This is a genomic window from Paenibacillus sp. BT-177 (genome assembly GCF_025846815.2).
Classification (GTDB): Bacteria; Bacillota; Bacilli; order Paenibacillales; family Paenibacillaceae; genus Paenibacillus; species Paenibacillus polymyxa_C.
This window is the reverse complement of sequence record NZ_JAOYTP010000003.1, coordinates 519,045-576,072: the sequence shown is the minus strand read 5'-3', so window position 1 is coordinate 576,072 and position 57,028 is coordinate 519,045. Positions and strand designations below refer to the sequence as shown.

Below are 57,028 nucleotides of genomic sequence, written 5' to 3'. Positions count from 1 at the left end.
CATCAGTTGCGATCAAGTAACGGAATTGTCCCCTTCTGAATGCGTTCATTACCTCAAATCGCTCATCTTGCTCCATGCCGCCATGGATGCGATCACATGGATATTCGAGGTCAGCCAATGCTCTGAATAGTGTATCTACATGCTCCTGCGTACGACAGAAAATGATGCAGCTGTCAGGGTTCTCAACAATGAGCAGATCCTGTAGCAGAGCCAGCTTGTCCGCCTCCCGCACCTGAATAAGAGAGTGATCAATCGTGGCTGTGGTTACACCTGTCGCCTTAATCTCAATTTCCACAGGATCGTTCATATATTTACGTGACAGTTTGGCTACATCTTCGGGAAAAGTAGCGGAAAACAACATCGTAACCCGGTCATTAGGCAGTGCCTGAATAATCGACTGAACCTGCTCAATGAAGCCCATATTCAGCATCTCGTCAGCTTCATCAATCACGAGATAGGCAATTCGATTTAAGGATAGCGTGCCTCGTTCAATATGATCTAGTACACGTCCGGGCGTACCTACAGCCACATGTGTTCTTTGTTTTAGCTCGGCCTTTTGTATATGAAAAGGATGTTTCCCATAAAGGGGCGTTGCTTTTATCCGCTTAAAGCGTCCAATATTCGTGATGTCTTCAGTAACCTGTAATGCAAGTTCACGGGTTGGTGTCAGAATTAAAGCTTGGGGTTTATTCTCATTCCAATCTACTAGCTCACAAAGTGGAATACCATATGCTGCTGTTTTGCCGCTGCCTGTTTGCGATTTGGCCACAAGATCCTTCTTCTCAAGCGCAACGGGAATAACCTCCGTTTGAATTTCTGTTGGCGTCTCATAGCCCAGGCTATTCAGAGCCCTCACAATTTCTTCACTTAATGGGTAATCTGCAAAATGCTTTTGACTCATTCTCAACCTCTTCTGCGCTGTATTTAAGTACCATTACATATATCATGTCATCGTGTATCGAACTTATACTCAACCAGTATACTCTATTCCAGCTACACTCTAATACATATCAGCGATTAACTTGCTGTTTTCCAGTAAGGCAACTATACTTTTTCTGAGACGAAAAAACACAGTCTGGTTGGTAGTCCAGGCGCATGGACGACTCTATAATTGCAAGAGTGCCATGTCAGTAACCTTCCCCCCTCGGGATGTCCATCGTTTCGATTTAAAATGAGGGGGATTCAAATGAAGCTTACGATTTATCATGATGGACAGTATTGGGTTGGAGTCGTGGAGGAGCAGGACCAAGGGAAATTGAAGGCGGCCAGGTACATTTTTGGGACAGAGCCTAAAGACGAAGAAATTCTCCATTTTATCCGTGAGGAAATGTGGGAACTTGTTAGTCGGCTTTCACAAGAGGTGGCTATAAAGTGGTCTGAAACGAAGAAGGTCAATCCGAAGCGGCTAGCAAGGCAGGCAGCGTATGAATTAAGGCGGAAGGGAGTCTCTTCCAACGCACAAGAGGCTTTAAAGTTAGAGTATGAGAAGCGCAAGTTGGAGAAACGTACCTACTCTAAACAGCAAAGGGAATCTATGAAGGCACGGATAAGGGAATTAAAGGAGAAAAAAGCGAAGGAAAAACATCGCGGACATTAATAAAACCTCCATACTTATCCGCAATTGTAACGCATGTTTTATCTCGGCATATGTGAAAACATGTGTTACACACAAAGGGCACCCGACTGGGTGCCCTTTAAACTGTCGTATAGAGATTGGTATCCGCTAAAATGAATGACTCCAAATTACTTAAGCAGTGTCAGTGTTACTTCTATTGTATTATCAATAAATGATCGCTCTGGACGAGACTTTATCATGACGGTCAGACCAATTAACGATACAACTAATGCCTGTGATACAGCCTTCGCATCTAGTCCGATCTCAAGCTCACCTGATTGTATCCCTCGTTCAATGGTTTCTTGAAAAATGACTGCTAGGTACATTTGATGCTCCCTTGTAAGAATTTCAAACTTCTCATCATGGGGCGCAAGTTCAACCATTGTATTAATGCAAAAGCATCCTTTTCTAGGATTTTCCGCAAACTCCTCTTCAACCACACCCTCAAAAAAAGTACGAAATGCTTCTTTTACAGATGGAATGCTTTGAAGTTTGGTTCGGATTAAAGAAGCACGGGACATCGTGTATTTGCGTAGCGCGGCTTCGAACAATTCTTTTTTGCCCCCAAAAGTGGAATATATACTGGGGCGTTGAATTTCCATTCTGGAAGTTAAATCACTTAATGAGGTGGCTTCATATCCCTTTTCCCAAAATATTTGCATAGCTGCATCTAAAACTTTCTCTTCGTCAAATTCACGGGTTCGTCCCATAACAATACCTCTCGTTACTCATGATTTTATTCTTAATGGCTCCATGTATCTGATTATAATGTTCAGTGACATTCATTTGATTACCAATTGGTACGTTATTATCTTATAATTAGTCCTTAAAATTGTCAAATGAAGGTTGGTCTTTCCCGAAAAGAGGAGGTGAATATGAAAGAATAATCAAAGTGGATTTACTATGATTGTTGACAGTATTCTTTTTTGTGAGTTATATTTACTGGGGAAAATAACATACCGGTTGGTATGATATTTTATTGTTATTCAATTGGCACACAAAGAAAGCTATTAGAACGGGAGAGATAGACCATGGAGATAGGTATTACCTCGTTTGTAGAGACAAAGCCTGATGTTCAGACAGGCGAAGTGATAAGTCACGCACAGCGGTTGCGTGAAGTTGTCGAGGAAATTATCCTTGCTGATCAAGTGGGACTTGATGTGTTTGGTGTAGGTGAGCATCATCGAAAGGATTATTCGGCATCTTCACCAGCAATGGTGCTGTCCGCGGCTGCAGCGCAGACACAACGGATTCGGCTAACCAGTGCAGTGACGGTGCTTTCTTCAGCTGATCCGGTGCGCGTTTTTCAAGACTTTGCTACGCTGGATGGTATTTCAAATGGACGTGCCGAGATTATGGCGGGTCGGGGTTCTTTTATTGAGTCTTTTCCTCTGTTCGGCTATGACTTGGATGACTATGATGAGCTGTTTGAACAACATTTGGAACTTCTCCTTAAAATACGGGAGTCCGAAAAGGTAATCTGGAAGGGCGGTCATCGGCCAGCCATTAACAATTTGGGCGTGTATCCACGGCCAGTTCAGAACCCTTTACCAATATGGGTAGGCAGCGGGGGAAGGCAGGATTCTGCTATTCGTGCAGGTCTGTTAGGACTGCCCTTGATGCTGGCGATCATTGGAGGAAACCCGATAAATTTTGCACCGCTTGTCCAGCTTTATAAGAAAGCAGCAGCGCACGCTGGTCATGATGAATCGCAGCTTAGGGTTGGGTCGCACTCGATAGGATTTGTCGGAGAGAATAATGAGCAAGCGGCAGATACATATTTCCCTTCTACGATGGCAGGTATGAATAGATTGGGTAGGGAGCGAGGCTGGGCGCATTATGATCGTTCCAGCTACGATGCCGCGCGCAGCTTTGAAGGTGCGCTGTATGTTGGCGATCCCGAGACGGTTGCCCAGAAGATCATTCATCTTCGCAAGCATGTAGGTGTTACACGCTTTATGCTGTATGTTCCGTTAAGCACGATGCCGCATGCCGAGGTGATGAGAGCCATTGAGCTACTTGGAACAGAGGTAGCACCCCGAGTGCGGAAGGAAATAGCCAAGTGGGAAGCGGAGACGGAAAAAAGACTATAAAATAACCTAACATAGGAGTGATTCGCATGGATTTTGAAAATCGTTTATTACCAGAACTAAGGTCAGTAATTGCACAATTCCCCGGTTTCCAACTGGAGGAGAATTTAGAACTGAGCAGAAGTTATTTGTCGAGTCCGCCTATTGAGCAGTCGGAACACGTACGCACGACAAGCCGGATGATTCCGAGCGTTGCAGGCGAGATATTAGTCAAAATCTACGAACCTGCCCAGCGAACTGATGTTAAGCTTCCGGCCATGCTGTGGATTCACGGGGGAGGCTATGTAATGGGGCATCCTGATATGGACGATGCTTTGTGCGAACGCTTCGTGCAGGCGGCTAATTGCGTCGTCGTATCGGTCGATTATCGACTTGCTCCCGAGCACCCCTACCCAGCTGCCATCGATGACTGTTATACCGCTTTGACGTGGATGACCGATGAAGCTGAGCTGCTGGGCATCGACTTGGACCGGGTCGCAATTGCTGGTGCAAGCGGGGGTGGCGGTCTAACCGCAGCACTTGCTTTAATGGCTCGTGACAAAGGCGGACCAGCCCTTATCTTCCAAATGCCGCTATATCCGATGATCGACGACCGCAATGTTACGGCATCAAGTCATGAAATTACGGCCGATAATGCACCATGGAGCCGGAAGAACAACTTGACGGCCTGGAACATGTACTTGGGTAATCGTACCGAAGATAGCGAGGTTTCCCCATATGCGGTGCCGTCGAGAGCAGAAAGCTTGGCTGGTCTGCCGCCGACCTACACGTGCGTAGGGCAGCTCGATCTATTCCGAGATGAGACGATCGAATATGTGGCACGCCTTGCCCAAGCGGGCGTTGACGTCGAATTTCATCTGTATCCCGGCACATTCCACAATTTTGAAGGGATGGTTCCTCAAGCAGAAGTAAGTCAACGCGCCAGCCAAAGTTATGTAGACGCGATTGCAAGAGCGCTTAATCCTTAAATAATTAAGGAGCGGTCTTCAGGTGATATGCTCCCAAGAAGATAGACAGGTTGAATAATAAAACCTACTACTGTGAAGGGAGTATATCACTTTTCGCAGCAGCCTTTTGTTATCGTTTCAGAGTTGTTTGGGATTCGTGTTGTGGCTGTTCTGCAATGATGTAAGATTTTTCGGGTAAAATCTATACTTTCACATGTAGCAGAAAACAACTATTCATTCTTATAATTGGAAATGTAAGCGCTTAAATTATTGAGGAAGAGTATTATCAAATTATACGTGTGAGGAGGAGATTTTATGTTAAGAACTAAAGTGGGCAAGCTGGTGAGCAGTTTGGCGTTGGCGGGTGTGTTGTTATCATCTGTTCTGGTCAACCAGGCTGATGCTGGCCTGGCAAATGGAAGCAAATTTCTGGGGAATATCATTGCGGGCAGTGTCCCTCCTAGTTACGGGACATACTGGAATCAAGTGACGCCGGAGAACTCGACTAAGTGGGAATCGGTTGAAGGCAGTCGTAACAACATGAACTGGTCGCAGGCGGATACCGCCTACAATTATGCCCGTAGCAATGGTTTCCCGTTCAAGTTCCATACGTTGGTATGGGGTGCCCAGGAGCCAGGATGGGTTAAAGGACTGTCGGCTGCTGATCAGAAAGCGGAAGTGACTCAGTGGATTAAAGCAGCAGGTCAGCGCTATCCGAATGCGGCGTTTGTAGATGTGGTGAATGAGCCGTTGCATCAGAAGCCGTCCTACCGCAATGCCATTGGTGGTGACGGGTCGACCGGATGGGATTGGGTCATATGGTCGTTTCAACAGGCTAGACAAGCTTTCCCGAATGCCAAACTGCATATAAATGATTATGGTATTATCAACGACCCTTCTTTAGCCGACCAATATGTCAATATTATTAATCAGCTCAAGAGTAGAGGCCTGATTGACGGTATTGGCATTCAATGCCACCATTTCAGTATGGACAACGTCTCAGTCAACACGATGAATACTGTACTAAATAAGCTGTCGGCGACCGGGTTACCGATCTATGTGTCGGAACTGGATATAACTGGGGATGATAACACCCAACTTGCCAGATACAAAGAGAAGTTTCCAGTCCTTTGGCAAAACCCCTCAGTGAAGGGAGTTACGCTTTGGGGGTATATCCAAGGACAAACTTGGAAAGATGGTACACATCTGCTGAACTCTAACGGCACGGAACGCCCTGCGCTCCAATGGCTGAGACAGTATCTGAAGAGATAAGCTATAGGTGGCACTTAAAACCCAACAGATGCGGACTTTTGCTAAATATCCGGGCTGGGTAGTTGTTTATTTGAAGAAGTCTTGGCTGAAATGTTACACGCCCAAGGCTTCTTTTTATTTAGCTTAAACGTATCTTTTACTTGAAATAAAACCGTCTGGACGGTATAGTAAAATGGGTGGTGATCAGAATGAATACAACTAAAAAAACATTAAAAAGAGAATTAATCCTTAAAGCGGCTTCTATAATTGTACAAGAAGAAGGAGTAGAAAAATTAACATTAGAAGCGGTGGCTAAGAAAGCGGGAATAAGTAAGGGAGGGTTGCTTTACCATTTTCCGAATAAAGATGAATTGATTCTGGGAATGGTTGAACAGCTATCGACCAGCTTTATCACCGAATTTAATGAAAGGGCAGAAAACGATACACATTCCCAAGGTAGATGGACTCGCGCTTATATGAATACGTCATTTTCCGGGGATCAGGATGCAAGTGACCTGTATACCGCTCTCTCGGCAGCACAATTTACGAACCCTCAAATGCTCAAGCTGCTTCAGGATGAGTATGCGAATATCCAAAATAAAATCGAAAACGACGAATTAAATCCGGTTCGTTCTACGATTGTCCGATTAGCTATAGACGGTTTGTGGTTTGCCGAAATGTTCGGACTCGCTCTTCCCAATGAAGAATTGAAGCAAAAAATTATAGAAGAATTAAAGACATATATAAAGGAGAATGAATGATGGCTTATTTTTTCTTGGCAATCTCGATTGCTAGTGAGCTTATTGGTACTTCAATGCTTAAAGCTTCAGAAGGTTTTACGAGACTGTATCCCACTCTATTCACGATTGTCGCGTTTGTAATCTCTTTCTTCTTTATTTCACTAACCCTCAAGACACTTCCTCTTAATATGACCTATGCCATCTGGTCAGGGGTGGGGGCTGTTGCTACAACGGTGATTTCAGTATTGATTTGGAAGGAGAAAATCAATACAGGGAGTATCGTAGGGATTGCTTTAATTGTTATTGGCGTGGTAGTATTGAACCTATTTGGTGCAGGACATGATGAGGCCAAAGGAACAACAGAAGCAACCAGTTCAATCGTCCAAAAATAAAAAAATATAATATCACTCCAGTTTGTAAAGAGGTGGTAGATCCTCACTTATCGACTTAGAGGATTCTAAGAAAGATAAGTGGGGGATCTACCACCCGGAAATCATGGTTTATACGAATAAACTTAGTACTAAGATGAATCCTAATCCGGCTACAGAAATAATGGTTTCAAGCAATGTCCATGTGGCAAAGGTTTCTTTCATGCTTAAACCAAAATACTCTTTAAACATCCAGAACCCGGCATCGTTAACATGTGAAGCTATTAAGCTACCCGCTCCCGTGGCAAGCACGACTAAAGCAAGATTAACGTCAGATTGTCCTAACATCGGAATTACTAAACCAGCGGTTGTTAAGGCTGCAACAGTCGCAGAACCCAGGGAAATACGTAAGATTGCAGCGATGATCCAGGCTAGCAGAATTGGTGATAATGTAGTTCCATTGAATAAATCGGCTACATAGTCACCTACGCCGCCATTAATGAGTACTTGTTTGAAGGCTCCGCCTCCCCCAATGATCAAGAGCATCATCCCAATATGAGTAATAGCAGTTGTACAAGATGCCATTACATCTTTGATTGGAATTTTTCTTGCGATTCCCATGGTGTAGACGGCAACCAGTAAGGAAATCAACATGGATGTTGATGCATCACCAATAAAACGGATCGCTGCCAGTAAACTATTATCCTCAAATCCCATTGTTTTTTGAAGCAAAGTAATAATCGTAGCAATCGACATTAAAATGACAGGAAGCATTGCAGTAAATACACTGATTCCGAATCCAGGAGTTTCCTCAGACTTAAATACTTTTTGTTCACCTAAAGAGGCAATATTACCGGTTTTCGTAAATGAAGCAGGTACGAGTTTTTTGGCAAGCTTCGTAAATACAGGACCAGCCAAAATAACGGTTGGGATAGCAATAATGAAGCCATAAAGTAAAACCTCACCAAGGTTCGCGCCATATTCACCAGCAATCACGGTTGGTCCTGGATGTGGTGGTAAGAAACCGTGTGTGACGGACAAAGCAGCGACCATCGGAATACCGAGATATAAGATAGAAACCTTTAATTCTTTTGAAATGGCAAATACGATTGGAATTAACAATACTAATCCTACTTCAAAAAATAACGCAATTCCGATAATGAATGAAGCGGCTACGACCGCCCATTGAATATTTTTTTCACCAAATTTGTCAACGAGGGTCATGGCAATTCTTTGGGCCCCCCCAGAATCAGCGATCAACTTCCCTAACATCGCCCCAAGTCCAAAGATTAACGCTAAGTGGCCCAGTGTTCCGCCTAATCCGGCTTCAATGGTTTTGACAATTTCCTCTAAGGGCATTCCAAGGGCTAGGGCCACGCCGAACGATACAATGATTAGGGAAATAAAGGTGTTTAATTTGAAGCCCATGATTAAAACGAGTAATGCTAAAATTCCAATCGCTACAACGACTAATGGCATTGTAATTACCCCCTGTATTTATCCTTTTAGTGTTTAATTAAGCTTCTTTGATAATTGGCAATCCGTGTATAATCGTCTTCCAATACTCTGGATAGGTTAATGAAAATCGGCAGCAACTTTCTATATTCCTTGGTTGCTTCTTCTTTGGGTGCATGTTTGTTGGTACTGCCAATCATTTCAGAGACGACTTCAAATGATTGGATTTTTCCGGTGGCGTACAAGCCTAAAATACAAGCTCCTAGACAAGAACTTTCGTAGCTTTCCGGAACGACGACTTCAGATGCGAATATATCAGACATCATTTGCCGCCAAACATCTGACCTTGCGAAGCCTCCTGTAGCTTGGATTCGGGTCACGGGCCCGTCCATGCATTCGGTTAAGGCCAAAAATACGGTGTATAAATTGTAAATGACTCCTTCTAAGGCTGCGCGAATCATATGTTCCTTTTTATGTGACATCGTTAAACCGAAGAATGAACCACGTACGTCTGGATTCCATAAGGGTGCACGTTCACCAGCGAGGTAGGGGTGGAATAACAATCCATCAGACCCTGGCCTTACGCGTTCAGCAATTTTAGTTAACACATCATATGGATCAATTCCTAGTCGTTTCGCTGTTTCTACTTCTGATGAGGTAAGCTCGTCACGAATCCAGCGAAGGACCATCCCGCCATTATTTACCGGCCCGCCAATGACCCAGTGCTTTTCCGTTAACGCATAACAAAATATTCTTCCCTTTTCGTCTGTTTGTGGCTTGTCTATGATGGTTCGAATGGCACCGCTTGTCCCAATAGTGACGGCAACTTCGCCTTTTCGTATCGCATTGACACCTAGATTAGAGAGAACTCCATCGCTGGCTCCAATGACAAAGGGTGTTTGTGGATCGATCCCCATCTCTTCTGCTAAAACTGAATTACAGTCGGTAAATATTTTGGTTGTGGGTACGAGCTCAGATAGTTGGGAACGGGTTATCCCCGCAATTTTTAAGGCCTCTTCATCCCAATCCAGATTTTCGAGATTCATCATGCCCATGGCTGAAGCCAGGGAATAATCAACAACATATAAATCAAAGAGCTTTTTGAAAATATATTCTTTAATCCCGATATATTTTTTAACCTTGATAGCGATTTCAGGAAGATCATTCACAATCCAAGCTATTTTAGTTAAGGGTGACATGGGGTGAATGGGTGTTCCTGTTCGTCTATAGACTTCTTGGCCATTCAACTCATCTTTTATATGATGTGCCCACGCTTCGCTGCGATTATCTGCCCAAGTGATACAAGGTGTAAGTGGACGGTCGTGTTCATCCATTGCAATGACACTATGCATGGCACTGCTAAATGAAACAAACGATAGCTTTTTTTGTGAGTGATGTTTCATGATATTCGAAGTCGCTTGTAGGACTGCCTGAAAAATCTCCTCGGGGTTTTGTTCAGCTGTCGCTATATCCGGTGTATAAAGCGGGTACCCGATATTTTCTTGTTGGATGACCTCGCCCTTTTCACTAAATAAAACAGCTTTCGTACTGGTGGTTCCGATATCTATACCTAACATGTAGTTAGTCATTTTGTGGCACGACTCCTTTGGACAGCAGTTGTTGGGACATCCATAAGTCTTCTACTTTACCTTGAACATCATCAAAGTTTACATGTAAAGACTTAATCATAAGGTCTCTATCTTTTGCCTGGATTGCTTCAATATAAAGCTCATGATTTTTTACAATCCGCGTAAAGTCTTCATACTTTTCTTTGAAACGCATACGCATCGACAACAGAATAAGGCTTTCCATCACGGGCTTTAAATTATTCCAGATCATCAGGATGTATGAATGATTAACTGCACGAATAATCGTTTCATGGAACAAGACATCTTGATATGAAAATTCATCGGCATCACTATATTTGACCGCGACCTTCATCATTTCGAGTATTTTACTAAGTTCCTTTGCTAAATCATTCGTGTCCATCTTTATAAGACGTTCAAATACGAAGGATTCTATAAGTAGACGAACATCATAAATTTCTTCTATTTCTTTCTCTGATAGCCCCATAACAACGGCACCCATTCTTTCGAGTCGGATGATATTTTCGGATGCCAGTATTTTTAACGCTTCACGAATAGGTGAGCGACTTACAGCAAAATCAGCAGCTAATTTATTTTCAGATAGTATGGTACCGCTTTCAATCGCGCTAGAAATAATGCGCATTCTAAGCTCGGATGTTACACGATCCCCAGCAGAGGCTTTGAGAAGCCATTTGGAGGGATATAGGAATTCATTGGACAGAACCATAAATTCACCTTCTCATTAATCAAGTATACTTGTATACAAGTATTATAATCTAAAATTTTAGATTTGCAAGCGTATTCATTAAATTGATACTGTATGCCTGTTCGGGCTTTTTTGTGCAAATGCACAATCAATTTCGTCTGTTCTTCAATATAATTCACACACTGCAATCGATATAATGAAAGCGTAATCAAAAATTGCCCGGGGGGTTAGACAGATGGAAGGGTTAACGATCAGTTGGATAGGAGCTCTAGCAGGGCTGGCTATTGCAATTATTTTGATATTAAGAAAGCTGAATCCGGTTTACGCTTTATTTTTGGGAGCTATTGTAGGCGCTTTATTGGGCGGAGCCAATCTGGAGCAGACGATCAGCGTGCTAATTAGTGGTACGCAGAGCGTGATGGGGACGGTCATTCGTGTGCTCGCGGCAGGTGTATTGGCAGGCGTGATGATGGAGTCTGGGGCAGCGGAGACGATTGCACAGGCTATTGTAAAGAAGTTTGGCGGCAGTAAAGCGATCCTTGCACTAGCGTTAGCGACGATGATTATTACAGCTGTAGGCGTATTTATTCCCGTGGCAGTGCTCATTGTGGCCCCTATTGCCTTGTCGGTTGGGAACAAAATGGGGATTTCCAAGCTGGCTCTTCTGCTGGCCTTGTCTGGAGGCGGAAAGGCGGGGAACATTATCTCTCCGAATCCCAATACCATTGCGGCGGCGCGTGGGTTTAAGCTGGATTTAAGCCACGTTATGTTGGCGGGTGTGGTACCTGCGATATGCGGATTAATCATGACGGTTCTGGTGGCGTCTATGTTGAAAAACAGGGGCGTGAAGGTATCCGAACAGGATATTATGGATAGTGATGTCGATACGTCGAAGTACCCGGCATTGGGACGGGCGATTGTAGCCCCGGTGGTAGCCGTTATTTTGCTGATGATTAACCCGATTGGTTCCATCTCTGGCATTGAAGCACTGTCGAACTTCAAGGTCGACGCGATGTACATTTTGCCGATTGCCGGGATTGTAGGTATGCTGGCCATGGGACAAGGGCGCAATATCCTGAAATATTCGGCTTCCGGTTTGAATAAAATGACGGCAACCGTGCTCATCTTGATCGGTGCAGGCGGAATTGCGGGTCTGATTTCTGCGTCTAATTTATCTGCTCAGGTAGTTGGCTTGATTGAAGCTTCGGGAGTTTCTGGCACATTTTTGGCACCGCTTGCAGGGATTCTGATGGCGGCCGCCACAGCATCGACTTCAACTGGCGTTATTTTGGCGACTGGCTCGTTTGGGGAAGCCATTCTGAACATGGGGACAGCCCCGTTAGCCGCCGCTGTAATGGTGCATACAGGAGCTACCGTCATTGATTCCTTACCACAGGGCAACTATTTTCACGTTACGGCAGACAGCATGAAAATGAGCATTAAACAACGGATGGGATTGATCCCTTATGAGGCTATTGTGGGCGGAACTATGGCGATTGTAGCAACAATCATATATGGATTTATACTTTAATATTCACGATGGGGTGACAAAATGAGAGAGAAAACATTTGTACTGGCACCGGACTCTTTTAAAGAAAGCATGACGGCAAAGGAAGTGTGCATCGCAATGGAGAAAGGGCTGCGCAAGGTCTATCCGACAGCCCATTATGTCCACGTTCCGATGGCAGACGGCGGTGAAGGAACGGTACAATCACTGGTGGATGCGACAGGCGGACAGCTTCGTTACATGGAGGTGACCGGACCGCTTGGAGAACCTGTAAATGCGGCATACGGCTTGCTGGGAGACGGCACCACTGCGGCAATCGAGATGGCCTCTGCCAGCGGAATCCATCTGGTTAATAAGGACAACAAAAACCCGTTAAAGACAACAACCTATGGTACAGGCGAGTTAATTCGGGAGTGTCTGAACCAGGGAATTCGAAAAATTATCATTGGCATTGGCGGAAGTGCGACGAATGATGGCGGTACAGGTATGGCGGAAGCGCTGGGCGCTAGATTTCTGGATGCAGCAGGCAATCCTCTTCCACGCGGCGGCGGCAGTCTGGGCGAGCTGGCCAGTATTGATATTTCAGCACTGGATGATCGCTTGCAGCAGGTCCAATTGATTGTAGCCTGTGATGTGACAAATCCGCTCTGCGGAGAGCATGGGGCATCCCGTGTATTCGGCCCGCAAAAAGGGGCAACGCCAGAAATGGTGCAGCAATTGGATGCCAATCTTGCCCATTATGCGGATGTGGTGAAGCAGCAGCTGGGCAAGGATGTACGCGATCTTCCGGGTGCAGGTGCAGCAGGCGGATTGGGTGCGGGCTTATTGATTTTTACTCAGGCGACGCTGCAAAAAGGCATTGAAATTGTGATTGAATACACTGGCTTAAAGCAGAAGCTAGCCACGGCCGATATCGTATTGACGGGGGAAGGCGGCATTGATTTCCAGACCAAATTCGGTAAAACTCCGTACGGAGTAGCTCAGGCAGCCAAACAATCCGGCAAAAAGGTCATTGCGATCGCAGGTTATATCGGGGAAGGGATCGACACGCTGTACAAGGAAGGAATAGATGCAGTGTTTGGCATCGTGCCGGGAGCCTCGGAGCTGGGTAAGCTGCTGGCCGAAGGACCGCAAAATGTAGAGCGTACGTGCGAGAATATCGCAAGAGTACTTCAATTCAATGAGAAATGAACGGATTCTCGCGTGATCCGGCAGTTTATTGATACAGCGCCAATAAGCCGTGCGTAAGCTCAAAAAGCTGAAGGAGATTCCGGGGATCTTTGCCAGTTAAGGTATGGATGCGCTTCAGTCGGTATTGCAGTGTATTCCGGTGAATGTTTAATTCATCTGCGGTAAAGGAGACACTGCCATTATGATTAATAAAGCTCCGCAGCGTATCCAGCAAATCCACGGTATCTTCCAGCTTGCTGACCAGATGAATCGTGTTGGTCAGGTTGGTTTGGCTTAATTTGACCAGAAATTCGACTTCAACAAAAGAAACGATCTGCACAGGCGGACGCAGTGCTAGTACAACATTCATAGCGGACTTGGCTTGCATATAAACATCGGCAATGCTGTGCTCTTGTCTGCTGATGGCAAGCAGCACATCGGGATGGCTGCGTACAAGTGGTTCCAACAGTTTGGCAGTCGGTTCCTGATTTTGCATCAGGATGAGATAACTGTCTTCCTCCATCCGAAAGGATGGATGCTGCATCAATATATTGGATAACTCGGCCAAATGAGCAGGATCAGAAGGAAGATGCTTTACATATACGGCCGAAGTTTTGAGAAGCAAATCAATGTGATATTGAGCAGCTTCTTTTTTTATTTTTTGGGTATAGGCTCCCTGATGATTTAATAGCATTTCCAGTACAGATTTTTTGCGGTTGGCCTCGTGGGCCAGATGCTCCAAGGAGATACGCTGTTCAATTAGGAGAGACACCGTAGTTTTAACAATATTGCAAAAAGGACGCACTTCGTCGGGATTGCCTGAAATACCAATGACACCGACTAGCTCATGATGAATGACAATTGGTTCATTGGTTCCCTTTTTCTCGTAATGTCCGTCCTGCCACACTTCAATCATTTTCCCGGTTTCGAGCGCCTGAACAGCCCCTTGGTGAATGGTTCCGATTCGTTCACTCTCGCCGCTGCCAATGATGATGCCTCGTTCATTCATAATATTGATGTTGTATGGAATATCCTTCATCATTTTGTCTACGATGTCTTGGGCTTGTCTTTCGGAGAGCGGAAACAAATCAGGATTCCTCCTTTATCTAGTGATGTAAGGTGTTTTACTATATCGCATTTTTTGAAAGGGTTTTCAATTTGTTGTGCATCTGAACAATATAATAAAGCAGGGCGCTGAACATGTCAGCCTATTTTATCATAGATATCAAGAGTAGTTGTATGCAAAAAAAACAGGGCTCCAAGGAGCGCCTGTCTTTTGCGTCGTATTCTCTCATTGCCAGTCATGTTGCCTATGGTCGAACCTCACGAAAGCTATAGGTAATGTCATGAAGTTCTTTCTTTAAACGGCTATATTTTGATGCAGGTGTATAACCGATGATCTGATAGAAATTATTCTCAGTTTCAATAATAGCTACATGGGTGACATAATGGTCTACATCTTTCTGTCCTTTAATCGTGAACTGAGTGGCAGGATATCCTTGAATCGTGGTGTTGGATGAAGGTCCTACCGTAGAGAGATTAAACTCTTTGGTTATATTGTTTTGAATTTTCTTTGTGTAGTACTGGCGCGTTATATTACCCAATTTCTCCTTCGAATTGGATCGTACGATAACAGACTTTTGAATGTAGGGATTGAATATCGCAATATCTGCTTTTCCTTCCCAGTCCGGGTCTGTTGACCAGTCTAACGGGGCTGAGATTTGAAATCTTCCATCTCTACTTACATAGCTCTGTTCCTGCTTGCTTACCGGAGCTTCATTGGACTCGTAACTGTTTGCCAGTACAAAAATAGCATTTACAAACGAGGCTCCCAAAATCACCATTGCGGTAAAAAATATAAAGAGCGACCATCTCATTACCTTTTTGCTAATCGGCTCTAAATCCCGTACCTTTACCACATATGTACCTGCGGCTAAATCACCAATTCGTTGTCTTGATGCAGTTACTAACACGCTGATACCAGCAGGTAGTGAACCCATTAGCAATGGATTGGTGTCTATTAACCTGAGCAGCGTGCGAATGAGTGATTTAAGAAAACCAGGAGGGTTTCCTTCTCCGTTAACCACCGTAATACGAAAAACGAATTTGCCAAGCGTATAGCCTGTGTAACCTTCCAAGAGCAAATAATAGCAGAAGAAAGCTATAATCAGAATGCAACGAGAAGCAATCGCTAAGGGCAACAACCATCTGTCTGTTATTTGAATGACCGAGATAAAGAAACAAATATACCCGATTATAAAAAATATAAAATCAAAAAGGGTTGCTCCCCAACGTCTAAACAAAATAGACGAACCGTAGGTTTTTGATATTTCGGCCATTCTGTTTGTTTCCCCATAGTTTTGCCCATGCCGAATGTACTTCTCTCTTGCTGCTACTTGTGAATTCTGTGGTGGTATGTGCTGGTCTTCCAAATCGTACACCTCATTTTAATAATCCATAATTTAAAAACACACTCCTTATATAACGGTCTTTTTATCATCCATGTTTAGGAAAACATTCTATAAACAAAGAGCTAACTATAAATATTCCTTTAGAGGTATTCTTTCATTACTTTATAATTGGAAGAAGAAAGTAATGATCATCGAATATTGAACTTAGGAGGTGTAGGTGTGCAAGAAAAGCCGGAAAAAGTGAACAAGGGGACAGGCGGTGAGAATGTGAAACGTGAGTTTCCGGTTATAACAACCGAACGTCTTGTATTACGAAGAATGGTAGCAACGGACAGCAAGGATATGTTGGAATACTTTTCAGATGAGCAGGTGATGAAGTTTTACGGGCTGAGCCCATTTGAGTCTGAACAGGAGGCACTGGATGAGATCCGTTGGTATGATCGGATTTTTGAGACAGATCAGGGAATTCGCTGGGCTCTTCAAACGAAGGACGGTAAAATCATCGGTTCTTGCGGATTTCATAACTGGGATCAACGTCATCACCGGGCAGAAATGGGTTATGAATTGTCCAGAGCCTATTGGGGCCAAGGGTTAATGTCAGAGGTACTTGCAGCTGTAATCGACTATGGGTTTAATACCCTCCTCTTGAACCGCATTCAGGCACTAGTAGAGCCGGAGAATACACAATCCTTGCGTTTGCTTGAAAAAGCAGGCTTTCGGCAGGAAGGAATCCTGTCCCAGTATGAATTTACGTCCGGGAAATATGATGATCTTTGCATGTGCGCACTGGTTAAATCAGAATATATCAATTATCTATGAAGGCGTATATACATTTCATACTGCTCAATAGGGTCCTTAGAGAAGCCTACCTTTTGGATAAAGCCTTCAAGAGAGTTATTGTCGGACAGGCAGATATATACCTTCTCGACCTTTTGGGTTTCTGCCGCTTTATAAAGTAGGGTACGTGCCAGGCCTTGGTTCCGGTGCTTGGGATCAACCCAAAGAAAGTTGATTTTACCTTGAGCACCCATAGCAATCATGCCGAGTCGGGTTTGATCGACTGCATAGATGCCGAGAAAAACTTCTTGTGTGCTGTTGGCGTAATAAGGTGTGTCACTTTGCCAATGGATGTGACAGTCGGTGAGGGTTGTACGGAAATCTGCGACATCATCAAACATAAGTTTTTTAAGAGTGTACGAAGATGAAGGAGCGGGAGAGACCGATGGGAGCATAGCGTTATAATATTTTAGCGTATAGCGTGCCTGATAGCCGTGCTTTTTATAAAATTGGACAGCCCGATCATTATCCGTAATGACTTCGAGCCATAGCTGCTGACAGTTCTCGGAGATAGCCGTTTGTTTATGCAATTCGAGCAACCTGTTGCTAATACCCTGGCCACGGTAAGCTGGACCGATGCATAGCGTACCGCAACGCATGGTCTGGCACTCGTCAAACTGCCGGATACCGCCTAGAATTAAGCCAATTGGCTGATCTTCATCCATGGCAAGGAAAGAGTGTCTCCGTGAATTACCCTCTGGACCGAAAAAACGTGCCGCGAAATCGTCCTGTTCCATGGTCAGGCGAATGGAATAGTCTGAGAATCCGAGCGAAAATGCCTGGAAAATGTGCTCCATGCTGACTTCATTGCATCTCAAATAGGTGATCACTGTTACTCCCCCTAGAAACTTAGGTTATATTTCGATTGTAGGGTATTACGGGGGCTCCATCAATCTCCTGGTTAAAATGGAAATAACCCCTTTGAAAAGGGGTTATTATTATAAGTTTTCCTTCGTTGTAGGGTTGCAATTAGTGTCGGTAAGATCAGGGTTGGTAGAGAGGTCACGATAATGATTGAGTTTATATTCAATAATTTTTTGGGTTTCCATCAGTCTGGAGATTTCTCCTTGAATCTTCTGATTATGTTTTTCAAGTAAGGAATGTCTGATCGGGATGGTGCTGTTACCTTGCATCGAAAGTTCTTGATAATGTTTCATTTCTTCTATGGTCATCCCAGTAGCTTTTAATCGGGTTAGAAAGATAATCCCTAGAATCTGATCTCTACTGTAGAACCTGTGTCCGTTAGCCTTTCGTTCTGCATAAGGTAGCAAGCCAATTCGCTCATAGTAACGTATGGTATCCTCTGTTAAACCTGTTAGTTCAGCAGCTTGACTAATAGAGGTTACGGTCTCTGGAATTTCCTGCAAAGTATCCCACTCCTTAATTGTAACAATTACCAAGGTACTTTTCCACTCGCATCGAAAAACCCTCCTGTCGGCCCATCATCGTGTAAAGTTGCTAAACGAACAATGATAGCAGCAGCTTGTTGTACCGAACCCGGTCCTGTAAAGCCGTTTAAGTCGGTGGCGGTAAAGCCGGGGTCAGCTGAATTAATTTTGAGAGGTGAGTCCTTGAATTCCTTGGCAAGTGTGACGGTTAGCATATTAACCGCTGCTTTGCTGCTATTGTAGGCAAGTAAATTAAATTGGGCATGCTCGTGCTCAGGATCGCTATTATAGGTTAACGAACCAAGGCCACTTGATAAGTTAACAATTCTGCCGCGTGGAGATTTTTTCAATAAAGGAAGTAAGGCTTGAGTCACCGCGACCAAACCGAAAAAGTTGGTTTCATACGTTTCTTTTAAATCGGTTAAAGGGAATTGACTTGGAGGAGTGGCCCCCCCAAGAGATACTCCAGCATTGTTGATTAGTACATCAAGGGAACTGAATTCTTGTTTGATCTGATGGACTGCGGAATCAATCGTACTTTGATTCGTCACGTCTAACAAAATCAATCGGGCTTCTACTCCCTCATTAGCCAACTTAGCCACCGCTTCCCGGCCACTCTGCTCATTCCGTGAGCCAATCAGAACTGTAAAACCTGTGTCCCCCAATTGCTTGGCCGTTTCATATCCGATTCCTTTGTTGGCCCCCGTAATAAGCACTGTTTTTCCAATATTCATGAGCAATCCTCTTTTCATCATTCTTAAATTTGGCGGCCACCATGCTTTAAATGTACTACTTGGAGTATACTTAAAGTCAACACAAAACCAACGAATTATTGCCCGATATGCCTGAACATTCTTTATTTTGGAAGATAGGAGATTGGAATGAACAAAAGGCAAGTAGAAATTTTCCGCAAGTTGTTAACTGAATCGAACCGACTGTGGTTAGTGCAGGATCTGGCCGATCAAACGGATTGCTCAGAAAAGACGATTCGAAACGATCTAAAAGTAATTGAAGAATACCTAGTCAAGCACTCCGATGCTAATCTGGTGAGAAGACCGGGACGCGGTATTTATTTGGAGATAAGTGAAGCGGAGCAGGCTGATTTATTCCACCGACTGTATGCAGGCGAGAGTACAGCCCAGCATGAATCGGATGAGGAGAGGGTGCTGCATCTCGCTTATCGGCTCTTGATGGATGCCAAGCCTGTAACGATACAAGATCTGGCCTCCCAGTATTATGTGAACAAGACGGTGATCCGTAGAGATATGGAAAAGATTGATGACTGGCTGCACAGCTTTGATCTTGCCTTGGTTACCAAGCAGCGCGTAGGCTTGACCATTCAAGGCACAGAGAAAAACAAGCGGATCGCTTTGGCGCGGATGAATCAGCTGATTGATAGTCCTGAGTTAACAGGACAGATGATGCGCAAGCAGTTTGAGCCGCACGAGATTGCAACCATCAATTATGAATTAAAAGCATTTCAAAAGCATCATGAACTCAGCTTTACGGATGAAGCTTTTGAGGGTTTAATGCTCCATATTCTCTTAATGGTCAAACGAACCAAGCTGGGACAGCCCATCTCTCTCTCCGAGAAAGACATTGCCTTTTTGCAGGAGAAGGCCGAATTTACATGGGCTACTTCGTTTTTACGGCAGCTGCAAAAACTGTTTTCCGTACCTTTTTCCAAGGAAGAAACGGCCTATCTAACCCTGCATTTGCTGGGCGGAAAGTTCCGTTACCAGCAAGAGGATAGAAAGGGCAAACAAAGCGATCTGGCAGACAGCCATCCGCTTTTGCCTAAACTGATTGAGCAGTTAGTCCGGCGGATGTCGGAGCTGAATATGATTGACTTTTCCAAGGATAAGATGTTGCTGAAAGGGTTGAAAGTCCATTTATATACGACCCTGAACCGGCTTCAATATGGTTTAACGGTGTCCAATCCTATGCTGACTGAGATTAAGAAGATGTATCCTTACATGTTCGACCGGGTTATTATTACGCTGGAAGAGGTAGGGGATTTGGTCCGGTTATCGTTCCCTGAGGAGGAAGCGGCGTATTTAACGCTACATTTTCAGGCTTCTGTGGAGCGACTTCACCAGAAAGAGAGTCATCCTCAGAGAGCCATTATCGTGTGTCACATGGGTATCGGTATGTCCCAGCTACTGCGCACAAAGGTGGAACGTAAGTTTCCGGCTGTACATGTGGAGACAACCCTTTCTAAGGCAGAAGTCCAGGACTATCTGGCAACCCAGGAGGTGGATCTCATCATTACAACCGTAGCTCTTCCAGAGCTGAGCGTTCCGCACATTCTCGTCTCTCCATTGCTGGATGCCAAGGATGAGCGTCAACTGGAACAAGTGATCAGACGAATGGATGAGCCCGAACCTAGAGTCGCAGATGAATCTGTATTTTTTAAGTATACAACCCCTTTTTTAGTCTTTCCCCAGCAAGAAGTGCAGCGTCCGGAACAATTGATTTCCAAGCTGGCGCAAATACTGGAGGACAAAGGATATGTGGAGACAGGATATGTGGACAGCGTATTGGCGCGAGAAAAAATGTCGGCTACGACGATTGGGGGAGGCATAGCCATCCCGCATGGCGGCTCAGAGTGGATAAGGCAGTCCTCCATTGTAGTCGCTACTTTAAAGAAGCCACTTACTTGGGGAACCGAGAAAGTAGAGCTTGTCTTCTTGCTTGCGGTAAAACAGGATGGGCGGGAAGAAATGCGGCAGTTATTTAAGGAATTGTCCCTAATCAGTGAGCAGCCAGCTCTAGTCCATGCTTTATCTAAGGAGACCGATGCGATGAGACTATTAGGGAAGCTAAAGGGATAAACTAAAATTAAAAGCCGTGCTTAGGAGCAGGACTTATTTATAAGTCCTGTTTTTTTGTCCGTATTATTCTATTTTTCCGAAAGTTCCGGTAAAAAGTTCGCCCGATAACAGCAAAAAAGGCGGTTATACTATCAATGTAAGCGGAAACATCAGAGAGAAGGGGAATGACTATGAAGATATTAGCGATTACCTCATGTCCTAACGGAATTGCACATACGTATATGGCAGCTGAGAATCTGCAAAAGGCAGCAGCCAAGCTGGGTATCGAGATGAAGGTCGAGACACAAGGTTCCATTGGAGTAGAAAATCAACTAACGGAGCAGGATATCCGTGAAGCAGATGGCATTATTATTGCAGCGGATAAGACGGTGGTCAAAGACCGCTTCGTCGGCAAGAAATTGCTGGTCGTTGGAGTACAAGATGGGATTCGCCGTCCGGAAGAATTGATCCAGCGGGTGATGAAGGGGAATGTGCCTGTGTACCAGGCAGAGTCACGTGCCTCCGAAGCTAGCTCACAGGAGAATAAACCGAAGCAAAATCCTATCTACCGCCACTTGATGAATGGTGTATCCTATATGGTGCCCTTTATTGTCATTGGGGGATTGCTCATTGCCATTGCGTTGACGATTGGTGGTGAGAAGACACCAGGCGGTCTGGTTATACCGGACGGTTCATTTTGGAAGACGGTTCAGGATATCGGTTCGGCTTCGTTTACCTTTATGATACCAATCCTCGCTGGATTCATCGCGATGAGTATTGCGGATAGACCGGGGCTTGCACCGGGTATGGTTGGCGGATTCATTGCTGCGAACGGCAGTTTTTATGGAAGTGAGGCGGGAGCCGGATTTATCGGCGGAATTATCGCTGGTTTCCTGGCGGGTTATGTTGCACTGGGCATTCGGAAAATGAAGGTTGGGCGAGCGTTACAGCCGATCATGCCTATTATTATTATCCCTGTGTTGTCATCTTTAATTGTAGGACTAATCTTTGTCTTTATAATCGGTTCTCCAGTCGCACAATTGTTTGAAGCTTTGACGGGTTGGCTTGCAGGTATGCAAGGTACAAGTTCAATTCTATTGGCACTGATTTTAGGTGCGATGATCTCCTTCGATATGGGTGGTCCAGTCAATAAAGTAGCATTTTTATTCGGCTCGGCCATGATTGGTGAAGGAAATTACGAAATTATGGGACCGATCGCCGTTGCGATTTGTATTCCACCGATTGGAATGGGACTTGCAGCAATGATCAACAAGCGTAAATTTGCACCAGCAGAACGCGAAGCTGGGAAAGCGACATTCACGATGGGATTATTCGGTATTACTGAAGGAGCGATTCCCTTCGCTGCACAAGATCCATTGCGTGTTATTCCTAGTATCATGGCAGGATCTATGGTCGGTTCAGTCATTGCGATGTTGGGAAATGTAGGGGATAAGGTAGCTCATGGTGGACCGATTGTAGCCATTCTTGGTGCAGTGGACAATGTGTTCATGTTCTTCATTGCTGTTATTGTCGGAGCAGCCGTCTCAGTTATCCTAGTGAGTGTGCTGAAAAGGGATATTGCAACTGCAAATCCGGCTGTTGCTGGAGAAGAGACATCTGGAAATTCTGCCGCAGTAACGGAACAATCTACGATGACTACGACTGCCGCCGAGTCATCAGCTTCAGCGATTGCAAATAACAAGCCCGAAGTATCTTCGCAAGCCATTCATATTGAGAAGTTGACAGATATTGTAACGATGGATCTGATTAATCTGGATCTGGAAGGAACGACACAGGAAGCCGTGATTGATGAAATGATCGGAGCACTCGAGAGAAATGAAGCCGTAAGTTCTGCCAGTGGTTTTAAACAGGCTATATTGGACCGAGAGAAGGAAAGCTCCACAGGCATTGGAATGAATATTGCCATTCCTCACGGTAAATCGGAAGCTGTTCTGAAGCCAAGCGTGGTCTTTGGGGTGAAGCGGAGCGGAGTGGACTGGAAAAGTATGGACGGCAGTGAAGCGAAACTGATCTTCATGATTGCTGTTCCGCGTAATAGCAAGGACAATGCCCATCTGAAGGTGCTGCAAATGCTGTCTCGTAAGCTGATGGACGACCATTTTAGAGAAGCGCTTCTGGCGGTTACTACCAAGGAAGATGCATATCAATTACTGACTCAGGTGCATTAATTCCATGCGCTAAGCAGAACATATTGTAATCATTAGCGGAACGCGCTGCAACGATAGTAAACGCAAGAGCAGTCTATCCTCATCTAAGGATAGACTGCTTTTTTATAGTAAAATATTGTTTTTCATCAATTAAGTATTTCTACGACGATTGAGCCACGCGTACGAGCATATGAGCAAGCGCGTGCTGCTGCTCTTTGTCCCCTACCCTCCACAATTCCTGAAGAAGCTTCTCCTCGCTATTGCGCGGTTCTTCCTTGGCTGCCAGATAGCCTGCGATCTTCTCAGCTGCTTTTGCCATCACTTCTTCATTCAAGCCGATTTTTTGAGCCATTTCAATTTTGTCGCTCAAATAACTTTTGAATGAATCAAAGCTGCCCAAGATGTCATCCTTTTTGCTGTCGTCTATCCGATTTAACGCGTCATCTACTTTGTTCAGGGCCACTTCGCCTTCCTTATTTACAACATGATTGTGCTCTGCCATTTCTAACGCCTCCTCAAGATTGTTTTCTAGGATAAGGACTGCTTGCGGTACAGTAGTACTTACCCCGGCTAACTAAAATGAAAACGGCGAGAAGCAAGCAGAGTATCGTGGAGCGATGAAGAAAAACATATTGTTACATAAAGTCGAAAAAATAACGAATCACGTGAAAAAAGACGGGCGAGGTGTAGGTCAAGCTATCCACCCGGCTTAAGTAGCTTTTTTTCAAAGCATCGAACTTATTATCATCGCCGATTAATAAATCTCGTTTCAGCACGGAAACCGTTAAGCTCCCGAAGAAACCGCTCAAGCTAATCAACATGCCCATAATAATCCCAAATTTCAGATCAAACGGCGTCAGGTACGGATAGATTAGATACGAAGCCGCTATGGTTACGGGAAAAGCGAATGCAAAGCCTTCCCAAGTTATATTGGGATTGGATGTCGGGACGATTTTCCGCTTGCCGAAATAGAGTGATGCCAGATAATGTGCGACATCATTGAGCTGTGTCAGTACCACTAGAAAAAGTACAAGTTTTGCTCCGTATTGTGGCGTAGCAAACTGAAAATAAGCCAGGTGACTCAGTCCAAAAACCATCAGCATGAGTCCCCATTGAGTCGAGCTGACACTACGTAGGAAACCCACGGTTCCTTTATTGATCAATCGCGGGAGCGGTAGCAGCAAGAATACATAGATAGGGATAAAGACGATAAACATCCCATACCACCCGATATAAATCCAATAAAACTGTACAGGAATCGCCAAGTATGCCCATAAAAACAACCTGCGGTCAGCTTTTCTGGATCTAATCATGGAGAAGTATTCTTTTAGCGCAAAGAAAGTAAGCACCATCAAGGAAAGCAGTGAAACGATCGGATTGAAAAGTGTTGCCAGGCAAAAGATAAAGAACATGCCCCACCAGGTCTTAATGCGAAGTCCAATAGCTGCATAATCTTTGTTTGGCTGTGTTTTGACTACCACTATATAAATTAGATGGATGATTAATAAGGCTACACAAATAAGGGTTAACGTTAATAACGAACTGTCCATTGCGACTCACCAACTTATAGCGAAATAGGATTCCCTGAAGGGGGTCCTATGTTATTATGAAGGAATAATTCAAACTTGATAAGGGGAAGTTTCGTAAATGGTAGCTGATCAATCGGTTTTTATCTTGCTTACGAATACGGGAACGTTTCTGACGAGAGTCATTAAAAGCTATACAAGAGCACCATACAATCACGCCTCCATTTCCTTCAACCGAGAACTTTCGGAGTTATATAGCTTCGGGAGAAAGACCCCCAGTAACCCTCTGGATGGTGGTTTCGTGAAAGAGGATATTAAGACAGGTACATACAGCAGATTTCCGAATACAACATGTGTTATCTACGAGCTTCAGGTAACCGACCGCGAAGTTGAGAAAATGAAGCGAGTTTTACATGTATTTATCCGAAGTCGACAAAAATATATGTATAACTTACTGGGTTTGATTGGCGTTGCACTCAAAGAACCAGTTGAGTTCAGTAATTCTTATTTTTGTTCGCAATTCGTCGCGGAAATTTTACAGCGATCCGGCATCAAAATATGGAACAAGCTGCCCGCCCTTATTACACCAGACGATTTTCGGCAAAGTGACCGATTCCATCTGATCTACGAGGGGAAATTGAGCGATTATGAGCCTCAAGCCTGAGGATAAGCACCGTATTACTCAGACTCCTCAGGCACAATTACCTTGATGTGACGCGCCAGAATACCAAGCTCGATAGGCAAAGAGGGTCCTCCCTCACCATCTACATTCGTACTGACCGGTTCTGCAGAGCTGACACTTACATGCTTTGCAGTAAAGTAAACGATATCACTATGATCTTTCAGGTTTCCTAAAAATAAGCTTATGCTGGCCGTCACCGTGTTCAATATATTAAGGTTTTTGAAAATAAAGCAGTGAAGCAGGCCATCATCAACAGCCGCCCCGGGCGCCAGTTTCTCAAATCCGCCAACTGAGTTGGTTAAAGCAGCAAGAAAGAGTGGGGATTCGCCTTCCCAAGTCTTGTCATCATAGCGGACGATAAGCGGATGGGCAGGATGGTTGATAAGTTCTTTCAAACCTTCTTTAAAGTAGGCAAATGTACCAAACATGGATTTATCGTCTGACGACACAGCGGATAGCGATTCGGCAAGCGAGCCAGTGGCAACAACATTGGCAAACATTCGACCGTTTAAGAGACCCATATCTACGGCTTTCACGCGAGCAGAAGTGAGTGTACGGATCGCCAGTTCAGGACTTAGCGGAATTTGTAAGGCACGGGCAAAATCATTGACGGTCCCAAGCGGGATGACCCCTAGTTTTGGACGATGGGCTTGATCCATGAAACCATTAATGGTTTCGTGAAGCGTGCCATCTCCACCGAGGGAAACGACTAGCTCATAAGCTTCCTGACATGCAGTGACGCAAAAACGGGTGGCATCCAGTTCTTGTGCCGTCTCTTCGACTGTAACGGCGTATCCTTGCTCACGTAGAATTTCTTCTACGTTTCTGACATGTTGGAGGGATTCCTCTTTGCCAGAAGAGGGATTTACAATGACCATAGCTTTCTTCATATACATATTCCTCTCTTTGGGGAAAGTCTGGGTTACCAACCCTTACCCGGAAAGCATACCTTTAGACTCTAAATTAGACATGTGTCATATTTTTAGTTACTATATAAAAGTAAATAAAATCTGAATGGAGGATTTCGTATGAAAATCGCATTAACAGGAGCAACGGGGCAACTGGGTTCCATTGTGGTAGATACATTGCTTGCATCCGTCCCGGCAAAAGACCTTATTGTTAGCGTAAGAAATCCGGAAAAAGCAGAGGGGTTACGTAATCGTGGCGTTGACGTTCGTCATGGCGATTTTGACAAGCCAGAAACGCTGGATCAGGCATTTGCTGGTGTAGATCGATTGTTGATTATATCCGCAGACGGGGATAATGATACTAGAATTCGTCAGCATAAGGCGGCTGTTGATGCTGCTATGCGTGCGGGAGTAGGCTTCATCGCGTATACCAGTGCGGCCAATGCCGCTGACAGCACTCTATTCCTTGCACCCGTACATCGTATTACGGAGGAGTTCATTCGTGAGTCAGGTATTCCTTACTCCTTCTTGCGTAATAATTGGTATCTTGAGAATGAAGCAGGCACGATCCAATCCGTACTCGCGGGAGCTCCATGGTTAACCTCAGCAGGGTCCGGTAGAGTAGGTTGGGCTGCCCGCGCTGATTACGCGCAAGCGGCTGCAGCCGTGTTGTCTGGCGAAGGACATGAGAATACAATCTACGAGCTCTCTGGTAAGCCGATTACCCAAGAAGAGTTGGCAGCGATACTTGCTGAGGTCCTGGGTAAGGACGTTCCTGTACAGCAGGTAGACGATGCTGCGTATGCCGAGATCATGCTCGGTGCGGGAGTACCGGAAGGTGCCATCCCTATTGTGGTAGGCATTCAACAAGCGATTCGTGAAGGAGCTTTGGATGTTGTAAGCAACGATTTTGAGAAGCTGTTGAAGCGTCCCCTGACGCCGCTTAAGCAAGGAATTAGTGAACTGGTCAAGCAAATCCAAGCATAATAAACGTGTCGTACAAAACGGGTGCTGCCTAGGAAGGTTAGCATCTGTTTTAGTTACATTCATAACTGGAACCGCGACTGATTATCCAATATACTTGTAGGGAACTCCAAGATGGCTTGGAATAGAAATAAAAAATGAATGGAGTACATAATACTATGTCTAATTTACCAAATTGCCCTGAGTGTAATTCAGAGTACACTTATGAGGACCGCAGTCTGTTTATTTGCCCGGAATGCGCTCATGAGTGGTCTGCCGAGTCAGAAACTGAAAGCAGTGAAGACGTAAAAGTCGTCAAAGATGCGAATGGTAACATTCTGAAGGATGGTGACTCTGTAACTGTCATCAAAGACCTTAAAGTGAAGGGAAGCTCTTCCGTCTTGAAAATTGGCACCAAAGTAAAAAACATCCGTCTGGTGGAAGGCGATCATGATATTGATTGTAAAATTGATGGTTTTGGAGCAATGAAGCTAAAATCGGAGTTTGTTAAAAAGAATTAGAGTATATAGCAGAGAAACTGTTCAGTTCCATGAGGATAAAAAAGGAGAAGCCGAGGCTTCTCCTTTTTTATTAGCATTGGGCATCATTGGGCTTCCAATGCTCATGCCCATATAGATGTCATAGTGGTGCCAGCCACACGGTTCCTGTTCCCCTGTATACATTAACCAGCCCTTCGCCGGAAGCGGCCGAGCCCATTTTGGTTTTCCCCGATTTTTCAACGGTAAACTGTAGGGTGTTGGACCACATAAGGGCAAAGTTGCCATCCACCTTAAGCACATCATTTTGCAATTCTATAACGACCGCTTCATCAGAAGGGATCGGCGCTTGAAGTGCCAGCACTCCTTTTCCACGGGCGCTTAAATTAAATAACCCTTCTCCGCCCAGTGCAGCAGAGGAAAGATTACTACGTGCAACTACGGATATGTCCAGTGTGGTGTCGCAAGCTAAAAACAATCCGTCTTCGATGGCAATGTCATCATTATCGACATCAATAAGCCAAATATATTGATAGGTAGGCTCCAGCATGATGGTTCCCGTGCCTTTATAGTGCGGCTTAATGGCACCTGTCCCTGTTACAGCACCGGATACCAAGTTTCGCATTAAGCCTCCGACGCCTTTTACACCGGTAGTCATTTCCATGCTACCTACAGTATATTGCATGGCACCAGCCCTCATCATAATCTCACTATTATTGATTTCGATCATGAGCTGCTTGCGGCGCATGTTACTTTTGCTCATATAGTAATTGTCTTTCGCAGCCGCAACCGAGGTGCAACTCAAATCTGTTATGTATTCCAGTACCGTAAATCCACCTAATTGGTCAGTGATGGCAACATTGCTGTTATCCTTTAAATTATTAATAACAAAAGCCATAAAAGTATGCGCCTCCTTGTTGTTTTCATGGTGTGGGGATGGAAATCTTATTTACTCCATACCATAATTCGACAAAGAGACTGCTTTTCCTGCGCGGATCTCGGGACTTTTCTCGCCTGATTTTCAGACTCAGAAAAGGAGAGCTTGAAAAAGATGCAAAAAAAGTTCAATATAAAGATATCGGTTTTTAAAATGATTGCGTCGAAAGCAACCGAATAAAAAATTGAAACATACAGTAGGGGGTAGCATAAGTGGAGATAGGTATAAGTACGTTTGTAGAAACAACACCGGATCCCCAAACCGGTGAGGTTATCAGTCACGCACAACGGATACGTGAAGTGGTCGAGGAAATTGTACTTGCTGATCAGGTAGGACTGGATGTGTACGGCGTGGGAGAGCATCATCGTAAAGATTATGCGGCATCTGCTCCGGCTGTTATACTGGCTGCTGCTGCGGCACAGACCCAACGAATTCGCCTAACCAGTGCGGTTACGGTGCTTTCATCGGATGATCCGGTGCGTGTGTTTCAGGATTTTGCTACGCTGGACGGTATTTCGAATGGACGAGCTGAAATTATGGCAGGCCGAGGTTCTTTTATCGAATCGTTTCCGTTGTTTGGGTATGACCTGGATAACTACGATGAGTTGTTTGATGAAAAACTGGAACTTCTATTGAAAATACGTGAATCCGAAAAAGTGACCTGGAAAGGCGGACATCGGCCTGCGATCAACAATTTAGGCGTGTATCCGCGTCCGGTGCAAAATCCTTTGCCTGTATGGATCGGGAGTGGAGGCAATCAGGAATCTGTGGTTCGTGCGGGCTTGCTTGGATTGCCGTTGGTGCTTGCCATTATCGGAGGCAGCCCTATGCAGTTTGCACCATTGGTGGAGTTGTACAAAAAGGCAGCTAAGCACGCAGGTCATGATGCATCGCTGCTTCCAGTTGCATCCCACTCGCATGGTTTTATCGCGGAGACCACCGAGCTTGCAGCGGAAAAGTTTTTCCCTTCCACTCAGCAGAGCATGAATGTGCTTGGGCGTGAACGTGGTTGGGGTCCTTATACTCGTTCCAGCTTCGATGCCGCGCGCAGCTTTGAAGGAGCATTGTATGTAGGCGATCCCGATACAGTTGCCAAGAAAATCATTCATCTCCGTAAACAAGTAGGCATTACACGTTTTTTGTTGCACGTGCCCGTCGGCACGATGCCGCATGATGATGTCATGAGAGCTATTGAGTTATTGGGAACAGAGGTAGCGCCACGGGTGCGTGAAGAGATATCCAAGTGGGAATCTGAGAGCAAATAAGCGGATTGACCTCAGCATAGAGAAAAGAGAAAGGAGCAGACCGTGTAAGGAGGTCGCTCCTTTTTTGGTTCTAAATAGTCTGCACAGGTGAGCCAATCAGATCATTGTTTATTTGGTCCGTTTTTTATGCGTGATGCGTCTTTGCAGGAGTGGCTTTCCTTGTTTTAGTCTCTTAGGTTTTGCAGGAACTCTGCGCAAGATAGGTTTCTCTTGAGTTGCTTTGGAAGGCAGCGTCGTGCGGAGTGTGGTTGATGCAGGTTTTCTTTGACTGCTGCTTGTTATAAAGTTGATAGTATAGTTCAAGACGAACGGACTAACCGCAATTCTCCGCAGTCCCACGTTTCTACAAGTGGTACAACCTGTATCCCAGCACCAATCGAAGGCATTCTCAGGAACTTGAGTGAAGTAAGAACCCTGCCATGTACGTCCAAAATCATCCTCGGCGTAATAGAAAAACGTATTACCTCCGGCGAAGCCGCTCCATACTTGAATCGTTTGACCGGGGTTCACGCGATACCAGCCTGCTTTGGAGTAGTTAACAGGAGTACAGCTGAAGTCCGGATAGGCAAAAACTACAAAGATAGCCGCATTGGTGCTGTTGCGAAAATTGAGACCCATTGTCGCCCCTTCTTTCCTCATATAGTAATCTTACAGTGTAGCTTATGAGTATTTTGAAAGAAGGAAACGGACAAGAGTCTCTTAATTGCTAAAGTTGAACCATTTGCTGATGTCCATTTTGTTATGTTCATTCATAGATCGCCACTCGTTCGATTCCGGTTGATAGGTATAATCTTTTCGCCAGGTTATGATGTTTTCCACGATAGCCCGTATGGAAGAGAAAATATAGGAGACTTCCTGATTGGTCATCATGGGATGAAGCGACAGACGCACCCAGCCCGGCTTTCGAGATAAGTCTCCCGCATGAATCAGGTCTATCATTTGTTTAGATGCTTGCTGGTCGATGCCCAGCAAATAATGTCCATAGGGGCCTGCACATGAACAGCCGCCCCGGACCTGAATGCCAAATCGATCATTGAGTAGTTTTACAATCAGGTTATAGTGAATATGACCAACAACGAAAGAAACGGTTCCCAGCCGATCTTGGCTGCTCCCTCCCAAAATGTGTAGACCTGGTATGATGCTCAAGCCTTTTAGCAATAATGAGGTCAGCTCCTTTTTACGCTCCCACATGCGGTTGTATCCCATTTGCTCCTTCAACTGAATACAGAGCGCGGTTCGAACAGCCTGTAGAAAAGGAGGAGTGCCTCCATCCTCGCGGGCCTCAATACTATTTTTATACTCGTATCCACCCCAAGGATTGGTCCAACTTACCGTGCCGCCTCCGGGCTGATCGGGAGCACAATGGAGACACAGCCGCGAATCCATAATGAGAACGCCGCTTGTGCCGGGGCCACCAAGAAATTTGTGAGGAGAAAATACAATCCCGTCCAGTTTCTCAAGGGGATCTGTAGGATGCATGTCGATCTCCGCATAAGGTGCGCTTGCCGAAAAATCAACGAAACATACGCCACCATGTTCATGCATTTTGCGGGATAGTTGGTGAATTGGCACTTCGAACCCTGTAACATTGGAGCAGGCGGTAAAAGCGCCAATCTTGATCGGGCGATGCCGAAATTGATGCAGCAGTCGTTCGAGATGAGCTGGATCGACCATTCCTCCGGGGCCCGGAGGGAGACACACAACGTCTCCAATGGTTTCTGCCCAGGAAATATGATTGGAATGATGCTCCATGTGTGTAACAAAAATAACGGGGCGGTCTTTTTCGGCGATGGGGTAGAGGGGCTTTAATTTTTCATGTATTTTTAATCCTAATATTCGCTGAAGCTTATTCACCGCACCTGTCATCCCAGACCCGGCGAATAGAATGATATCATGTTCGTTGGCATGAACGTGGTTCTTAATGATTTGTTTTGCTTTTTCATAGGCTTGGGTCATCAGAGTACCTGTCAAATTAGACTCCGTATGCGTGTTCGCCACAAATGGACCTAATTCATTAGCTATTTTCGACTCGATGGGTCCATATAGACGACCGCTGGCTGCCCAATCCGCATAAATCAGCTTTTTAAGCCCATATGGAGATTCAAAGGTCTGGTGATAACCGATTGTATTTTCGCGATACTTTTGGAAATGAGCCTCGTTAGAAGGCTGATACCTACAGTTACTACTTCCGATTCGAGCCATGAGCATACGGCGCCTCCCAAGTCGTTCTGTCTTCTTAGGGTACGTAGGTAGGCGAGGATAGGTTAAAATAATTAGGCGAATGTCATCATTTAGCCAAATTAAAAAGCCTCATCCAATAGCAGGATAAGGCATGAGTATATATTAGATAAAAAGCTGCATATCCGACTCGAGGGCGTCTTTTAGATATGTTTTGGCCTCGATAATTTCCAGTTCAGGGATGAATTCTTCCGGTTTAAAACCCATAATATCCACCGATAGCTTGCAGGCATAAAATTTGACGTTTTTCTTCCGGGCTCCCTTCAGGAAATGGATCAGCTTCGGTTTCTCATTATCTTCCAGCATTTCCGTCAGCATCAGTTTGCCCATACCGCTAAAATTCATATGGGACAACGGCAAGGCTTCAGGTCCTTTGGGAGTCATCAAATCCATAAGTTTCTCGTAAATGGTCTTGTCCTCAAGCGTCATTTTATCGGGATCACGAACCAATGATAATCCCCAGAATGCAAAAAACATCGTAACCTCGACATCCAGCTCCCGAGCTGTATTGGCCAAAATCAGTCCAGCCATTGCCTTATCATAATCGCCGCTGAACATAAGCAGATTCATCCTTTTGTCCACGATCTTCCGCCTCCATTACCAACAGATATATTCAGTATGGATTTGGAAATGAGAACTATGCCCAGTTCACATATTGATCACAATTGTAGAGGGGTGTAAATATTGGAAACTGATATTTTATAAAAAACTATTCCGGTTGCTAGTAACCAGTATTAATGTACCCATTTCTCGTCAACAGACGAATGATTTGAGGGCAGGAAGAGAATAATTTAAAGGCAACATCGTTTTTCAATCCTAAATGACTATAAAGGTTTTGTTCAATATACAGGTCAAACTTTAAAAAAAACATAAAAAATCATTTCCTTAAGCTCGAATTTCGATTAAAATGTAGGTATTCTTCATACCTATGAATCGGAGCGATGGATATGGATATGGATAAATTCAAATTTAATTCTAAACACAATAAAATGATTGTTGATGCTATCGTAGATGGATACCGCGATTATATTGAGCATCGTAAAGATCGAAAAGCAAAAATGAAGATCAGTTCAGCTTTTGCCTGGACCAAGGGTAACTTTATCGAAAGTAAGATCGCAGAAGAGTGCGTTGATTACGGTTTTACATATAAAAAATCGAAGGCTGGATTAACGTGGGACTATCTCCAATTTATCCATGGAGATTCTAAAATTCTTTTTCTTATTAAGAATGCGGCTTATTTCAATGAGCAATGCTTTTCACAGGCAAAGCTACCTAACAATTACGGGAGGAAAGGTCCACGTCGTACCTATCTTCATGAACTTTCAAAAATTAACAAAGATTTATTGTTTTCCCCTACTCAGCAATCCTCGAAAACAGGGGAAATACCGGAACAACTTTCCTTTCTGATTTTAGAGAGCCAGGTAAAAGATGAACTCGAAAGCTTTAAATCATCCTATAATGAGTTCCATATACTCACATACGCACTTGATGAGGCATATCAGATATCTGAAGTAATGCATTATTTACCCAATCCCAATGATAATATCGCTTACCTGATAGAAGACCTCTCAAGCCTTATTTCTGGAGCTGATTTAACTGAAGAAGATCGCGAAGTAGTGGCGCCAGAAATGAATGAAGATATTATGGACCCAGCAGCTTTCGATATCGGGATATTGGAAGAAGAGCAACACAACTAGATAAACAAGACGGGGTTAGTCAAAATAAGGGGGGAGCAGCATGTTCATAGGTGAAAATTTGACCAATCTACGGATCATGCATGGGTATTCAAGAAAACAGCTCTCTGAAATGTTGGGTGTTACAGAACAAGCAGTCTGGCAGTACGAGAATGCATATACATCTCCTAAAATGCAAATTGTGAATGAGTTAAAGCGGATTTTTAAGGTGAAAAGCAAATATTTTTATACTAAAGACATGCTCGCACGGAATACGACACCTGCTAACGTAAACGTAATGAACATCGCTTATCGTTCAAAAGTTTTGAATGTTATCTCTAAGACGCAGGCGGAAGCGAAGCATGTTGAATATTTAGATGCTTTTATTAACTATATTACAGCCAGAATTAGCCTTCCTACCCTCAAAATTATTAGTTTAAGGGATGAAGTTATCGAATATCTAAACCATTCAGATGACGATAGATCGACTCAAATCGATAAAGTTGCTCATTTGGCACGTAAAAGACTGGGCCTAGCGCAAGATACAAATGACGATCTTATGTTTCTAGTCGAAAAAAGTGGAGTATTCGCCTTTGAGAAGGCAATGGGTGAGGAGATTGATGCTTATAGTCTCTGGACTCGAAACGATCGTCCTTATATCATATTAGGGAATATGAAACGATCAGCTGTTCGGAGAAATTTTGATATAGCACATGAACTGGGGCATCTACTGCTTCATTATCGTCTTGAATTTGCTAATTTAGATAGAAAAGAACACAAAATTATTGAGAATGAAGCGAATATGTTTGCTGGAGCATTCTTGTTACCTGAAGATGAATTTACACTTGATATGCAAAATGTGGCCCATATCACAAATCCGGATAATTACTTGGATTTGAAAAAGAAATGGAAAACTTCACTGCAAGTGTTGGGATACAGGGCAGCCCATTTGGGACATCTTAAACCAAAAGATCATCGAAACTTCTACGCAGCTTTGCATCGAAAAGGTTATTTGAAGATTGAACCGCTCGATGAATTAATTCCGATTCAGAAACCAACGAAAATCAAAACAATTATCGATCTTGTTTCTAAAAAGGGTCTCGTGAACATTCATCAAATGGTTGAGAATGATTGGAAAACTGAAGTATCATTCTTTTATCATATGACCGGAATTGTCCCTGATTTTTTTAATAAATATTTGGCGAAAAGTCTTGATTTCGGTCTGCAAAATGTCACGGATATATCCAAGCGTATCTCAGATGTAACTAAGCAAGTGTAACTATAATTTTAAAAAACATACATTTAAGGCTTTTAAGACTGTCGAGAAACCTATTTTTTTAGATGCAGGTTTCTTTTTTGTATTAATTCAAAATGTCGGAACTCCATTTTCACCGTTACCAATGTCATATCTACAAACCCCTCCCATTCGGTATAATCTCAAGGGAATTCAAGACACAAGCCTGAGATCGGGAGGATTATAAGAAATTGAGTATAGAGAACAAATATAAAGCACTTGAACTGGAGAAGCCGGGCATCTACGAGCTGGAGGGACTGGAAGTCGGGGTCACCTCTAATTGCAACTTCAAGTGTGATTACTGCTGCGCATATCAGCGGAACGACGGACAATGCATCAGCAGCAAAGAGGTCATAGGTATTATTGATGACATTCCAACGTTAAAACGTGTGCGACTGTCCGGGGGCGAAGTAACCTTAAAGTATGACGATTGTCTGGACATCGTGGCTCACTGTTCGAGCAAGGGAATTGCAACCCAGCTTAATACCAATGCGAGCTTGCTTAGCCCTGAACGAATTGAGAAACTGCGTGACGCAGGGCTTTCCAATATTCATATCTCCTTTAACTTCACGGATGCCGATAAATATGCAGCCTATTATCATGTTCACCCTCGTATGTATGAGAAAATCGTTCAAAATATCCGTTTGTGTACCGAAGCCAAGCTGGAAACGGTGCTGGAGACATTGTTATTTGAAGAGACGCAGAACAACATGCCAGCGATCAGTGAAAAGGTTTACGAACTCGGTGTACGCATCCATGAAATCCAAAACAGCATCGTGATGGATCATACGAATTGGAACGCGATCTCCACCAAGGAAGCACTTGTCCGTTCCGTTCATGACCTGATTGCGCATAAAAAAGACGATACTGTGTTGTATTTTACCTGTATGGACCGTTTTGCTGAGGCGCTGGGCTTCAAGGAGCAACCGGGGGTATACTTTTCCAACTGTGTTGACGGTAAGAAGCAGCTTCATCTGCACGGGAACGGGGACATCCTGATCTGTGAACTTTGTCATCCTGTGGTCATCGGTAATATCTATAACGGAACGTCCTTAAAGGATATTTACAAAAATAAGCCCAAGCAGCTTCAGGAGTTTCTCGACAAACTGCCTTGTCCTGCATATGATGCGCTTTTCCCTGGAGGAAGCATATAGATATAATTTGAGATGATGAGACAATAAGCATCTACTACCCTAACAAGTAGGGTGGTAGATGTCCTTTATGTAACTCCACGAGTCCTTTATTATTTGTTTTAATGAAAGGGTTTACATGTTAAGATATATAAAAATGCAAGCTTCTTATGAAAGAAGGAGTAGATATGAGATATAGAAATGTAGGCAACAGCGGTCTTAAAATTAGTGAAATCGGACTGGGGAGCTGGTTAACGTACGGTACGGCCGCCGAACAGGAAGCAGCTCATACCTGTATTGCCAAGGCCTTTGAACTTGGGATTAATTTCTTTGATACCGCGAACGCGTATAACCGTGGAGAAGGCGAGAAGGCTATGGGAGCCGCATTGAAGCCTTATCGGAGAGAGAGCTATGTGCTTTCTACTAAGGTATTCTTTCCTATGGATTCCGGTCCCAATGACAGAGGGCTGTCACGCAAGCATATTATGGAGCAATGTGAGGCGAGTTTGAAGCGGCTCGGCACGGATTATATCGACATGTACTTCTGCCATCGTTATGATCCAGATACTCCGTTGGAAGAGACACTGCAGGCACTAGATGATCTTCAGGCTCAAGGCAAGATCTTGTATGCTGCGGTCAGTGAATGGAATGCCGCCCAGCTCACGGATGCCTATGGTATCGGAAAAAGGCTGAATCTGCGGCCGCTGATTGCCAATCAGCCGATCTATAATATGTTCGAGCGTTATATCGAGCATGAGGTCCTTCCCGTATCCGGGCAGGTAGGCATCGGCCAAATTGTATTTTCACCTCTAGCCCAAGGCATCCTCACGGGTAAATACAAACCGGGACAACCTATACCGACGGGTAGCCGCGGGGCTGATGCTTCTGTCAATAATGTCATCAGCAGTTATATGAACGATACCGTTCTCAACTGCGTTCAGGAGCTGGATCAGCTGGCGAAGGACTTGGGTATCACCCTGTCACAACTCGCGCTTGCCTGGATTCTGAGAGAACCGGGGATCAGCGCTGCACTGATTGGGGCTACTAAACCGACACAAATTGAAGAAAATGTGAAGGCAGTCGAGGTGACTTTGCAACCGGAGACCTGCGCGAAAATTGAGCAGATTCTGAAGCAAGCAGAGGGATTTGAGCCTTTGCGCTAAGCATTCACATGAGCCTCTCTAGAGGGAAGCCATCAATAACAAAGTCTCGCTCTTCCTGTTCCTTAACAGAGAAGGGCGAGATTTTTTAACTTGCTTCAAGCATCGCATAGATGCCTGAAATCATACTAAGTGCAATCCCGCTCACTAAAACAAGGATTTGCTTCTTACTGAGATCCAGCGGATCAAAAAAGATGGGCAACAGCCATTTTAGACTGATGACAGCCCATAGACCTTCCACCAACCCCAATATCAATACCTCTTGCCCCCAGTGAAGCTTCATCTGCGGTGTTAGCGGACCTTCAAGAAACAGGTCACCTGAAGTATGAATATTCCAAGAAACGATAACTACGAATATCACAAGCGTTAATAATGTTGACATAATATAAGTGATATCTTTTTTAGCCTTTTTCGTGAGTTTGGGCGATTTTTTAAACTCAGGGAAGCCGATCAGGAAAAAGACGATTCCTACGATAATAGCCACCCCTACAGAGGAACCGAGTATAATATTCGCTATAATGCCGATGCCATTGATGAGTAATAATAAAATAGGCTCTCCCCCTTTGGGGCTACGATGATAGTTATTTTATTGTACACGCAGGAACGGAAATGCTCAAATATTTGGAAAAGCCCCTGGCACTTTTTTGCCAGAGACTTTTGGGCGTATGACTGATTATAAAGCTGCTTTAATGACCTTTTTATAATACAGAATGGATAGAACTCCAAAAATGGAATATAGGGCAGTGTATAGTACCATTACGATGATCATAGGCATCCAAACTTCGGTTCCAAACAAGAACCAGCCGGATTGGACGGCGAAATAGCTGTGTGATAGGCCAATCACTAACGGAATGCCGAAGTTAAAGAGTTGTTTTATTTTAATGCCTCGCAGCAGGTCACTTTGGGTGAAGCCTAACTTTCTCAATACAGTATAATTGGCCTTTTCGTCTTCGCTCTCATCCATCTGCTTAAAATAAAGGATACAGCCTGATGTAATGAGAAAGGTCAGTCCCAAAAAGCCAACAACAAACATGATCACTCCCATATTTCTCTTCTGATTGCTGCTCATTTCAAGGCGAGATGATTGTTGATCATTAAAATTCGCAGCTGCAAAGAGGCGATCAGCTTCTTCAATCTGTGCTCCATTAAGTATATCAATTCCAATATACAAGGATGACTTCTTTTGAATCTCTGGATTTACATCTTTCTTTAACCGCTCAAAGATGGTTTCGTCTACAATGGCAGTGGGTAGTCCCCCGGCTGCAAAATAGTAAGGAATTACATAATCCTTTTTTAGACCCACATATTGTTGAGGTATGACTTCTGTTTTTCCCTTCAAATCCAAGGGTCCAAAGTCTTTCAAGGACATGAATTTCTGTAACATATCATTATAGCCCGTTAAAACCGTTTGGCCTGGAGATACATCCGTACCCTTCACAGATTGGTCGCTTACGACAGGCAGTGTCATGGAATCCGTACCATCATTTAATGGTTCCATAGGAGTCTCCATAATTTGTGCTGTCTTCACACTGACTTGAATCACTTCAATTTTCTTTTCACGATACTGTATATCATGCTGATGAAGTAACGCTTTGAATTTCTCCGCATCCGGCACATTCGTCATGGCAAAATGGGAAGGTACATTGTCCTCAGCTGCTTGATCCGCAGAATAATAGGCGATATAGCTTAAGGATAGTAAACCGATAGCAAGTGCCGATACTGTCGTAATAATGGTTAACAACAAAGCATTGGATTTCATGCGGAACATAATGGATGAGAGGGACAGCACCTCATGGATGTTTAAATATCCGCCTTTGCTTTTTCTAATGATATTGGAAATAAAGCGGATGGATCCTTTATAAAAAAGAAATGTTCCGATGATGACAGAGCCCAAAATAAACACCATCGCCATAAATAGTTCATTTAAGGATGTAAAATCTCCACCAAATAATCTGGAGGAAACATAGTAACCTAAGGCGATAAGCGAGATGCCAATGATCCCGATGATCATCTCAAAGATCGTTATTTTCTTGATTTTCCCTTCGGTGGTTGAGGTCACTCGGAACAAAGACAAAATACTTTGTCTTTTGATAAAAGAATAATTCATGATCATGATCAGTAAGTAGATGACAACAAAAACGATGAGTGTTTGAGTCAGTGCTTGGTTAGAGAAATATAGAGTGGCAATGGCTTCGACACCCGTCGTCTTAAATAAGATCATGATCACTAGTTTGGAAAAGGAGAATCCAACCCCTATTCCGACGAAAAGCGAACCGAAGTATAAAATTAAGTTTTCAGCACTTAGAATGCGAAAAATTTTGTTTTTAGTCATTCCAATCAATTGAAATAAGCCAATTTCTTTACTGCGTCTTTTTATAAAAATATTATTAGCATACATAAGGAAAATGCAGACAATAGCGACCAGTAAAACAGAAGCTGCCCGTATGGAGGCTGCACCTTTAACAGAACCCTTCACTTCGTCCATGGAGGGATCGTACTGTAATGTGACGAAGGAGAAATAGAGCGCAACACTGAAAATGAGAGCAAAAACATAGAGATAATAATTGCTCAGGTTTTTTTTCAGATTTTTTAGAATGAGTAGATTAATGTTCATGTTGAACCCCGCCTAAGACCGCTTGGGTTTTCATGATATCCTGGAAGAAGCTTTGTCTCTCCTGCACGCCTTTATGAAGCTGCGTGTACATTTGCCCATCCTTGATAAAAATAACGCGGCTGCAATGGCTGGCTGCAACCGGATCGTGCGTGACCATAATAATGGTTGCCTTGCGCTTTTGGTTCAGCTGACCCAGCTTGTTTAATAGATCGGAAGCTGATTTCGAATCTAGCGCACCCGTAGGTTCATCGGCAAAAATAATCGTAGGCTCATGGATAAACGCTCTAGCCGCAGATGTACGCTGTTTCTGCCCGCCTGAGATTTCATTGGGGTATTTGTCCTTGAGCTCATAAATCCCCAGTTCTGTAGCGACTTCCTGAAATCTTCGGTTAGCCTCTTTTTTAGGCGTCTTGGTGATAGATAGAGGCAAGAGGATGTTTTCCTTCACGGTGAGCGTATCCAGCAGATTATACTCCTGAAAAATAAAGCCTAAATGCTTTTTGCGGAATTCAGCCAGTTGCTTTTCTTTCATTTTCGTCATTTCGATATCATTGATCTTAATGGAACCGTGGCTCACTTTATCAATGGAGGAGAGGACATTTAGCAGTGTGGTTTTACCTGAACCAGAGGCTCCCATAATACTAACAAATTCACCTTCATCAATAACGATATCTATTCCCTTCAAAACCTCCTGCATATTTAGCTTATTACCATAGCTTTTGTGAATCTTATGGGCTTCTAAAATATTCACTTCGATGCACTCCTTATTGTTCTTGTAGCCTTATTATAAAAACCGTGCCGATGATTTTCCTTTGATTGGGCGAACAGTATATAAAAGCATGTGACATCTCTGTCACATGCTCAGCATACTTACGAAATCATTTCGTTTGGGGAAAATTAAAGTGAAGGTAGTACCCATGTTCGGTTTGGAGTGCACATCTATATGTATGAGCAGGGACTGCGCTGCCTTTTTCGTTAAATATAACCCCATGCCCGTCGAAGTATGATCAGAATGTTGGGTCGTGGATGTAAAACCTTTCTCGAAAATACGAGGTATATCCTTCGGATCAATACCGCGCCCAAAGTCTTGGACCTCAAGCTGTATTCGATCCCTTTGTTCATAGCTGTAAATGATAATATCGCTGGCATCGCTATATTTGATGGCATTGGTTAAGAGCTGTCTGATGATAAAAGCCAGCCATTTGGCATCACTTAGCACTTCCATTTGCTCAAGTCGGATGTCAAAACCGATCCCTTTTTGGATGCACCATGACTGTAATGCTTTGATTTCTTTAAAAACCAGAGATTTTAAATCCACTTGCTCGACATATAGATCATTTTCAATAAAAGATATGCGTTTGTGATGAAGCTGTTGATCCAGCAGCAAGTGAATTCGTAGCCATTCATAGGTTAACTGAGCTTTTAGGGACTTGTCGTCCAACCGCTCAATCATCAAATGCATGGTGGTTAAAGGCGTTTTTACCTCATGAATCCAGGATAGTAGTTCATCTTTTTCATGTTCAAGTGTTAGTTGATTTTGCGAGATAATCTGTTGTAACCGTTCGGTCTGGTCAGTGATTTTTTGTTCAATGATTTGCTCAAACGGACTCTCCGGTTCGCCTATACCCGTTAGTTCTAGAGGGCTCTCCCATTCTTCTAATGTGGTATAGAATTTGGTTTCCTTGAGATAGCGAATGATTAAAAAAACCAAGAAAATCATCATAGATAAGAAGACGATATAAAGGATCGGTATTAATGGAATTGCTGCATCCACATAAGCGATGAACAGGATCAGGAATTGCTGACATACAAACAGTAGAATCCAGCTTCGCCTCTCTGTAAGGTACTTTTTAATCATAGGCAGGTGCCTCTTCTGTAGCCATGTAGCCTTGCCCCACTTTCGTTTCAATGAAACGACCCAAATCCAGCTCGTCCAATTTTTTACGAAGGCGGTTCAAGTTGACGGTTAGGGTATTGTCGCTGACAAAACGTTCATCATCCCAGAGGCTTTTAATTAATTCCTCTCGTACGACAATTTTATTTTTTTGTTCAATTAGCAGCTTCAAAATAAAAATCTCGTTCTTGGTTAATTCGATGGAGCCAGCCTCATTGGCTACTACATTTTTTTCATAGTCGACCGTCGCTCCACGCCATGTTTTCAGGGAAACAGGTTCTGTATTGTAATTGTATACACGGCGGAGTGTCGCCTGTAATTTTGCAATCAGTACATCAAAATGGAAGGGCTTTTGGATAAAATCATCCGCTCCAAGCTGCATCGACATCACCATATCCGTAGGGTGATCCCGCGATGATAAGAAGATGATCGGGACGTTAGAGTGGGATCGAATCATTCGACACCAATGAAAACCATCAAATTTCGGCAATTGAATATCAATCACGACCAGATCAGGCTTTATCGTTGTGAATTCTTGAATGACTTTACTAAAATCCTGGATACCGTACACATCATAGGCCCATTGAGTTAACCTGTCCTTTATTTCATGGAACAAAGTTTCATCATCTTCAATCAGCAAGATTTTAAACAACGATTTCACCACTTTTTACTTTTTTATATAAAGTGTATAGCAAAATTTGTTTATGTGCTATACGGGGTTGAATCAACTTGATATTGCGATAATCTGCTGTTAATAGTTGAGGTTTATAGTTGGTTTATATCTACAATCTCATACCGTTAAAAGGATGGATGTATAGATGGGAATTCACACCTATTTTCGATCGCTAAATGAGTTGGAAAGAATTATTCGTTGTCCGGGCAAGTTTAAATTCGAGGAACATAGTGTATCGGCTCATTCCTGGAAAGTAGTACAATATGCCAAAACGCTAGCTGATATTGAAGAGAGAAACGGTGTCTGCATTGACTGGAAAAAGCTATACGAGATTACTAGCAGTCATGATTATGGGGAGATTTTTATTGGAGATATTAAAACGCCTGTTAAGCATTCCTCCAAGGAACTCCGACTATTAATCCAGCAGGTCGAAGAAGGTATGATTGAGTATTTTATTGAAGAGAATATTCCCGAGGATTTTAAAGCGATTTTCCGCAAACAGCTAAGAGAAGGTAAAGATGATTCTGTTGAAGGTTTAATTTTAGAAGTAGCGGATAAAATGGATCAGGTCTATGAAGCATTTGCCGAGCTTCAGCGGGGAAATACGGAAAAAGAATTTATAGTCATGTACCGTAATGCACTTGTAAAAATCAAGAATATTCAATTACACTGCGTTGAATATTTTTTGGAAAATGTCCTACCAGATATGGTAAAGGAAGAAACGCCTTCATCCATTGATATCAAAAAGATTACGGAAGAGGCTTTAGCTCTGTAAAAGAATTTCCTTACCATCTTTCAGAAGCTGCGAAGCGCTTCTGTTCATACATAATCATAGGCTTATTTGTAATAAGCAGTTCCTAAGTAAAATAAAAGAGCCAAAGCAGCAGTTGATTGAACTGCTACTTTGGCTTCTTCTAGGTTGAAAAGTACAGGAGAGCTATGCTTATTTTGAAAATGGATTCGGGAAGTTGGTTTTAGTGGCTGCATTTTGTTGCTTGGTATTGCCAATTCCCAGTTCACCATTTCTATTAAATCCCCAGGACCAGACCGTCCCATCGGCTGTCAAAGCATGGGAGTGGGTTCCTGCTGCACTGAATGCTACTACATCGGTTAGTGGCGTGTTTGTGTCATCTACAACTTGGGATGGGACTTTAACAGAAAATACATCGGTCCCGTCACCTACCTGTCCTTCATTATTAGTTCCCCAACCCCAAAGAGTTCCGTCATTTTTCAGCGCGAAAGTTTGGGTTTTGCCTGCCTTCAGTCTATTTACGTCGGAAATGTTGATCAATACAGGTGATCTTCTAAAGGTAGAGGTTCCATCCCCCAGCTTACCAGAAGTATTGCTACCCGAAGCGTATACTTCCCCGCTGTTCGTTAATACATAAATACGGTCAGCTCCAGCGGTAAAGGTTTTGATATCATCAATTCGGTATTGAACTGGGGTAAGCTGGTTTTCTTTATCGTCCTGTCCCAGAGCGCCATCATAACCACGCCCCCATACCCATAACTGATTATTTTTGTCTAGAGCTGCGCCAAAACTGTCACCAGCGTCAATGGCTACAATATCTTCTAAGCCTTGTACCTGGACAGGCTTAACGGAAAAGGCAGAAACTCCTTTGGTGCCAATGCCCAGTTGCCCAAAGTTGTTTTCTCCATAAGCCCACACCGTACCGTCATTTTTGAGGGCAAGTGTAAATTGACCTCCCGCTCTCACTTCCTTAACATGATCAATATATTTGTTTTTTACAGGGACTCTTGCTGTATCCCGCTTGTTCCCTGTTCCTAGTTCGCCGTAACTTGCAAAACCCCAAGACCAGATGGTTCCGTCTTTTTTGAGCAAGGTTGAATGCAAATCACCAGCATCAATCATAGCGATGTCAGATACATCTGCTTGCATCGGGCTTGTTTTATTATTTCCACCGCCATCGCCTACACCGAGCTTGCCATTACCGTTACTTCCCGTTGCGTAAAATGAAGATCCATCTTCCATAGCCAAGTAAGCGTTAGTGGTCCCTGCTGAAAGCAAATGGTCGTAATTCACGGCAGAATCGGCGCTTGCCGTAATGGAGCTCCCCACTAGAAGTGTTGATGCGGCAAGAGCTGTTAGAGCGAGTTTTTTTAACATATAAACGACACACCTTTCAAAATGTAATGGATAAATACAGGATAAAAGCAACCAAATTGTTCCTGTTACGTCTTTATTAGTAATTCGCAAATGATAAACCAGATTAGGGAGGATCACTAATGAAAAAAAGAGTTTCTGTCCTTGTCCTTGTCTTACTTATGGCAACATCATTGTCCGCATGCGCTAAAACCGAATCGGCGCCGCCAGTTAAACAACCTCATAAAAATGAAGTGGTGGTTCAATCCATTTTTGATCTAGAGCGCCTAGAAAGCACAACGGTGTATACGGGGCAGGCTAAAATTAAAAGCATCGAAAAAGTTGAAAAAGAGATCGAACAACCATTGGTAACCCCCAGCATGGATTATTTGATCCGATTTGAACAGCCGGTTCAATTTGCTCAAGAACTATCCCAAAGTGATGATCCAACGGAGAAGCCTATCCAATCAGTTTATATATCCGTTCCAGATACACATATTTATAAGCAGATGGATGGTCAGCAAAGGCAATTAATCCGTCCAGCAGAATTACAGGTGGGGCAACCGATTGAAGTCTCCTATGTGTACCCTGCAACACCTGTTTTCCTAGCATTGGAAATTATCGTGCTGGATGATCTGTAGAGGAGGCCGATAAGGCCTCCTCACTCCTATGGAAGCACGTCATAAGCCTTAGGTGATGTTAATAAGTTTTACCATGTTGTAGATATAACGTGTTTGCTCATATTTGACCATGGTGCCTGCCGAGTTTTTGACCTGAATGCCGGATGAGCCTCCACCATCCAGAAGAATGGCTTCGAAGCAATCCTGCTTGATAAAATAGTTGCGAAGTTGTTTCAGCGTCGCATTTTCATGAACAACCAGGTAGACCTGCCAAATGTTATTGACGACTTTGAAGCCCAAGCCTGTCCGTCCGATGGATTCGGTGTATCGCAAGGTTCCGTTCAAGTCGAAATTTTCAATCTCTTTCAGCTCCTTGAGCCAAACATCTTCCTCATTCTTCAGTGATAGACTACCGCCGCTAATAATGGATTTGTACTTAATGGCCGTTCCCATTTGTTTTTTGAGATCCGTCACACTTGAAGTACGGGTAATCCCTATTTTTGTTTTGTTGCTTTCCGTAAAAATAAATGCAGTACCCCGACTATTCTCTTTGGCATTTGCCTTAATATCGTGAGTGTTATTAGGTGTCACCGCAATGGATAAACCTTGAGTCGGTGGCGTTGTAGTGCTGATAGGGTAAAAGAAGCCCCCATTAATCCCGTAGTCGGTTTGCTGTGTGATCCGGCTTCGAATATTTTTATTTTGAATATTCGAGGCTGGCGTAATGATAACATGGAAACCATCAGACGTTTTGGTGTAAGAGTAGTTTGCTGGCATGGGAAACCTCCAATTAGATGATTTTGAAACAGAATCTCGCGCGATAATTCGTTTCTCATATATATAGGAAATTTACAGCGGCCTTTTACAACCTTGAAATCAAATTTTTCTAAAAAAATTTGAAACGTCATATACGAGATACCACTTGACTTAAAGTTAACTTTAAGTAGTAACATACGGGGTGTAACGTGGTGATTAGGAAATACGTAACTATTCTGACAATTTGGGAGTGATAAAATTGAAAAAGAAACAACTGGGTAACAGCGACCTTCAAGTATCTGCTCTGGGTCTGGGCTGCATGGGAATGTCCGAGTATTATGGTGAGTTGGATGATCAGGAGTCGATCAAAACGCTTCATCGTGCGTTGGAGCTGGGGGTCAACTTCTGGGATACAGCAGATGTCTACGGTGTGGGGAAAAATGAAAAACTGATCAGTCAAATCTTGCGGGGCCACCGGGATGAGGTAGTGTTGGCTACCAAATTCTCCATTATGCGCGGAGAGGATGGGGGATTCCTGGGTGTTAGTGGCCGTCCTGAATATGTAAAACAGGCATGTGATCGCAGCCTGCAAAGATTGGGTGTAGATGTGATTGATTTGTACTACCAGCACCGGGTCGATCCGAATGTGCCTATTGAAGAAACAGTAGGGGCGATGAGTGATCTGGTTCAAGCGGGAAAAGTTCGCTATCTGGGGCTATCCGAGGCGTCTCCTGCACTGATCAGACGTGCTCACAAGGTACACCCGATTACAGCGTTGCAGACAGAATACTCCTTATGGAGCCGGGAAGCAGAAGATGAAGTGATACCGACATGTAAGGAACTGGGCATCGAATTTGTGGCCTACAGTCCACTGGGACGCGGCTTTTTGAGCGGGCAAATTCAGAAGTTTGATGATTTCGCAGAAGATGATTTCCGTCGCACGGTGCCGCGTTTTCAGCCTGAGAATTTCCAGAAGAATCTGGATCTCGTGCAGCATGTTAAGGATCTTGCGGCTCGAAAAGGAGTCAAGCCTTCTCAGCTTGCTTTGGCCTGGCTGCTTGCGCAAGAGGGAATTGTACCGATTCCCGGTACTAAACGGGTCACGTATTTAGAGGAAAATGCAGGAGCAGTGAATGTGGGCTTGTCCGCAGAGGAAATGGAGACTATTAACGCCATCATTCCCAAAGGAATGGCCGCGGGCCTTCGTTACCCGGCAGAGCGGATGCCAAATTGGCAAGCGGAATAATGAAGAAAATGAGATAAACCAAAAGCCGTCTTTAACGCGAATCGGCGTGACGGACGGCTTTGGGGGCTTTATATATACGCAAGAACGTGCTTCGTATAATGCCGAAGGCATCCTTTTACAAAACAGGAGCTTGTAATGCAGTGTTGATATTTTGCAGATCCATCGACAGCTGCTCGTTTACGTTCCATGGGTGATACCAGCCGCGTTCGATCATGTACGTTGAAATTTGCTCATGCATATCAATAGCTTCATCCAGTTGTTTTGTAAGCATAGCCTTAATTTCTGGAGTTCCTGCTTCCGTTACAGCCATAGCGTAATTTCTCACACCACTTTTGGCGGTGTTTAAGAAATCGGCAGCAATCACTTGGTCGGTTAAAATATTTAGTCCGGTCAAATGCTCCAAGAGTATGTTCATTGTTTTACCTCCCGTGATGTAGAGGCTTGATTTAAAACGTTACCCAGCTCTTGCAATTGGCGTGTTGTTAGGTCAACATCCTTTTGCAATATGGCTTTGAGGACCGGATCTGAGATCAAGGCTTGCATGGTTTTAGATTTGGTAAGACAGACTGTTTTGAATGCCGACAATTCATGGACTTCAAGTGTTTCGTGCAGGCCATACACCATATAATATTTACCTCCAGTCCAATTGATAGTTAAGGTTTAAGTACAACTTTGATGCAATTGTCTTGTCTGGTATCGAAAATTTCATATCCGCGCTTGGCATCGCTTAGCGGAATGACGTGTGTGACAACGTCACCAGGGTCAACCTTACCCGTATCTATCAGCTCATACATGTAAGGCATATAGTGAATAACGGGAGCCTGTCCAGTTCGCAAATTAACATTTCGCTGAAAAATGTCACCCATCGGAAAACCGTTATATCGACCGCCGTATACCCCGGTAACTTGAATGGTGCCGCCTTTGCGGACAACCTGTGTAGCTATGATCAGTCCTCCTAAAGCCCCACCGTGAAGCTTAAGACCGGAAGCCAAGGATTCCAGCGGAGACATTTTGCCGCTCATGCCGGAGCAGTCAATAACTACGTCCGCGCCTCCTTTGGTCATCTCCTTCAGATAGTTGCCGACGTTTTCTTGCGTTTCCACATTCACGATCTCCACATGATTGGTGCGCTTTGCGTGTTGCAGACGATAATCTAGATAGTCTGCCGCAATGACTCGTTTTGCCCCTTTGAACCAGGCGAACTTTTGCGCTAATAGACCTACTGGACCACAGCCAATAACAATGACAGTATCCCCAGCCTTCACTCCGGCATTATCGACGCTCCAAAATGCAGTAGTCATGGCATCAGCAATCAGGCAAAGCTTCTCATCAGAATGTTCGCAGCTCTCCGGAATTTTGAAATGAGTGAAGTTGGCAAAAGGCACACGTAAATATTCAGCTTGTCCACCTGGATATCCACCGGTTGTTCCGGAATAGCCAAAAAAACCGCCCATCTCTCCATTTTCATTCGAATGATCACATTGGCTTTCCAATTGGTTTTTACAGTAAAAGCATTCACCACACGCGATGTTGAACGGAATGATCACGCGGTCGCCCTTTTTCAATTTGGTTACGCTGCTGCCGACTTCTTCTACAACCCCCATCGGCTCATGCCCAATTACATAATTCTCTTGTAGATTCGGAATCATCCCATGAATGAGATGCAGATCTGAACCGCAAATAGCAGTTGTTGTCAGTCTGACAATCGCATCGTCGGCTTTTTCAATACGTGGGTCAGGAACGTCTTTAACGACAACGTTTTTGATACCTTGGTAGGTCACTGCCTTCATGCCTGATTCCCTCCAATATGTTCGTCCGGCGTGCGATCAAACATACCTTTGCGGGTGGTATCGTCTGGGAACAGTTTCATATTGCTAATGTCCACCGTCTTATTGGCTGACAGTTGATCCAATTGATATTGCTTTTGCAGATCATAGGGATGAAACCATTTTTTTCGTACCATAAGATCGGTAATTTCCTGATGAAGCGCAATGCCTTGATGCAGTTGATGGCGCAATAGGGTTCTGGCATCGGTAGAGACAGTTTCTGTCAAAGCTATTGCTGTGTTCCGAACCCCTTCCTTGACGCGAACCAGAAAATCCATTGCAAGGGTCGTGTCTGCCATTTCCGGCATATTTAATGAGTTTTTTGGGTCCACATAATCCATTTTAGCGGACTGGGTCTGGTTAGGTGTCACATCATTCACCTCAATTTAAAATTGGTGTTGGGCGGAAGTCAGGAACAGGCGCTTGAAACGGTGCTTTAGCATAGATTGCTTGCAAATCGGCGATAGCCTGGATAGATTGCTGAACATCTTTTTCCATTAAATCCTTTAGCTCTTGATCGAATACTAAGCCCTGCATTAATTTGGACTTGGCTAAACATAACGTTTTGAAGTTAAGCACTTCGTGGATCTCTAGGGACTCATGCGCCGCTAATGTAGACTGTTGGCTTATCATAGGCTCACCTTTCTTTTATGATTCTTGAAGGTATGTTGTCCAGCATAACTAGGTTTATTCCGAAAGGATCGTGCTATTCGGCTCCAACCTTGCCAAGTGCTTTTTTAGCGGGTCCTTCAATTACTTCGCCTTGATATGAAAAGCGTGAGCCATGACATGGGCAATCCCATGTTCTTTCGGCCTCGTTCCAGTCAACTTCACAGCCCATATGGGTGCACGTAGTGTCCACCAGGTGCAATGCTCCTTGTGGGTCTCGATATGCGCCCGCCCTTTTGCCGTTTACCCGGACGACTGCCCCTTCGTCTTGCTGGAGTTCTTCGGCTTTTTTATAGCTGATTTCCAGCTTACCGGCAATCAAGTGCTTCGCCACATTCGCATTTTGTGTTACAAATGTTTTAATGTCAGGGTCTGCATGAAATCTTGAAGGGGAGAAAAGATCCTGATACGGGCTTTCCTTTCTGGTTATCAGATTCGTATTTAATAAAGCTGCCGCGACACTTGTCGTCATCCCCCATTTTCTATAACCCGTAGCAACGAGGATGTTGGAAACATCGGATAATTCCTGCCCGATATAAGGGAGCTTGTCTAACGAGTACAGGTCCTGTGCCGACCAGCGATAGACGATTTCCTTTAATCCAAATGTTTGCTCTGCGAACTTTTCTAAAGCTTCATAGTATTGAAATGTGCAGATTCCTTGACCCGTTTTGTGGCCTTCGCCACCGACGATGACCATCGGTTCACCGTTTATTAGTACAGAGCGAAGCGAACGTTTGGGGGTTTCCGCACTTAGGTACATACCACCCGGATAGGTTTTGTCCGTCTTGACCGCTAGTACATAAGACCGCTCGGCATGCAATCGCGCAAAATAAAGACTGTTTGGATCATTGAACGGAAAATGAGAGGAGGATACGACATAGTTGCAGGTAATCTTGTGCCCGTCGCTTGTATTAATAATAGAAGGGGTTCCTTTATCCACACCCACAACGGTGGTCTGTTCATAAATCTTCCCGCCTTGCCGGATGACTTGATTGGCTAGATACCTTAAGAAAGGAATCGGATTAAACTGAGCTTGGTTTTCCATCATAATAGCTGCTTTAGTTGAAAAGGGCAGAGGCGTTTGTTCGACATAACTTCCCGGTATGCCAAGTTCCTTGTAAGCTTTATATTCGTCGTTGATTTTTTCCACATGCGTATCCGCACATGTATAAACGTAGGCATCTTCTTCTGTAAATTGACAATCGATATGATACTCTTCTACCGTTTGTCTGATGAATTCAAGAGCCTCGCGGTTAGCTTCATAATAGAGTCGGGTTTTCTCTTTACCAAAATGTGAGAGGAACTCGCTATAGATCAAATCATGTTGTGCGGTAATTTTGGCAGTGGTATGGCCCGTTGTTCCATGAAGTATCCGCCCTGCGTCAACGACTGCGACGCTTAGTCCTTTTTTAGAAAGTAAATAAGCAGTGGTAATACCGGTGATCCCCGCACCTACAATAGCAACATCCACCTGAATATCTTCATTAAGCTTGGGGAAATTGGGGACGTCAGTTGAAGCTAACCAATACGATTCTGGAAATTGCGGGAAGGTCGTACGACACTCGTCTTGTTTCATTTTCACAAGCACCCCTTTGATTACAATTATTGTATACATTGTTATCATTGTATGATTTTATATACCCAAAAAAGGGATACTTTCAGCCAGCTTTCATCTTGTTTTCAGCTTGACCGGGTACAATCAAGGCAATTTTCCCGGGGAGGATGCATAACAATGAAAACAAAGATGAAAAAGACGGTTTGGATTCCGGCAATCATCGCAGTTACGGTAGCGGCTCTACTCGTAATCTACTATTACTACATGTCCTCGGTTTCCGGCGGCAAGCCTGGCATGCGACCTCCGGGAGGCGGCAATGTACCAGGGCACATGGGCGGACGTCCCGGCGGAAAAGGTGGTGGGGGTAACGGGGAAATATTTAATACCTTGGGCACGATCTCCGTTTTTCTTGGGGCGGCCTCTTTCTGTTGGTTCTGGTTTAAGAAGAAACTGAGATCGCCGTCAATGTTGGTTCGAAAGGCCGGAAAGTTGTTTCACTCCTGGCATAAACTGCTGGGTTGGGCGACTTTGATTCTTATTGCCGTTCATGGCGTCTATTTCCTGATTACCAAACTTCAAGATCACAAAACCTACTCCGGACTGGCGGCTTTTGCCATTATACTGGCTATCTCCGGATACGGCTTCTATATTAATAAAGTACGTAACAAGTGGATGCGAACCGTCCATCGTATATTTGGACTGCTGTGGGTTCCCGTGCTGCTGCTACATGTAGGCGGAACAGTAATTATGTCGGTCATCGCCACTCTTGCCGTGGGGGTACTAGTCTGGACACTGGACAGAATGGCGGAGAAAACGATGAAGCCTGTCGCAGGGGACACTCTATAATTTTATGGGATAGTGTTACCTTCATCCGGGGGAGAACAAGATGCTGGCGGAGGCGGTTGATATATTGGTTGCGGTTACATTCTTTCCATTGTACTAGAAACTCCTACGTTCTTAATAGGACGTAGGAGTTTGTTTTATTTAATGAGTATGAAATAAAACAAGCTAGTTACCTAATTCGAGTGCGAATTGTCCTAGTATATGAAAAGTAGCAGAACAGAAGTTTATGCTCTTCCGTTAACCAGAATAACGTTAGCTTGAGTTCCTGATTGACGCAGCTTAATTAAGGGCGCGTAGTCATCGGAATAATAGAACTGCTTGGCAGCCTCGTAAGTCGGAAATTCGTGAACTACGACTATTGACGGCTTCCATGTGCCTTCCAGTGTCTCGGGCTGTGGATCTAGCGTAAGGTTGCGGAATCCCGGAACTTCCTGCAGCAGCGCATCTGCTAGCTCTGCGTATTGTTTGAAAACAGCTTCTTCCTCTACTTTTATATCTACGATAACATATGCGCTCATATCCATTCTCCTCTGTATGTCGGACGGTGATCATACGTCCTAGGACTTCGCCGGCGAGCATCTTTAGCTTAATCCGACACGCGGAGATTGTAAATTAGGCACTTTTTTTATCCTCAGTTTCATTTATTACACTGGTTCGTTATTTCAGGTTTGAAAAGTCGGAGAGATGATGTTCGGCCTGAAACCGTTCTCCCCAAGCCTTCATTTGGGTGAGTATTGATTCAAGCGAAGCTCCGAGCGGAGTTAGGGAGTATTCCACTTTAGGCGGAACAAGGTGATGAACTTCACGGTGAATGAGATTGTCTGCTTCTAACTCTCGTAGTTGGAGGGTCAGCATTTTTTGAGTGGCCGTGGGAAGTGCCCGCCGCAGTTCTTGAAACCGCTTAGTTCCACCCAGCAATTCGTACAGAATGATTCCTTTCCACTTTCCGCCGATAATGCTCAAGGTTACTTCCACCGGACAGCCTTTAGTCGGCGTGCAATTAACTTCATTGTTCAGCCGTTTTCTCAACGATATCATCCCCTTTCACTTTGTTATTATACCAATATTATACTTGGCAGTTTAGTTCAGATACAACGATCCAAGGCAGCACTTGACTTCAAGTTAACTTTAATAAGCAGCATCTAGTAGCAAGCCGAGTAATTCCAGCCTTATATCCCCAAAGCCGTCCTTAACGCGGATCGGCGCGAAAGGCGGCTTTGGAGATATACATATGCAACTAAGGACGTGGTTTGAAAATGCCGAATGGCCGTCCTACAGGCAGGAATGTACGGCCAAAATGTGCATTCAGAACAGCAGCTCCTGTACCGTACAGCGAGAGTAGACCAATGCCCATTTCAGCATAAGCAGCGATGGTGTGGAACACCTCTGGGGCGATGCCGAATGCATCGAAGCTAAGGCCGAGGAACAGAAAATCAATCAACACAAAAATAAAAAATAGAACCTTGTGCGTCTCCATGGCTCCAATGGTCATGAAGAGCGTAAAGATGAGATAGCCGGCAAAGGCAACGCCGAGCTGCCTACCATCCACCGCTGATGCCAGCTCTGAGCCGAATACGCCCATTTTAATCATCCAGCTACTAGCTACGGCTAACCAGAAGAAGGCGTAAGCGCCAAATGCCGTCATGCCAAAGGTGTTGTTATGCTTTGCATCCTGAATGCAGGCAAACAGCTGTGCAAAGGCACCCAGGAAGATAGCCCAAGGAATAATAAAGCTCAAGCCCTCGGTGAGACCAAGCTTTTGGGATGAAGCTACAAGCGTTACAATGGCCAAGCCAAACAGGCCGATCGCGCTCGGATCGGCCGTTATGATTTTTACGTTAGAATGAGATTCATTTTGCATGAAAAAATAGAAGCCTCCAATAATATTTAAGTACGTGTCAATCTGCCGATGCCAGAATCACACTGACATATTGTAACGGAAACCAACCTACTCCGCATAGTAGGGAAATCATAAAATTCCTCCCGATCTGTTAGTAATGGGGCAAGAATTTATGGAATGGTGTTACCTTCATCTTTGTGGTAATATTTACACCTATATAGAATGAGGAAGTGACATAGTGATTAATATAACGATTCCAACTCCGGATATCACAATTACCAAACAGGTTAACCCTGAGCTCAGCCATATTTATGGATTTACAGATTTCCACCTGATTCCTAGAGATAAGGCTGGTATCTTTATGTTCTACAATGCACAGGAGGAATTACTGTTCGTTGGTAAAGCAAGAAAGTTAAGACCCAGAATCAAAAAGCATTTTGAAGATAACGTATCGCCGATCAAGGCTAATCGGAACGAAGTGGCGATTATTGAGGTCTGTATTGTGGAAGATGCGGTAGATCGTGAAATTTATGAAACCTACATCATCAATTCGCAAAAGGCTAAATATAACGTTGAAAAAGTGTTTTATAAGTAACAAAGCAACAAGCAGCTACTTTATAAAAAAAGAGCAATAAGCCGCAGTCGTGCACTGCCCTTATTGCTCTTTTAAATTCGTGCATTTAGATCCTCTCAAGGACGGGGCGATATAGTATGAACAAAACCGACCGGTTGCTGGCTATCTTGCTAGAGTTACAACGTAAGGATATTATACGGGCCGAGGATTTAGCGGCGATTTTCGAAACGAGTGTGAGAACGATCTATCGGGATATTCAGGCTCTCAGCGAATCGGGCGTACCGATTGTAGGAGCACCGGGTATTGGATATTCTTTGATGGAGGGATACTTCCTGCCTCCTGTAAGCTTTACTGTAGAAGAGGCTGTAGCGCTGCTAATCGGAACAGATTTTGTCGAACAAAAATTTGATACAGACTATGGCATGAAGGCGCAAACTTCACGCAGAAAAATCGAAGCTATTTTACCAGAGAGCGTTCGCAGGGAAGTTGCCCAGGTGCGAACGACCATCAGACTGCTGGCGGTGGGTAAAGGAACAAACCATACAGAGAAAACGTATTTGGAAACGCTGCGCATCGCTGTATTGGACAAACGGAAGGTTCGGTTTGGTTACTCCAAAAAAATGCCAGAGGCTGACGGGAATCGCCAAAGCGTACGTGTGGTCGCTCCTTATGGTCTGGTACTGCTTCATGGTTCGTGGGTTTTGATTGGACTATGCGAATTGCGGCAACAGCTGCGCCATTTCCGTTTGTCGCGTATGAACGATCTGATCATGCTGGAGGACAGTTATCAGTTGCCTATTGATTTTAATTTGCAGGATTATAAGCAAGCTGATGACCGCCACATAAATGTTCACATACAAATCCGTTCGGATATTGTAGATAAAGTGAAGGAAGCGAACCATTTTTACATGGAGTCCATGGAGGAGCGTGAGGATGGAATCCATGTATTTTTCCGTGTTAGACACCCAGAGGAATTACTATCATGGATACTTGGTTGGGGTGCAGATGTGGTAGTGCTGGAGCCTGAATCGCTTCGCGAGCGCGTCCGGACAGAAGTGGAAAAAATGTTGAAATGCTACTGACATAATGCTGTCAGTAGCATTTTTGTATAGTAAAGCTACTTTGATAGAGAGGGGCATTTACTATATGAATACAAGCGAAACATTACAGCGTTTTGAAGAAACGGTACAGCACTATCTTCTTGAATTGGACAGCTTTAGCCTGGAGCAATTGCAGTACACACCGCAGGAGGGACAATGGTCGCTTGGACAAATGTATCTTCATTTGGTGAACTCTGCTCTTTATATGCATCTTAGGAACATAGATCTTTGTCTACAGTCTAATGGGGAAAAAGGGACTAAAACGGAGGCGGGCACAGCCGCATTTAACTTGGGAAGCTATCCACCCATACGTATCCAAGTCCCACCATCTCCGCAGTATACTCCCCCCCAACCGACGAGCAAAGAAGAGATTGCAGAAGGATTGAATGTGGTGATCCGTAAAATGAGAGAGATTGAGCCGACTGTTGAGAAATCAACAGGATCGTCTACCGTCTCTCATCCTGGATTTGGCGCGTTGAATGCGGGAGAGTGGTTTAGACTCATCGAGATGCATTATCGTCATCATCTTTTGCAGATGGAGCGCTTGAAGCACGCAATAGCCGGTTAATTGTCTCCCGGCGTAGCCCGATGAACTGTCCGATTTCCTCCTGCGTCAGTACGTCTGTTAACGTAGCGGGTGCGATGTAGGAGTGGAACCAGCGTTGAAGCTTCCGAAGCTTCTCGGCAGGCGATACCTCTGTGAGCTGGTCAATTCGTTGCTGCATCATGCGCAGCTTATCCTGTAGCTGTAAAGCGATGGCTCGACATTGAGCCGGGTCTTGCTCCAGCTTCAGGTACCATTCTTTTTGCGACAGAACCTCAATCTCTGAGGTGACCAGCGCCATCGCGGTACCATAATAGGGATTGGGACTGATGAGGGAGTGGTGCGGGATGATTTCATCGGGCACAATTACATTAACTAAAATTTGCGAGCCGTCTTCATGGACTCGGATAATTTTTAACAGGCCGCTTTTTAAGTGATATAAAGGGCCAGTTTCCCCTTGTCGAAATAAGGTCTCGCCTTTGTGTAATATCATGAACGTGTATAGCCTCCATTTCATGTATTCCAGCTTTTAGATGAACCCGCCATTGACGCGGATGGTCTGTCCGGTAACCCACTGCGATTTAGCGCTGACCAGAAACTCAATCACATCAGCGATATCTTCCGGTTCACCGAGACGACCCATAGCATTCATTTTCTTCATGCCTTCGATCTGCTGCTCTGTTTTTCCTGCTTGAAAAAGCTCTGTGTTGACAGGGCCGGGAGCCACGGCATTGATCGTAATTTGCCTGCTTCCGAACTCCTTGGCTAGCTGACGGGTAAATTGCTCCACCGCGCCTTTCGTACCCGCGTATACGCTATAAGCCGGAAACATTTGTCCGATCACG

The 57,028-nt window shown here is 44.2% G+C and carries 61 protein-coding genes (2 of these 61 only partly in view); 26 read left to right on the top strand and 35 right to left on the bottom strand.

The genetic code is table 11. From position 1 onward, the window contains the following. Positions 1–901: the 5' portion of a DEAD/DEAH box helicase gene (locus OIU26_RS13075; protein WP_165082169.1), read on the bottom strand. Its footprint begins 545 nt before the window's first position; the window shows 901 of its 1,446 coding nt (coding positions 1–901); it begins with the start codon at positions 899–901; its stop codon lies off the left edge, out of view. 285 nt (positions 902–1,186) lie between these two features. Between OIU26_RS13075 and OIU26_RS13070 the strand changes: the two genes are divergently transcribed. After that, on the top strand, positions 1,187–1,597 hold the full coding sequence (locus OIU26_RS13070) for a YjdF family protein (protein ID WP_019689041.1): 411 nt from the start codon (positions 1,187–1,189) through the stop codon (positions 1,595–1,597). Positions 1,598–1,743: 146 nt separating this feature from the next. Here OIU26_RS13070 and OIU26_RS13065 read toward each other — a convergent pair whose 3' ends face one another. After that, a complete protein-coding gene (locus OIU26_RS13065) occupies positions 1,744–2,325 on the bottom strand; it encodes a TetR/AcrR family transcriptional regulator (protein ID WP_264217067.1) in 582 nt (193 codons plus the stop codon). 321 nt (positions 2,326–2,646) lie between these two features. Here OIU26_RS13065 and OIU26_RS13060 point away from each other — a divergent pair, with 321 nt between their 5' ends. The 5 genes from OIU26_RS13060 (at position 2,647) to OIU26_RS13040 (ending at position 7,035) form a co-directional block, all read left to right on the top strand. Further along, positions 2,647–3,708, top strand: coding sequence for an LLM class flavin-dependent oxidoreductase (locus OIU26_RS13060; protein ID WP_013373836.1), 1,062 nt, complete (start codon positions 2,647–2,649; stop codon positions 3,706–3,708). A gap of 26 nt (positions 3,709–3,734) precedes the next feature. After that, positions 3,735–4,673: an alpha/beta hydrolase gene (locus OIU26_RS13055; RefSeq protein ID WP_264217066.1), complete on the top strand. Its 939-nt coding sequence runs from the start codon at positions 3,735–3,737 to the stop codon at positions 4,671–4,673. Between the two features lie 294 nt (positions 4,674–4,967). Continuing rightward, positions 4,968–5,924 carry an endo-1,4-beta-xylanase gene (locus tag OIU26_RS13050; protein ID WP_013373834.1) on the top strand — a complete coding sequence of 319 codons (957 nt, stop codon included), beginning with the start codon at positions 4,968–4,970 and terminating at the stop codon, positions 5,922–5,924. A 188-nt stretch (positions 5,925–6,112) separates the two neighbouring features. Beyond that, complete coding sequence (locus OIU26_RS13045; protein WP_165082167.1) at positions 6,113–6,664, top strand: TetR/AcrR family transcriptional regulator; 552 nt, start codon at positions 6,113–6,115, stop codon at positions 6,662–6,664. Next, positions 6,664–7,035 carry a DMT family transporter gene (locus OIU26_RS13040; protein ID WP_165082278.1) on the top strand — a complete coding sequence of 124 codons (372 nt, stop codon included), beginning with the start codon at positions 6,664–6,666 and terminating at the stop codon, positions 7,033–7,035. Before OIU26_RS13045 ends, OIU26_RS13040 begins: the two co-directional genes overlap by 1 nt. A 108-nt stretch (positions 7,036–7,143) precedes the next feature. On the opposite strand, the gene OIU26_RS13035 is transcribed toward OIU26_RS13040, so the two are convergent. The 3 genes from OIU26_RS13035 to OIU26_RS13025 are packed head-to-tail and all read right to left on the bottom strand — an operon-like array spanning position 7,144 to position 10,779. Continuing rightward, on the bottom strand, positions 7,144–8,490 hold the full coding sequence (locus tag OIU26_RS13035; protein WP_013373830.1) for a GntP family permease: 1,347 nt from the start codon (positions 8,488–8,490) through the stop codon (positions 7,144–7,146). 26 nt (positions 8,491–8,516) lie between these two features. Beyond that, positions 8,517–10,055, bottom strand: coding sequence for a gluconokinase (gene gntK, locus OIU26_RS13030; RefSeq protein ID WP_264217065.1), 1,539 nt, complete (start codon positions 10,053–10,055; stop codon positions 8,517–8,519). Then, positions 10,048–10,779 (bottom strand): GntR family transcriptional regulator, encoded by a 732-nt coding sequence (locus OIU26_RS13025; protein WP_264217064.1) that lies wholly within the window; start codon positions 10,777–10,779, stop codon positions 10,048–10,050. Before OIU26_RS13025 ends, gntK begins: the two co-directional genes overlap by 8 nt. Positions 10,780–10,993: 214 nt before the next feature. Here OIU26_RS13025 and OIU26_RS13020 point away from each other — a divergent pair, with 214 nt between their 5' ends. Both OIU26_RS13020 and OIU26_RS13015 read left to right on the top strand, forming a co-directional pair. Further along, complete coding sequence (locus OIU26_RS13020; protein WP_264217063.1) at positions 10,994–12,289, top strand: GntT/GntP/DsdX family permease; 1,296 nt, start codon at positions 10,994–10,996, stop codon at positions 12,287–12,289. Positions 12,290–12,310: 21 nt separating this feature from the next. Then, complete coding sequence (locus OIU26_RS13015) at positions 12,311–13,456, top strand: glycerate kinase family protein (protein WP_264217062.1); 1,146 nt, start codon at positions 12,311–12,313, stop codon at positions 13,454–13,456. A gap of 25 nt (positions 13,457–13,481) precedes the next feature. Here OIU26_RS13015 and OIU26_RS13010 read toward each other — a convergent pair whose 3' ends face one another. Further along, on the bottom strand, positions 13,482–14,522 hold the full coding sequence (locus tag OIU26_RS13010; RefSeq protein ID WP_264217061.1) for a sugar diacid recognition domain-containing protein: 1,041 nt from the start codon (positions 14,520–14,522) through the stop codon (positions 13,482–13,484). A gap of 223 nt (positions 14,523–14,745) precedes the next feature. Beyond that, a complete protein-coding gene (locus OIU26_RS13005) occupies positions 14,746–15,867 on the bottom strand; it encodes an RDD family protein (protein WP_436449144.1) in 1,122 nt (373 codons plus the stop codon). A 246-nt stretch (positions 15,868–16,113) separates the two neighbouring features. On the opposite strand from OIU26_RS13005, the gene OIU26_RS13000 reads away from it, so the two are divergent. Further along, positions 16,114–16,665 carry a GNAT family N-acetyltransferase gene (locus OIU26_RS13000; RefSeq protein ID WP_264217133.1) on the top strand — a complete coding sequence of 184 codons (552 nt, stop codon included), beginning with the start codon at positions 16,114–16,116 and terminating at the stop codon, positions 16,663–16,665. Here the strand turns inward: OIU26_RS13000 and OIU26_RS12995 are convergent. From OIU26_RS12995 to OIU26_RS12985, 3 genes are all read right to left on the bottom strand, one after another. After that, positions 16,656–17,513 (bottom strand): GNAT family N-acetyltransferase, encoded by an 858-nt coding sequence (locus tag OIU26_RS12995; protein ID WP_264217059.1) that lies wholly within the window; start codon positions 17,511–17,513, stop codon positions 16,656–16,658. The genes OIU26_RS13000 and OIU26_RS12995 overlap by 10 nt on opposite strands. A gap of 108 nt (positions 17,514–17,621) precedes the next feature. After that, positions 17,622–18,083: a MerR family transcriptional regulator gene (locus tag OIU26_RS12990; RefSeq protein WP_264217058.1), complete on the bottom strand. Its 462-nt coding sequence runs from the start codon at positions 18,081–18,083 to the stop codon at positions 17,622–17,624. Continuing rightward, positions 18,077–18,805 (bottom strand): SDR family oxidoreductase, encoded by a 729-nt coding sequence (locus OIU26_RS12985; protein WP_264217057.1) that lies wholly within the window; start codon positions 18,803–18,805, stop codon positions 18,077–18,079. Before OIU26_RS12985 ends, OIU26_RS12990 begins: the two co-directional genes overlap by 7 nt. Positions 18,806–18,952: 147 nt before the next feature. Between OIU26_RS12985 and OIU26_RS12980 the strand changes: the two genes are divergently transcribed. After that, on the top strand, positions 18,953–20,905 hold the full coding sequence (locus OIU26_RS12980; protein ID WP_264217056.1) for a BglG family transcription antiterminator: 1,953 nt from the start codon (positions 18,953–18,955) through the stop codon (positions 20,903–20,905). A gap of 170 nt (positions 20,906–21,075) precedes the next feature. Beyond that, positions 21,076–23,073: a PTS fructose transporter subunit IIABC gene (locus OIU26_RS12975; RefSeq protein ID WP_264217055.1), complete on the top strand. Its 1,998-nt coding sequence runs from the start codon at positions 21,076–21,078 to the stop codon at positions 23,071–23,073. A gap of 139 nt (positions 23,074–23,212) precedes the next feature. On the opposite strand, the gene OIU26_RS12970 is transcribed toward OIU26_RS12975, so the two are convergent. Together OIU26_RS12970 and OIU26_RS12965 are read right to left on the bottom strand one after the other, a co-directional pair. Further along, positions 23,213–23,554 (bottom strand): DUF3243 domain-containing protein, encoded by a 342-nt coding sequence (locus OIU26_RS12970; protein WP_264217054.1) that lies wholly within the window; start codon positions 23,552–23,554, stop codon positions 23,213–23,215. 133 nt (positions 23,555–23,687) lie between these two features. Further along, positions 23,688–24,602 (bottom strand): phosphatidate cytidylyltransferase, encoded by a 915-nt coding sequence (locus tag OIU26_RS12965; RefSeq protein WP_264217053.1) that lies wholly within the window; start codon positions 24,600–24,602, stop codon positions 23,688–23,690. A 97-nt stretch (positions 24,603–24,699) separates the two neighbouring features. Between OIU26_RS12965 and OIU26_RS12960 the strand changes: the two genes are divergently transcribed. After that, positions 24,700–25,242, top strand: a complete 543-nt coding sequence (locus OIU26_RS12960; protein WP_025678121.1) for a hypothetical protein — start codon at positions 24,700–24,702, stop codon at positions 25,240–25,242. A gap of 14 nt (positions 25,243–25,256) precedes the next feature. Here OIU26_RS12960 and OIU26_RS12955 read toward each other — a convergent pair whose 3' ends face one another. Next, complete coding sequence (locus OIU26_RS12955; RefSeq protein ID WP_264217052.1) at positions 25,257–26,150, bottom strand: diacylglycerol/lipid kinase family protein; 894 nt, start codon at positions 26,148–26,150, stop codon at positions 25,257–25,259. A 138-nt stretch (positions 26,151–26,288) separates the two neighbouring features. Here OIU26_RS12955 and OIU26_RS12950 point away from each other — a divergent pair, with 138 nt between their 5' ends. Both OIU26_RS12950 and OIU26_RS12945 read left to right on the top strand, forming a co-directional pair. Further along, positions 26,289–27,155, top strand: a complete 867-nt coding sequence (locus OIU26_RS12950; RefSeq protein WP_264217051.1) for an SDR family oxidoreductase — start codon at positions 26,289–26,291, stop codon at positions 27,153–27,155. A gap of 155 nt (positions 27,156–27,310) precedes the next feature. Then, a complete protein-coding gene (locus tag OIU26_RS12945; protein ID WP_013373813.1) occupies positions 27,311–27,652 on the top strand; it encodes a zinc ribbon domain-containing protein YjdM in 342 nt (113 codons plus the stop codon). A gap of 118 nt (positions 27,653–27,770) precedes the next feature. On the opposite strand, the gene OIU26_RS12940 is transcribed toward OIU26_RS12945, so the two are convergent. Further along, positions 27,771–28,526 (bottom strand): AIM24 family protein, encoded by a 756-nt coding sequence (locus tag OIU26_RS12940; RefSeq protein WP_016822536.1) that lies wholly within the window; start codon positions 28,524–28,526, stop codon positions 27,771–27,773. Positions 28,527–28,777: 251 nt separating this feature from the next. Here OIU26_RS12940 and OIU26_RS12935 point away from each other — a divergent pair, with 251 nt between their 5' ends. Continuing rightward, entirely contained in the window at positions 28,778–29,830 is a 1,053-nt protein-coding gene (locus OIU26_RS12935; protein ID WP_058830946.1) for an LLM class flavin-dependent oxidoreductase, read from the top strand. A 108-nt stretch (positions 29,831–29,938) separates the two neighbouring features. Here the strand turns inward: OIU26_RS12935 and OIU26_RS12930 are convergent, their stop codons facing one another. The 3 genes from OIU26_RS12930 to OIU26_RS12920 all read right to left on the bottom strand — a co-directional run bounded on the left by OIU26_RS12930 (position 29,939) and on the right by OIU26_RS12920 (position 32,650). Beyond that, on the bottom strand, positions 29,939–30,448 hold the full coding sequence (locus OIU26_RS12930; RefSeq protein ID WP_264217050.1) for a DUF1036 domain-containing protein: 510 nt from the start codon (positions 30,446–30,448) through the stop codon (positions 29,939–29,941). Between the two features lie 81 nt (positions 30,449–30,529). After that, positions 30,530–32,038: an aminotransferase class V-fold PLP-dependent enzyme gene (locus tag OIU26_RS12925; protein WP_264217049.1), complete on the bottom strand. Its 1,509-nt coding sequence runs from the start codon at positions 32,036–32,038 to the stop codon at positions 30,530–30,532. A 135-nt stretch (positions 32,039–32,173) separates the two neighbouring features. After that, positions 32,174–32,650 (bottom strand): DsrE/DsrF/DrsH-like family protein, encoded by a 477-nt coding sequence (locus OIU26_RS12920; RefSeq protein WP_264217048.1) that lies wholly within the window; start codon positions 32,648–32,650, stop codon positions 32,174–32,176. Between the two features lie 371 nt (positions 32,651–33,021). Between OIU26_RS12920 and OIU26_RS12915 the strand changes: the two genes are divergently transcribed. From OIU26_RS12915 to OIU26_RS12900, 4 genes are all read left to right on the top strand, one after another. Then, positions 33,022–33,765, top strand: coding sequence for a DUF5986 family protein (locus OIU26_RS12915; RefSeq protein WP_264217132.1), 744 nt, complete (start codon positions 33,022–33,024; stop codon positions 33,763–33,765). Between the two features lie 40 nt (positions 33,766–33,805). Then, complete coding sequence (locus OIU26_RS12910) at positions 33,806–35,020, top strand: ImmA/IrrE family metallo-endopeptidase (protein WP_264217047.1); 1,215 nt, start codon at positions 33,806–33,808, stop codon at positions 35,018–35,020. 206 nt (positions 35,021–35,226) lie between these two features. Further along, the gene (locus tag OIU26_RS12905) at positions 35,227–36,189 is read left to right on the top strand and encodes a radical SAM protein (RefSeq protein ID WP_025675717.1); all 963 of its coding nucleotides are present in this window, start codon (positions 35,227–35,229) and stop codon (positions 36,187–36,189) included. 164 nt (positions 36,190–36,353) lie between these two features. After that, entirely contained in the window at positions 36,354–37,328 is a 975-nt protein-coding gene (locus OIU26_RS12900) for an aldo/keto reductase family protein (RefSeq protein ID WP_264217046.1), read from the top strand. Positions 37,329–37,413: 85 nt separating this feature from the next. On the opposite strand, the gene OIU26_RS12895 is transcribed toward OIU26_RS12900, so the two are convergent. The 5 genes from OIU26_RS12895 to OIU26_RS12875 form a co-directional block, all read right to left on the bottom strand. Next, positions 37,414–37,707 carry a hypothetical protein gene (locus tag OIU26_RS12895; RefSeq protein WP_264217045.1) on the bottom strand — a complete coding sequence of 98 codons (294 nt, stop codon included), beginning with the start codon at positions 37,705–37,707 and terminating at the stop codon, positions 37,414–37,416. A gap of 291 nt (positions 37,708–37,998) precedes the next feature. Further along, positions 37,999–39,939, bottom strand: coding sequence for an ABC transporter permease (locus OIU26_RS12890; protein WP_165082138.1), 1,941 nt, complete (start codon positions 39,937–39,939; stop codon positions 37,999–38,001). Continuing rightward, complete coding sequence (locus tag OIU26_RS12885) at positions 39,929–40,690, bottom strand: ABC transporter ATP-binding protein (RefSeq protein WP_193189619.1); 762 nt, start codon at positions 40,688–40,690, stop codon at positions 39,929–39,931. Before OIU26_RS12885 ends, OIU26_RS12890 begins: the two co-directional genes overlap by 11 nt. A 102-nt stretch (positions 40,691–40,792) precedes the next feature. Further along, positions 40,793–41,797 (bottom strand): sensor histidine kinase, encoded by a 1,005-nt coding sequence (locus OIU26_RS12880; protein WP_264217044.1) that lies wholly within the window; start codon positions 41,795–41,797, stop codon positions 40,793–40,795. Beyond that, on the bottom strand, positions 41,790–42,485 hold the full coding sequence (locus OIU26_RS12875) for a response regulator transcription factor (protein WP_064962818.1): 696 nt from the start codon (positions 42,483–42,485) through the stop codon (positions 41,790–41,792). The genes OIU26_RS12880 and OIU26_RS12875 overlap by 8 nt, the downstream gene beginning before the upstream one ends. 166 nt (positions 42,486–42,651) lie before the next feature. Between OIU26_RS12875 and OIU26_RS12870 the strand changes: the two genes are divergently transcribed. Beyond that, complete coding sequence (locus tag OIU26_RS12870; protein WP_264217043.1) at positions 42,652–43,281, top strand: HD domain-containing protein; 630 nt, start codon at positions 42,652–42,654, stop codon at positions 43,279–43,281. A gap of 168 nt (positions 43,282–43,449) precedes the next feature. On the opposite strand, the gene OIU26_RS12865 is transcribed toward OIU26_RS12870, so the two are convergent. After that, positions 43,450–44,634, bottom strand: a complete 1,185-nt coding sequence (locus tag OIU26_RS12865; protein WP_264217042.1) for a copper amine oxidase — start codon at positions 44,632–44,634, stop codon at positions 43,450–43,452. 119 nt (positions 44,635–44,753) lie between these two features. Between OIU26_RS12865 and OIU26_RS12860 the strand changes: the two genes are divergently transcribed. Beyond that, complete coding sequence (locus tag OIU26_RS12860; RefSeq protein ID WP_264217041.1) at positions 44,754–45,251, top strand: hypothetical protein; 498 nt, start codon at positions 44,754–44,756, stop codon at positions 45,249–45,251. 48 nt (positions 45,252–45,299) lie between these two features. Here the strand turns inward: OIU26_RS12860 and OIU26_RS12855 are convergent, their stop codons facing one another. After that, the gene (locus OIU26_RS12855) at positions 45,300–46,007 is read right to left on the bottom strand and encodes a phosphodiester glycosidase family protein (protein ID WP_174821028.1); all 708 of its coding nucleotides are present in this window, start codon (positions 46,005–46,007) and stop codon (positions 45,300–45,302) included. Positions 46,008–46,245: 238 nt separating this feature from the next. Between OIU26_RS12855 and OIU26_RS12850 the strand changes: the two genes are divergently transcribed. Then, positions 46,246–47,232 carry an aldo/keto reductase gene (locus OIU26_RS12850; RefSeq protein ID WP_264217040.1) on the top strand — a complete coding sequence of 329 codons (987 nt, stop codon included), beginning with the start codon at positions 46,246–46,248 and terminating at the stop codon, positions 47,230–47,232. Positions 47,233–47,347: 115 nt separating this feature from the next. Here the strand turns inward: OIU26_RS12850 and OIU26_RS12845 are convergent, their stop codons facing one another. The 6 genes from OIU26_RS12845 to OIU26_RS12820 all read right to left on the bottom strand — a co-directional run bounded on the left by OIU26_RS12845 (position 47,348) and on the right by OIU26_RS12820 (position 51,303). Next, complete coding sequence (locus tag OIU26_RS12845) at positions 47,348–47,647, bottom strand: spore coat protein (protein WP_013373790.1); 300 nt, start codon at positions 47,645–47,647, stop codon at positions 47,348–47,350. Further along, a complete protein-coding gene (locus tag OIU26_RS12840) occupies positions 47,644–47,856 on the bottom strand; it encodes a hypothetical protein (protein ID WP_264217039.1) in 213 nt (70 codons plus the stop codon). Before OIU26_RS12840 ends, OIU26_RS12845 begins: the two co-directional genes overlap by 4 nt. Positions 47,857–47,885: 29 nt before the next feature. Continuing rightward, the gene (locus OIU26_RS12835) at positions 47,886–49,022 is read right to left on the bottom strand and encodes a zinc-dependent alcohol dehydrogenase (RefSeq protein WP_264217038.1); all 1,137 of its coding nucleotides are present in this window, start codon (positions 49,020–49,022) and stop codon (positions 47,886–47,888) included. Beyond that, the gene (locus OIU26_RS12830) at positions 49,019–49,399 is read right to left on the bottom strand and encodes a spore coat protein (RefSeq protein ID WP_264217131.1); all 381 of its coding nucleotides are present in this window, start codon (positions 49,397–49,399) and stop codon (positions 49,019–49,021) included. Before OIU26_RS12830 ends, OIU26_RS12835 begins: the two co-directional genes overlap by 4 nt. A 40-nt stretch (positions 49,400–49,439) precedes the next feature. Further along, positions 49,440–49,691, bottom strand: coding sequence for a spore gernimation protein GerQ (locus tag OIU26_RS12825; protein ID WP_264217037.1), 252 nt, complete (start codon positions 49,689–49,691; stop codon positions 49,440–49,442). A 73-nt stretch (positions 49,692–49,764) separates the two neighbouring features. Further along, a complete protein-coding gene (locus OIU26_RS12820) occupies positions 49,765–51,303 on the bottom strand; it encodes an FAD-dependent oxidoreductase (RefSeq protein ID WP_264217036.1) in 1,539 nt (512 codons plus the stop codon). Positions 51,304–51,459: 156 nt separating this feature from the next. Between OIU26_RS12820 and OIU26_RS12815 the strand changes: the two genes are divergently transcribed. Next, on the top strand, positions 51,460–52,128 hold the full coding sequence (locus tag OIU26_RS12815) for a hypothetical protein (protein ID WP_264217035.1): 669 nt from the start codon (positions 51,460–51,462) through the stop codon (positions 52,126–52,128). Between the two features lie 221 nt (positions 52,129–52,349). On the opposite strand, the gene OIU26_RS12810 is transcribed toward OIU26_RS12815, so the two are convergent. The 3 genes from OIU26_RS12810 to OIU26_RS12800 form a co-directional block, all read right to left on the bottom strand. Next, the gene (locus OIU26_RS12810; protein ID WP_013373783.1) at positions 52,350–52,643 is read right to left on the bottom strand and encodes a DUF1330 domain-containing protein; all 294 of its coding nucleotides are present in this window, start codon (positions 52,641–52,643) and stop codon (positions 52,350–52,352) included. A 139-nt stretch (positions 52,644–52,782) separates the two neighbouring features. Further along, the gene (locus tag OIU26_RS12805; RefSeq protein ID WP_436449143.1) at positions 52,783–53,154 is read right to left on the bottom strand and encodes a winged helix-turn-helix transcriptional regulator; all 372 of its coding nucleotides are present in this window, start codon (positions 53,152–53,154) and stop codon (positions 52,783–52,785) included. A gap of 208 nt (positions 53,155–53,362) precedes the next feature. Then, on the bottom strand, positions 53,363–53,986 hold the full coding sequence (locus tag OIU26_RS12800; RefSeq protein ID WP_013373781.1) for an acetate uptake transporter: 624 nt from the start codon (positions 53,984–53,986) through the stop codon (positions 53,363–53,365). A 217-nt stretch (positions 53,987–54,203) separates the two neighbouring features. On the opposite strand from OIU26_RS12800, the gene OIU26_RS12795 reads away from it, so the two are divergent. From OIU26_RS12795 to OIU26_RS12785, 3 genes are all read left to right on the top strand, one after another. Next, a complete protein-coding gene (locus tag OIU26_RS12795) occupies positions 54,204–54,560 on the top strand; it encodes a nucleotide excision repair endonuclease (protein ID WP_090737638.1) in 357 nt (118 codons plus the stop codon). Between the two features lie 116 nt (positions 54,561–54,676). Continuing rightward, positions 54,677–55,621: a helix-turn-helix transcriptional regulator gene (locus tag OIU26_RS12790; protein ID WP_264217034.1), complete on the top strand. Its 945-nt coding sequence runs from the start codon at positions 54,677–54,679 to the stop codon at positions 55,619–55,621. A gap of 64 nt (positions 55,622–55,685) precedes the next feature. Next, positions 55,686–56,207 (top strand): DinB family protein, encoded by a 522-nt coding sequence (locus tag OIU26_RS12785; protein WP_165082118.1) that lies wholly within the window; start codon positions 55,686–55,688, stop codon positions 56,205–56,207. Here OIU26_RS12785 and OIU26_RS12780 read toward each other — a convergent pair. Both OIU26_RS12780 and OIU26_RS12775 read right to left on the bottom strand, forming a co-directional pair. Further along, entirely contained in the window at positions 56,140–56,676 is a 537-nt protein-coding gene (locus tag OIU26_RS12780) for a Crp/Fnr family transcriptional regulator (protein WP_064962810.1), read from the bottom strand. The two genes, OIU26_RS12785 and OIU26_RS12780, sit on opposite strands and share 68 nt — an antisense overlap. Before the next feature lie 36 nt (positions 56,677–56,712). Continuing rightward, positions 56,713–57,028: the final stretch of an SDR family oxidoreductase gene (locus tag OIU26_RS12775; protein WP_013373776.1), read on the bottom strand. It continues 425 nt past the right edge of the window; only the last 316 of its 741 coding nucleotides appear in the window; the start codon falls outside the window, past its right edge; the stop codon is at positions 56,713–56,715.

Excerpts from the sequence above, each read along its gene's own strand:
- OIU26_RS13070 (WP_019689041.1), top strand. The coding sequence starts at position 1,187 with ATGAAGCTTACGATTTATCATGATGGACAGTATTGGGTTGGAGTCGTG.
- OIU26_RS13065 (WP_264217067.1), bottom strand. The coding sequence starts at position 2,325 with ATGGGACGAACCCGTGAATTTGACGAAGAGAAAGTTTTAGATGCAGCT.
- OIU26_RS13060 (WP_013373836.1), top strand. The coding sequence starts at position 2,647 with ATGGAGATAGGTATTACCTCGTTTGTAGAGACAAAGCCTGATGTTCAG.
- OIU26_RS13055 (WP_264217066.1), top strand. The coding sequence starts at position 3,735 with ATGGATTTTGAAAATCGTTTATTACCAGAACTAAGGTCAGTAATTGCA.
- OIU26_RS13050 (WP_013373834.1), top strand. The coding sequence starts at position 4,968 with ATGTTAAGAACTAAAGTGGGCAAGCTGGTGAGCAGTTTGGCGTTGGCG.
- OIU26_RS13045 (WP_165082167.1), top strand. The coding sequence starts at position 6,113 with ATGAATACAACTAAAAAAACATTAAAAAGAGAATTAATCCTTAAAGCG.
- OIU26_RS13040 (WP_165082278.1), top strand. The coding sequence starts at position 6,664 with ATGGCTTATTTTTTCTTGGCAATCTCGATTGCTAGTGAGCTTATTGGT.
- OIU26_RS13035 (WP_013373830.1), bottom strand. The coding sequence starts at position 8,490 with ATGCCATTAGTCGTTGTAGCGATTGGAATTTTAGCATTACTCGTTTTA.
- gntK (WP_264217065.1), bottom strand. The coding sequence starts at position 10,055 with ATGACTAACTACATGTTAGGTATAGATATCGGAACCACCAGTACGAAA.
- OIU26_RS13025 (WP_264217064.1), bottom strand. The coding sequence starts at position 10,779 with ATGGTTCTGTCCAATGAATTCCTATATCCCTCCAAATGGCTTCTCAAA.
- OIU26_RS13020 (WP_264217063.1), top strand. The coding sequence starts at position 10,994 with ATGGAAGGGTTAACGATCAGTTGGATAGGAGCTCTAGCAGGGCTGGCT.
- OIU26_RS13015 (WP_264217062.1), top strand. The coding sequence starts at position 12,311 with ATGAGAGAGAAAACATTTGTACTGGCACCGGACTCTTTTAAAGAAAGC.
- OIU26_RS12985 (WP_264217057.1), bottom strand. The coding sequence starts at position 18,805 with ATGAATATTGGAAAAACAGTGCTTATTACGGGGGCCAACAAAGGAATC.
- OIU26_RS12980 (WP_264217056.1), top strand. The coding sequence starts at position 18,953 with ATGAACAAAAGGCAAGTAGAAATTTTCCGCAAGTTGTTAACTGAATCG.
- OIU26_RS12975 (WP_264217055.1), top strand. The coding sequence starts at position 21,076 with ATGAAGATATTAGCGATTACCTCATGTCCTAACGGAATTGCACATACG.
- OIU26_RS12970 (WP_264217054.1), bottom strand. The coding sequence starts at position 23,554 with ATGGCAGAGCACAATCATGTTGTAAATAAGGAAGGCGAAGTGGCCCTG.
- OIU26_RS12965 (WP_264217053.1), bottom strand. The coding sequence starts at position 24,602 with ATGGACAGTTCGTTATTAACGTTAACCCTTATTTGTGTAGCCTTATTA.
- OIU26_RS12960 (WP_025678121.1), top strand. The coding sequence starts at position 24,700 with ATGGTAGCTGATCAATCGGTTTTTATCTTGCTTACGAATACGGGAACG.
- OIU26_RS12955 (WP_264217052.1), bottom strand. The coding sequence starts at position 26,150 with ATGAAGAAAGCTATGGTCATTGTAAATCCCTCTTCTGGCAAAGAGGAA.
- OIU26_RS12950 (WP_264217051.1), top strand. The coding sequence starts at position 26,289 with ATGAAAATCGCATTAACAGGAGCAACGGGGCAACTGGGTTCCATTGTG.
- OIU26_RS12945 (WP_013373813.1), top strand. The coding sequence starts at position 27,311 with ATGTCTAATTTACCAAATTGCCCTGAGTGTAATTCAGAGTACACTTAT.
- OIU26_RS12940 (WP_016822536.1), bottom strand. The coding sequence starts at position 28,526 with ATGGCTTTTGTTATTAATAATTTAAAGGATAACAGCAATGTTGCCATC.
- OIU26_RS12930 (WP_264217050.1), bottom strand. The coding sequence starts at position 30,448 with ATGGGTCTCAATTTTCGCAACAGCACCAATGCGGCTATCTTTGTAGTT.
- OIU26_RS12925 (WP_264217049.1), bottom strand. The coding sequence starts at position 32,038 with ATGCTCATGGCTCGAATCGGAAGTAGTAACTGTAGGTATCAGCCTTCT.
- OIU26_RS12915 (WP_264217132.1), top strand. The coding sequence starts at position 33,022 with ATGGATAAATTCAAATTTAATTCTAAACACAATAAAATGATTGTTGAT.
- OIU26_RS12910 (WP_264217047.1), top strand. The coding sequence starts at position 33,806 with ATGTTCATAGGTGAAAATTTGACCAATCTACGGATCATGCATGGGTAT.
- OIU26_RS12900 (WP_264217046.1), top strand. The coding sequence starts at position 36,354 with ATGAGATATAGAAATGTAGGCAACAGCGGTCTTAAAATTAGTGAAATC.
- OIU26_RS12895 (WP_264217045.1), bottom strand. The coding sequence starts at position 37,707 with ATGTCAACATTATTAACGCTTGTGATATTCGTAGTTATCGTTTCTTGG.
- OIU26_RS12890 (WP_165082138.1), bottom strand. The coding sequence starts at position 39,939 with ATGAACATTAATCTACTCATTCTAAAAAATCTGAAAAAAAACCTGAGC.
- OIU26_RS12880 (WP_264217044.1), bottom strand. The coding sequence starts at position 41,797 with ATGATTAAAAAGTACCTTACAGAGAGGCGAAGCTGGATTCTACTGTTT.
- OIU26_RS12870 (WP_264217043.1), top strand. The coding sequence starts at position 42,652 with ATGGGAATTCACACCTATTTTCGATCGCTAAATGAGTTGGAAAGAATT.
- OIU26_RS12865 (WP_264217042.1), bottom strand. The coding sequence starts at position 44,634 with ATGTTAAAAAAACTCGCTCTAACAGCTCTTGCCGCATCAACACTTCTA.
- OIU26_RS12860 (WP_264217041.1), top strand. The coding sequence starts at position 44,754 with ATGAAAAAAAGAGTTTCTGTCCTTGTCCTTGTCTTACTTATGGCAACA.
- OIU26_RS12855 (WP_174821028.1), bottom strand. The coding sequence starts at position 46,007 with ATGCCAGCAAACTACTCTTACACCAAAACGTCTGATGGTTTCCATGTT.
- OIU26_RS12845 (WP_013373790.1), bottom strand. The coding sequence starts at position 47,647 with ATGAACATACTCTTGGAGCATTTGACCGGACTAAATATTTTAACCGAC.
- OIU26_RS12840 (WP_264217039.1), bottom strand. The coding sequence starts at position 47,856 with ATGGTGTATGGCCTGCACGAAACACTTGAAGTCCATGAATTGTCGGCA.
- OIU26_RS12835 (WP_264217038.1), bottom strand. The coding sequence starts at position 49,022 with ATGAAGGCAGTGACCTACCAAGGTATCAAAAACGTTGTCGTTAAAGAC.
- OIU26_RS12830 (WP_264217131.1), bottom strand. The coding sequence starts at position 49,399 with ATGGATTATGTGGACCCAAAAAACTCATTAAATATGCCGGAAATGGCA.
- OIU26_RS12825 (WP_264217037.1), bottom strand. The coding sequence starts at position 49,691 with ATGATAAGCCAACAGTCTACATTAGCGGCGCATGAGTCCCTAGAGATC.
- OIU26_RS12820 (WP_264217036.1), bottom strand. The coding sequence starts at position 51,303 with ATGAAACAAGACGAGTGTCGTACGACCTTCCCGCAATTTCCAGAATCG.
- OIU26_RS12815 (WP_264217035.1), top strand. The coding sequence starts at position 51,460 with ATGAAAACAAAGATGAAAAAGACGGTTTGGATTCCGGCAATCATCGCA.
- OIU26_RS12810 (WP_013373783.1), bottom strand. The coding sequence starts at position 52,643 with ATGAGCGCATATGTTATCGTAGATATAAAAGTAGAGGAAGAAGCTGTT.
- OIU26_RS12800 (WP_013373781.1), bottom strand. The coding sequence starts at position 53,986 with ATGCAAAATGAATCTCATTCTAACGTAAAAATCATAACGGCCGATCCG.
- OIU26_RS12790 (WP_264217034.1), top strand. The coding sequence starts at position 54,677 with ATGAACAAAACCGACCGGTTGCTGGCTATCTTGCTAGAGTTACAACGT.
- OIU26_RS12785 (WP_165082118.1), top strand. The coding sequence starts at position 55,686 with ATGAATACAAGCGAAACATTACAGCGTTTTGAAGAAACGGTACAGCAC.
- OIU26_RS12780 (WP_064962810.1), bottom strand. The coding sequence starts at position 56,676 with ATGATATTACACAAAGGCGAGACCTTATTTCGACAAGGGGAAACTGGC.